This is a genomic window from Ruegeria sp. AM4 (genome assembly GCF_056540665.1).
Window position 1 is genome coordinate 113476 of the sequence record NZ_JBQFXD010000001.1, and the last position, 53572, is coordinate 167047.

The window sequence follows — 53572 nt, forward strand, 5'->3', positions numbered from 1 at the left end:
CACCCTTGAAGACATCGGCATATTTCGATTGGAACGCCTCACGCGTGACGGTTTGCTGAACCAAATCGGCGATTTCCTTTTGGTCCGGCCAGATGTCTTTCATGAAGACATCATTGCCATCCTTGTCCTGTCCGATGGGTTCCGAGGTCAGGTCAATATCCAGCGTCCCGGCCAACGCATACACGACGACCAGCGGCGGTGAGGCCAGATAGTTGGCGCGCACATCCGGGCTGATCCGGCCTTCGAAGTTACGGTTGCCGGACAGGACCGAGGTGGCGACCAGATCACCTTCGGCAATCGCCTCGGAAATCTCTTTCTGGATCGGGCCAGAGTTACCGATACAGGTGGTGCAGCCATATCCAACAAGGTTAAAGCCGATGGCGTCCAGATCATCCTGCAATCCGGCGGCCTCAAGATAGGCCGAGACGACCTGCGATCCCGGAGCCAACGAGGTCTTGACCCACGGTTTGCGGTTCAGGCCCAAGGCGGCTGCTTTGCGCGCCACCAGACCCGCGCCAATCATGACATAGGGGTTCGACGTGTTGGTGCAGGACGTGATCGAAGCGATCACAACCTTGCCCGATTCCATGCCGTATTCTTCGCCTTTGACCTCGACCTGTTTGCCCATCGGGCGCTTGAAGGTCTCGGCCATCTCTTTGTTGAAAGCGGCCTTGGCATCGGTCAGCGCAACATAGTCCTGTGGGCGTTTCGGACCTGAAATTGCTGGGACGATGGTACCCATATCAAGGCTAAGCGTGTCGGTGTAGATCGGCGCATAGTCGTCGCCGCGCCAGAAACCGTTCTCTTTGGCATAGGCTTCGACCAGCGCGATGCGATCCTCGTCCCGTCCGGTGTTACGCATATAGCGCAGGGTTTCGCCGTCGATCGGGAAGAAGCCGCAGGTTGCACCGTATTCGGGTGCCATGTTGGCAATCGTCGCACGGTCTGCCAGAGGCAAACGATCCAGTCCTTCGCCATAGAATTCGACGAATTTGCCGACCACACCTTTTTCGCGCAGCATTTCAACGACTTTCAGGACAAGGTCAGTGCCGGTGGTGCCTTCGACCATCGCGCCGGTCAGCTCAAAACCCACAACCTCGGGGATCAGCATCGAGATCGGCTGACCCAGCATTGCGGCCTCGGCCTCGATACCGCCGACACCCCAGCCCAGAACGGCCATGCCGTTAACCATGGTGGTGTGGCTGTCGGTGCCGACCAGCGTATCGGGATAGGCGACCTCATCCCCGTTCTGATCGGTGTCGGTCCAGACGGTTTGGGCCAAGTATTCAAGGTTCACCTGATGGCAAATACCGGTGCCGGGGGGCACGACCCGGAAGTTGTTGAACGCGTTCTGGCCCCATTTCAGGAACTGGTATCGCTCCATGTTGCGTTCATACTCGCGATCCACGTTCATCTGGAACGCGCGCGGGTTGCCAAACTCGTCGATCATGACCGAGTGGTCGATGACCAGATCAACCGGGTTCAGCGGGTTGATCTTCTGTGCGTCACCACCCAGACCCTTGATCCCGTCGCGCATCGCGGCAAGGTCGACAACGGCCGGAACACCGGTAAAATCCTGCATCAGCACACGGGCAGGGCGATAGGCGATCTCGCGCGGGTTTTTGCCTCCATTGGCACCCCATTCGCCAAATGCCTTGATGTCGTCGACCGAGACCGAGAATCCGTCATCTTCGAACCGAAGCATGTTTTCCAGCATGACCTTCAACGCGGCGGGGAGGTTTGAGAAATCGCCCAGTCCAGCGTCCTGCGCGGCGGGGATCGAGTAATAGGAAATGGATTTGCCATTCACGCTCAGGCTGCGGCGGGTCTTGGCGGTGTCCTGTCCAACTTTGATGGGCATCTAATGGCCTCCCTCTGAAATGACTTAGATCACGGGATTCGCTGAATGTTATCTGTATCACCTTTCGCGGCGGATCAAGGTCCAACAATCGGATTGCGGTATGTACGGTGTACCATTGTATACATATAGCATCGCAAATATGCGATCTCAAGAATCCTTGATTGGCTGTTGAAGGCATTCCGTCTTACACAAGCTAAGCCCTTCGCCAAACTCAAGGCCAAACGCCATGTTCAAATCTGTCCTGCTGAGTACAACTTTATCGCTGTTCTGCGCCGCTGGCGCGATTGCTGATAGCGATCCGGTCGTGGTCGAGCTGTTTACCTCTCAGGGATGTTCGTCCTGTCCGCCGGCAGATCGGATCATGCACGAACTGGCCAAAAGGGACGATGTGATCGGGCTGGCGCTGCATGTTGACTATTGGGACTATATCGGCTGGAAGGACGAATATGCCGATCCCGATCACACGCAACGTCAGCGGGCCTATGCCCGCGAAGGTGGGCGGACTATGATCTATACGCCCCAAATGGTGATCAACGGGCAACAGGACGTGGTTGGCGCGCAAGCGGGTGAATTGGATCGGATCATCAACGCCCATCTGACCGCAGCGCCCGAGGCAAGCGTCGACGCGGTCAGGTCCGGCGATACTGTCACGGTTGAAGTCACCCCGATCGATTTGCCCGCAGGCGCTGTCTATGACATCCGGGTGGTGCAGTATTCGCCGTTGCGACATGCCTCAATCCGGCGCGGAGAGCTGGCGGGCCATGAACTGGATTACGCGAATGTCGTTGAAAACTGGCAGATCGCAGGTCAATGGGATGGCAGTGCGTCGCAGAATTTCTCGGCAACCTTGACGCAAGATCTGCCCGCGGTGGTTCTGGTGCAGCGTGTCGGGCACGGGCCGATTGTTGCAGCGACCAATGTCAGGTGATCAGGGCATGTCTTCGGGCTGAACACCCAGACCCTTCCACGCTTTCCAGCGCCGGTGAATCCAGAACCATTGGCCCATATGCTCGCGCACCATCGCCTCAAGATCGTCATTGGTGAATTGCGTCATGGTCTTGGGGTCGGAATGCGGCACCGGATCGTGCAGAACGATTTCGAAATCGATCCCGTTGGGCTGCCGCACAGCATAGCAGGGGATCATCACGGCCTTGTATTTGATCGCCAGTTCCGCGTTCAGAACCGATGTCACGGCTGGCTTGTCGAAAAAGGTCAGTTCTTCGCCGCCCATTGCATGCAGGTCCGAAACGATGGCTATGATGCCGCCGCTCTTTAACGTGCGAACCATCTCGACCATGCCACGGCGACCCTGTTCGAACATGGGTGAGCCGGTTTTGTAGAAGGCATCGACATACATGTCGTTGAAATAGGGGTTGGCCATGCGTCGATACAGGCAGCCAATCGGCTTGCCGCTGCGGGTTTGCAGCGCAACGCGTGCAGCCAGGTAGTGCCCGAAATGGGCGGTGATCATCATGACCGGTTGCCCGTCGGCGACAGCCGCATCAAAGGCCGCGACGCCTGGTCCCGAGATCTTGGCTTTGCTTTGCCTCTCGATAAAGCCTTCGGGCGAGAAATGTTCCATGATTGCGCGCCCGGCATTGTCGGGGACGTTGCGGCAGATGCGCTTGATCTCGCTCTCTGACAGATCGGGGCGGGTCAGTTTCAGGTTGCGACGAACACGGGTGCGAAAGCCAACCAATGGTGCAAGCCAGCGCACGATCCTACCCATGGTTGCAATCCGCGTCTCGTAGGGCAGCAAAAGCATGCCTTCGATAACCCCTTTCAGGAACAGATTCGCGGTGTAATATTTCGCAAGCTCAAATCGATTTAGCTTGGACTTGGCTGCGGGCATGGAAGGTTCACCGATTGCTGTGATCTGAGTGGCCAGACATACTATCGCGTCTGCGTGACCTCAAGTACCTGCCGTCTCGCGTGGGCTACCAATTCGTCGCGTAGAGGTTTCAGCCTTCTTCGCCCTCAGGTTCGATCAGGGTAATTGCCCCTTCGTCCAGCAAGGTTCTGATGGCGCCGACGATCTGGGACATGGCGTCTTCGGCCTCGGCCTGTTTGACCTTGCCGCGTTCCGACATTTCCTCGCGCAGATTATCGGCCATCCGGGACGACATGTTGGACAGGACGAATTCGGACGCTGCGAGGTCTGCTTCGCTTGCAGCACCCGCTAAGGCGCTGACCAGAACCGGCTGTTCGATGCCGCGCAGAATGGCCGGGACATCGCGAGGCAGAATGCGCGTGGGGATATGGCTGAAAATGAAGATTGACTGCCGGACGACCGTTGCAAAATCGGCGTCCTCCTCGTCCAGCGCGGTAAGAAGCCCGTCGCGAGTGGTGGCCGCAGATTGATTCAGGATCGCCCCGATGCGCGCACCCGGAGCGTCGTTGAATGCAGGCACAGGGCGCTGATCCAACTGACCGGCCAGAGACCATCCTATACGTTCGACCGCCTCGGGCGTGACATTAGCTGTCTTCGACACCGCATATGTGATCCGCCGAGCCGTAGGGCCGGGGAGAAGACCCAACAACTGCGCGGCTTTGGCGGTGTCCAGTTTCGACAGCATAACGGCCGCCACTTCGGTGCTTTCGGCCTGCGCCATTTCGGCAAGATCTTCGGGCGCGACTGCGCGCAGCCTCTCCCACGGATCGCCGATCTGGCGTACACCCGCCTCTTTGCGCAGGCGGGCGGCGGTCGCGGGGGCGATCTTGCCATTCACCGCATCCAGCGCACCCGCCAGCCCATGCGGAAATGACAGGCCAACGCTGTCCAGCGCATCGGCAAATTCTTCGGCCACCGAGGCCAATGTGACGCGATCGACCAACCCCATGCGCCCAAGTTGATGGGTCAGCTTTTCCTGTAGCGGGTCGGGCAATTCCTCAAGCGGGATTTCCGCGCCTTCATTCAAAAGCAGCCGTACGATGACGGCTGCCTTTTCCCGATTGCTGAGTGCGCGTGGCACAACACGCGCCGGGTCGTCCCCGGCATCGCTTGCAGGCGCGCGCGCGCCGGGGGTCATCTGAACCAGTGCCTGTGTATCCTGCATCTGCCGGTGGTACCTTAGTTTTCTGTCACCGGCAGAATACGGAGAGTCAGGTAAAGAATCCCTGAAGTTCAGTAGCTGTAGGTCAGGCCTGTGCGGATCGCCTGACGCAGGGAGGTTTCAGCCCAAGTGCCTTCGCCACCTCGGGCCTTGATTTCGCGCCACTGTTCGATCGCCAGATCCGTCTTACCCTCGGCGACGAACCCCTGGCCCATGTAGCTGCGGGCCAGAATGTTGTCGGGATTGCTGGCAATGGCTTTTTCGTAGAACAGATTGGCCAGCTCCAGCTCTCCCATCTTGCGATAGGTAAAGCCCCAATAGGTCTGAACACGGTCATCGTCCTGATCCATGATACGCAGGATACCTTGGGCGTTGTCAAATTGACCGTCATAGGCCAGTTCGCGGACCGCGTCGTAAAGTTGATCTTCAGTGAAATTGCTTTTGTTCGGCTTTACACATTTTCCGGCGGCCTCGTCATAGACGCGCCCAAAGAAACATTTCTTGGTCGTGTTGGTGGGTTTTGGCGGGTTGCTGTCACCACCTGCGGCAAGAGCTGCCGGGGCAAATGCAAAAGCCTGAAGTGCAATTGCTGAAACAAATACGAGACGCATAATCCTACTCCGTTTTCTGGACGCTATCTGGAACAATAGCGCGGTCTACAGAAAATCTAACAACCTGGCGGCTGTTTTTATTCACAAGCAGGAAAACTTTTCGTCAGCTATTGACCAGTTTCACGCAGCTTTGGGCGTCACTGTCCCAGATTGTGCCTTCGGCACAGGACTGCGTTTGCGCCGATTTTGACGTGCATGCCAAACCAGCCGACGCGGCCACTGTCAGGGCAACAGCGCAGAGTAGGGTGCGGATCATTGCGTCTCTCCTTTGCGGAAAATGCAGTGTCAGCATAGCGCAATTAGACGGGTCAGGCAAAAAACAGAAGGCCCGGACGGCGAAAACCCTCCGAGCCTTGCTGCAATTGCCTGTATTTTCGGCGTTATTCGCCGAAAACGCGCGTGAAAATCGTGTCAACGTGTTTGGTATGATAGCCAAGGTCGAACTTTTCTTCGATCTCTTCGGGGCTCAGCGCGGCCGTGACGTCGGCGTCGGCCAGCAGTTCCTCTTTGAAATCGGTGCGGTGTTCCCAGACCTTCAGCGCGTTTCGCTGAACCATGGCATAAGCATCTTCGCGGCTGACACCCGCTTGGGTCAGCGCCAGCAGAACCCGCTGGCTCATCACAAGGCCGGGGAACTTATTCATGTTCTCCATCATGTTCTCGGGGAAGATCAGCATCTTGTCGATCACGCCCGTCAGTCGGGCCAGCGCGAAATCCAGTGTGATTGTCGCATCCGGACCGATCATGCGCTCGACCGAGGAATGCGAGATATCGCGTTCATGCCACAACGCCACGTTTTCCATAGCGGGGATCACTGCCGCCCGGACCATGCGCGCCAGCCCGGTCAGGTTTTCAGTCAGCACAGGGTTTTTCTTGTGCGGCATAGCGGATGAGCCTTTTTGACCCATCGAGAAGAACTCGGCCCCCTCCAGCACCTCGGTCCGCTGCATATGGCGGATTTCGATGGCGATGTTTTCGATGCTGCTGGCGACGACACCAAGCGTTGCAAAGAACGCGGCGTGGCGGTCGCGTGGGATCACCTGAGTGCTGATCGGCTCGGGCACCAGGCCCAGCTTGTCGCAGACATGCTCCTCGACTGCCGGATCGATATTGGCGAAAGTGCCAACCGCGCCGCTGATCGCTCCGGTGGCGATTTCGGCACGGGCATCGCGCATGCGGGACAGGTTGCGGTCCATCTCGGCATAGAACCGGGCAAAGGTCAGGCCCATGGTCGTAGGTTCTGCGTGGATGCCGTGGCTGCGGCCGATGCGGACGGTGTTCTTGTGCTCGATCGCACGACGCTTGAGCGCGGCCAACAAGTCTTCGAGGTCCGCGATCAGGATATCGGCGGCGCGGGTTAGCTGCACGTTGAAGCAGGTATCCAGAACGTCCGAGCTGGTCATGCCCTGATGTACAAATCGCGCCTCTTCGCTGCCCACATGTTCGGCCAGATGGGTCAGGAAGGCGATGACGTCGTGTTTGGTGACGGCCTCGATCTCATCAATGCGGGCGACGTCAAATTCCACGTCCTTGGCCTTCCAGACGGCCTCGGCATTTTCACGCGGGATCACGCCCAGATCCGCCATCGCGTCGCAGGCATGAGCCTCGATCTCGTACCAGATGCGGAACTTGGTCTCGGGCGACCAGATCGCGACCATGTCGGGGCGGGAATAGCGTGGAATCATTGGCAACAGCACCTTATTGTGGTTTGGCAGGAGGCGATGCCGCGGGGTTTAAACCTGTGCCGTCGCAGGAACAAGGCGTGAGTGCACGGATGAGACGGTTTGCCCTGATTTTAGCCCTATGGCCTGCTGTAGCGGCGGCCGAAAATTTCGAAGCGCTGACCGGAGATCAGATACTGGCGGCGCTAGTGGGCCAGAAACTCGACTATGGCGAGGGCATATCGCAGACCTTCGACGCGTCGATGTCGACGCAATACTTCTCAGATCGACCCAGCGCCGGGCGCTGGGCGGTTCGACAGAACCGATATTGCTCGGTCTGGCCACCGTCCGACCTGTGGGCCTGCTATGACGTGCTGCGCAGCGGGGAGGTGATCCGGTTTGTCGATGACAACGGCGGCATCACCGACGGGACCTTTGTGCGGTGAGTCTTCCGAACACGCTTGCCGATTTTGCCGGGTCGTGGACCCTGACCAGGACCATTCAGGATGCCCGGGCAGGGCAGGTCGTCCAGGCCGAGGGGTCGGCCCATTTGCGCCTGGCAGACAATGGTCTGATCTATGACGAGGACGTCACGGTTCGAATTCCCAGCCAGCCCGCGATGAAAGGAACGCGTCGGTATCTTTGGCGCGAAACCGGAGACGGCATCGCGATACATTTTGATGACGAGCGTTATTTCCACAGGTTGAAACTGGGCGTGGCACACGCATCGGATCATCACGATTGCCCCCCCGACAGTTATGATGCGCGATATGATTTTTCGGCCTGGCCGGTCTGGTCCGTGCGCTGGGCGGTATCCGGGCCGCGAAAATCATACGAAATGCAGACCAAATATAGGTTACGATAGCGTAATCATCTTGCGGCACAGGTCCGAAAAAGGCATTGCTGCATATGCAAAAAGTCCGAATACGGAGAAAACGATATGAATGCGAATGTTCTGGCCCAAGCAATCGGCCCGCGCGAAGGAACGGCGCTGCGTGTCAAACAGGTGGTTCTGGTCGCGCTGGGTATCCTTGCGCTTGCCGTCGCTGCCAAGATAAAGGTTCCCATGTGGCCGGTTCCGATCACCATGGGTACTTTCGCGGTTCTGACCATTGGCACCGCCTATGGCGCGCGGCTGGGTTTGGTGACCATGCTGGGATATCTGCTGATCGGCGCGCTTGGCTTTGACGTGTTTGCAGGCTCCTCGGCCGAGAAATACGGCCTGACCTACATGATGGGCGGCACCGGAGGGTATCTGGTCGGCTATCTGCTGGCGATGGTTCTTCTAGGTGCGCTGGCCGCACGCGGCTGGGACCGCTCGGTCGGAAAGTTGGCGTTGGCGTTGGTTCTGGCAAACGTCGTGATCTATGCGCCGGGCCTGCTGTGGCTGGGGCAGCTTTACGGTTGGGACCAACCGATCCTGGAATGGGGCCTGACGCCATTCCTGATTGGCGACGCGATCAAGCTGGCGCTCGCCGCGCTGTTGATCCCCGCACTGTGGAAGCTGGTGGGCAACGCCCGCACCTGACCCTCGCCCTTTGGGCTGAAAATCAACCCGCGGCCCGAGCAATCGTGTCGCGGGTTTTTTCATGTCAAACCAACGCGGTGCTGGACAAAGTGGCCCATCAGGGGGCAATCTGACAGCGCTGAAGTCATCAGGTTATTGAGATATGCGCGTATTATTTCCAAAGGCCCTTGCGACCTGTGCTGCCGTCTGGTTGGCTAGCATTGCCCCCGCTGGGGCAGACACCCCTGTCACCTATACCGATGCCGGCAAGGCGCTGTTCCGCTTTGTCGTGCCGGATTTCTGGGCCTTGCGGGTCGGCGGCCCGCGCGAGATTGAAGACACAAGTTTGGGCGATCCCCGCGCCGTTGCGCGGGTGATGGGGCTGCGTCCCGTAACCGACGATACGGTCTGGATGGGCTTTGTATCTCCGCAAGGCGTGGCGACCATCGACGACGGAATTCGGTACCTGCAGGATGTCGACAAATTTCTGGTCAACGACGCCGAGGTCAGCGCAAGCGAAAGACGTTCGATCGGAGGGCTGCCTGCGCAGGTCTACCGCGGAACGGGTACGCGCGATGGGCGCGGTGTGAACTTTACCGCCACAGTGATTGACCTGCCGCGCGGGCGTGTGGCCGTTGCGATTGCGGTGCTGCGCGATGGCGCTGACCCTGCTTATGTCGAGGACCTGAACGCGGTCTTCGAGTCATTCCGGGCGATACGGTGAGGGCAATGACCATGAAGCTTGTGAAACGATCATTGCTGGTGCTGGGTCTGGGTGGCGCTGCTTTTACCATGTCTGGTTGTGACGGTGTCACAGTTGGTGTCGGTTACGGGTATGACCCGTTTTATGACTCGATGCTGTGGAATGACTATTACCACGATGTGGATGTGGACATCGATATCGACCGGCCGGATCGCCCTGACAGGCCGGACCGACCAGATCGTCCTGATCGTCCGACCAAACCGGACCGGCCGAAACCGCCGGTCGCCAAACCTCCTTCGCGTCCACGTCCACCGGTGGCACGCCCGCCTGCGGCGCGTCCGCCGATACATCGACCGTCACCGCGACGCCGTTGACCGGTTCGGCGCTAGGTCGGCGGCAGTAGTTCGGTCGTGATATGCGCCGATCCTTCCAACGTGCGATGGACCGGGCATTTATCCGCAATCTCCAACAGCTTGGCCCGTTGCTCCTGTGACAGCGGGCCTTCCAGCCGGATTTTGCGGCGGAACTGGTCAACCTTGCCTTCATTGGCTAGACCGGCATCCTGGGCGTGTACCTTGTCATGGCAGACATCGACCGTAATGGCTGTCAGGGGCCACTTTTTGCGTCGCGCATACATACGGATGGTCATCGACGTGCAGGCCCCGAGCCCGGACGAGACAAACCCATAGGGCGACATACCCCGGTCGGTACCGCCATAGGACGCAGGTTCGTCGGCGACCGTATGATGGCGGGGGCCGGACTGGATGTCCTGAAGAAACCCGTCTGGGTCTGCTTCGGTAACGCGAACAACTCCTTCCGGCGCACCCGGAGGTGGAGCGGGTGGAGAAAGTTTGACATAGCGCGACACCCACGCAGTGATCACATCCGCCGCATATTCCGCGTCCTTGGCTCGGGTGATCAGATGGTCCGCATCGTCAAGGGTCACAAAGCTTTTGGGGTGCTTTGCTGCCAGAAAGATTGTGCTTGCATTGTCGACACTGACCGTTTCATCCCGTGGCGCATGCAGGATCAGCAACGCTGCGCGCAGGTTTGCAATAGCCGGAGTCAAAGCAGATTCCGAGATATCATCGACAAAGGCCTTGCCGATGCGGAACGGACGCCCGCCCAAACTTACCTCTGCCGCGCCGTCCTGCTGAATCTGGGGCAGGGCATCTTGGAAATGATGCGCCACGTGACCCGGGTCCGCCGGTGCGCCCAAGGTCACGACCGCTTTGACCGACGGTATGCCAGAGCGTGCCTTCAGGACCGCCGCACCGCCCAGGGAATGCCCGATCAACAGGGCAGGGGCCATGTTACGGCCAGCTAGATACTGAGCGGTTGCGACGAGGTCGTCGACATTCGATGTGAATGTCGTGTTCGCGAATTCTCCGCCCGAGTGTCCAAGACCAGTAAAGTCGAACCGCAGAACGGCAATGCCCATCGCGGCCAGCCGAGCCGAAATACGACGCGCCGCCGGAATGTCCTTTGAGCAAGTAAAGCAGTGCGCAAACAAAGCCGTGGCCAGAACAGGCCCATCCGGCAAGTCCAGTCGCGCCGCCAGCTGACTGCCGTCATGGCCGGCAAAGGTGATGCGTTCGGTGGGCATGGCAATTCCTTCAACACATGAGGTTGGACTAATACTGTGTGCATCCAACGCGCGCCTCAACCCATGTGTCATCAGCGTAACGGGAAGGTGAGTTGACGGTATCGGTTATCGCCGTGCTACGCGGCAAATCTGAGGGGGCGCCGTTGCTCAGATGCATCAAAAAATGTGAAGTTATTCCAATCAAACATTCAATTTACTTATTTCCGTGCAATCCCAATATTCCGTTTGTTCCAAGATTTTGAAAGGAGAGCCAAAATGGCACATACAGCATCCGCCCGCAGTGAAGGCGCTCTGACCCCGGTCGTTCTGATTCTGGCCGTCGCAGTCGGTTTTGCCCTGGGACAAAACTGGCAGATCGGCACATCCGCGCCACACGCGCAGATACAACCCTTGGACGAGGATTGGCACGGCAACGTGCGCAGGTCACACTGGCCGAACGGCGCTGATTGATTAGGTCTGCCCCATAAGGGCAGGATCAAACGGATATCTGGTCAGGTTCTCATAGCCGGTTTCGGTGATCAGAACCTGATCTTCCAGCTTTATCGAGAAATCCCCTCCTACCTCGCCAACCGCCGCTTCGACGCATAGAACCATGCCGGGCTCAAGCGGATAGTCATAGGCCCCGTCGACCGCCTTGTCGGGATAGGCCACCAACGGCCATTCGTCACACAGGCCGACGCCATGCATCAGGCAGCCGTATTTCTGGGCCTGAAACTTGTCGTCCAACTTGTGACAATTGGCGGTTAGCTCCGGGATCATGACACCGGGTTTCAACATTTCCATGTTGGTCATGATGTGTTCACGCGCGTGCTGCATGGCATAGACCATATCCGCGCGCGGCTTTTGATCGCCGATCCACCAGGTTCGGGAAATATCGACGCAGATGCCATAAGAACCGATCAGATCGGTATCAAAGGCGATGATCTCGTTCTTCTGTGTGATCCTGGGCCCGCATTCCTGAAACCAGGGATTGGTTCGTTGGCCTGACGCGAGCAGACGGGTCTCGATCCATTCGCCACCACGGCGGATGTTTTCGGCATGCAGAACAGCCCAGATGTCGTCCTCTGAGGTCGTTCCGTCACCGACATTGGAACGGGCAAAAGTCTCCATCTCTGCCACGGCGGTTTCGCAGGCGTGGCTGGCGCAGCGCATGGCAAGGATTTCGTCCGGCCCCTTGATTGCACGGGATTTCTCGGTAAGTTCCTCGCCTTCCATGACCTCGAACCCCTGCGCCTCGAGCGCGCGCAGACCGTGCAGCATGATCTTGTCGACCGCGAGGCGCTTGTTGCCGCCACCGTGCTGGTCGATCAACGCGCGGACTTCGTTCGAGAAGACATCCGCTGCCACATCAACCTTGTCGCCGCGGTCGAAATAGAACAGGTCCGCGCCAGAGCGTTGCTCGCGCACCAGTGGGTTGAACTTGGACAGGAACGGAGAGTTCTTGTAGTCCCAGATGACCATGTATCCGTCGGCGCAGAGAAGTACCGCCCGAAACGGGTTGTGCGTGTTCCACAGCTGCATATTGGTGCTGTCGGTTGCATAGCGGATGTTCAGAGGGTCGAACATCAGCACCCCGCCGTAGTCACGGTCAACAACCGCTTGTGTCAGCCGCTTCCAGCGAAATTCACGCATCCGTTCCAGGTTGGGCAATTCCAGGCCCGCCGCTGCCCATTCGCGAAAGGCAAGCTGGGTCGGCCCGATCTCGATCCGATCATTGTTGTTCGGTGTACCATCACCCAGCGTGGCCCCTTTGGTCGGGTCGATCTTGCGGGTGTCACGATAGGGTTTGTTCACGGCGGGCCTCATTTGCTTGCACTCCGACTGTGCGGATGAGAGAAAGACCCGTCGCAGAAAATTGCGACCGGAATTACGTCGCTTTTGGACCGACAATCCGGGAATGGGATGCTAATTCAAGATCATGCCCGAGATATTGCAGCACGCCATACCCTATGATCCGTTGTCGCCCAGCCCTTTGCCCGGGATAAAGCCCACCAGCATGCAGAACTGGCTGCATCGTGACGACGCCTTTGCCGACCAGATGCAACATCGGGGCCGATTACTGGCCGAACACAAGGCCGAGGTTCTGGCAATGGACGCTCAGGCCCTCGCACCCGCGCAGGAGCTGTTGGATCTGGTTCTGGATCACGCCTACCCCGACGCGGTTGAAACTGCCCTTCGGCCCGATGGCGTGCGGGTCGGGATCGATCGCGAAAAGCCGCTGGAGACCTTGTGCAATCTGGTCCAAGAGGACCTTTGCATCTTGCAGAAACACGGCGACGAACATGTTCTGACCGGCGCGATCCTGTGCTTTCCGGCCAGTTGGCAACTATCCGAGAAGTTCATGCGCCCGTTGATCGCAATACATGACCGGATTGACCCCTATGATGGCGATATCGCCCGGCGGGTACAGCGTTTGTTCGACGGTATCCAGCCCGGCCGCCCATTGTGGCGTTTCAATGCGCTTTGGTACCATGACGCGGAACTGTTTCAGCCTCGTAGTATCAACAATCCGCGCGAAATCCGGGGCCGCGGGACTGCAAGATACTTGCGCAGTGAGCGCCAGACGCTGGTGCGGCTGCCGGAAACCAGAGCTGTCGTGTTTTCAATCCATACTTATGTACTGGCAGAACACAGCCTGCCCAAAATGGAAAACCCCGCTTGATAGCGGGGCCTTCCTAGGAGGGTCTTTGGTCGTTCTTTACAAGCCCAGCGCGTTCGCAACTCCGGCAAAGGCGCTGGTGGAATTCAAAGCGAACAATGCCGTGGTCAGCGACAGAACCTGAGTGTTGAGGCGAAAATCTTCGCCCCGGATCAGGTTGACGGCGGCCATGGACACAGCCACCGGCATCGACACGCTGGCCAGCGCGCCGGTCATACCCCAACTTGTCAGGCGCAGAATGTCGCTTGGGCGATCGTCCTCGTCGTCGGCCTGAGCATGCGCCTGCGCGCCAAGAGGGGGCTCGGGTTCGTTCCGGAAGGCGATGCTCAGCAATTGTTCGTCGCTCAGTTGAATCGGTCGTGCCGCTTTGGGCGCTGTGTTTGCTGGCTCTGCGTCGGGCAGATCAAGACCGGCAAAGGGACCCGAGACCGCTTCGAAAATCTGTTTCCGATTGCGTGGCTTGCGCGGCGCAATTGAATCAAAGGCGCTCATGAATTGCTCGACCGTCAGCACCGTGTTGGGCGACAGCCATTCAACGCGCTGGGTCGAGCAGATATCGACCATGCGGTACAGAATGACGACCATCATCAGTTCCGAAATCTCGCTGTCGTCCAGGATCTTGGACACCGGCGAGATCGAAATGGTCAGCCGGTTGCGGGGCAGGGTCACAGGCTTGCGCGTCAGCGTCTTCAGGCCCGCAGCGCGGTCCATCCGCTCGTACCGATCAAACGAGGTTTCTTCGTCGGTCTCCAGCGACAGGCGGATCAGATATTGGCTGGTGACGACACTGGCTTCAGTCGCGCTGAGGAGGGTCTTGCGCTCTACCAGATGACCATAATCCTCAAGCGTCGCGACAACGATTTCGCAGGACCGATCCAACGCCCCGTCTGCACTGCCACTAAATTGCAGGCCACCATGATAACTCTGCTTTGCGGTCACAGCATGTTCCTTTGCCGTAATAATTCTTGATCACCATCCTACGCGGCGATCACGGGCAAAATTTGACGAAAATGCAAAAAAATGAGTTTTTTGCGCTATTGATTACGCTTTGGAAACCAAGAAACTAGGCAATTTGATAAGACTCTGTGGCGAGAATGTGGCCGAATTGGGGTTTGGCGCTGTTTCGCGCCGAACCGGGTCAGTCATCGATTCGGGCCGCCATAATGGCAATGGATTTCTGGTAAACGGTGGCCGCGTTCCATTGCTGAATAACCGCGAAATTCGGCTGACCTTGTTGATAGCCGCGACCGGGCTTCCACCCTTTCTTACGAAGAAAATTCGCGGTCGAGGCCAGCGCGTCGGTCATGTTGTAAAAGTCCACACGCCCGTCGCCGGTGGCGTCTACGCCATAGGTCAGCGCGTTGCCGGGCAGGAACTGGGTGTGGCCCAGCTCGCCATGTTTTGCCCCTTTTGTCGCCACCGTGATGCTACCGTTGTCGACCATTTTCAGGGCACCTATGGCATGTGGAACAAAGAACTCGGATCGGCGACAATCGTAGGCCAATGTTGTGATTGCGGAAACAACCTGGCTGTCGCCCATGAAGTTGCCAAAGCCGGTTTCCATGCCGTGAATGGCGATCAGAACACCGGCGGGCACGCCATATTGCCGCTCGAGCGCGGCATAGAATTGGGGGTTGCGCGCCTTGCGTTTGCGACCCTGCGCGATGATCGTGTTTGCGCCGCGGACCTGCATGAACTTGTCCAGCGAGTATTTGAAGCTTTTTTGGTTGCGGTCGGCGGCGATTGTGCGCGTCGCGTATTGCGATTGCGCCAACGCCTGCAGTCCCTTTTTCTTTACGCCCGCGCGTTTGGCTTTGCGCGCAAAATCCGCCTTCCAGGCCTCGAACCCGCTGCTGGTGTTACCACAGGGGGCCGCGTGAACCTGCAATGGTACGGAAAGGGCAAGAATAAAGAGGGCGAAGCGTAACATTGAAGAAAATCCGGCGGTGAAAATCAGGGTCAGCCTATGCGGCGCGCGAGAAATCCGCAAATTAATAGAGGTCAAGTTCCCCGGTCTCTTTCAGGGTCTCGAACCATTCGTCGGGCGTTTTGTCGATTTTGGCATGTTTGACCATCATCGCGTTCATATTCGGCAGATGGGACGAATCCGGCCATTGTTCAGGCTGCCAGAGGTTTGCGCGGATGACGCATTTGGGGCAATGCGCAAAGACAGTCTGTACATGTACCAGAAGCGCCAGTTTGGGAGCATGCCCTCCGACCGCCATCCCGCCCAGCAAATTGGGATCGGCGCAGATGCGCGCAGTGCCGCGAAGGCGCAGCGTTTCCATTTTGCCGGGAACGAAGAAGATCAGGCTGACGCGGGGGTCTTGCAGAACATTGTGGAACGTATCGACACGCTTGTTGCCGGGGCGATCGGGTATGGCGATCATCGTGTCAGAGACAACCTTAACAAATCCCGCCGGGTCGCCGCGTGGTGAGATATCCAGATGCCCGTCCGGGTTTGCGGACGCAATCAGGCAGAACGGCGATGCGGCAATAAAATCGCGGCACATCTCGTCTAGTTCGGGCAGTTCCTTGGCGATGATCTGAGGCAGAGGCGCGCCGGTGACTTGCTCCAACTGCCCGGTCGAGGTGACAATGTCCGAGAATTGCGCGAATGGATCGTCGGATGGCATGGCTCTCTCCTCTCCGGAATGGGCCGAGTTTGGAAGATCACCTGCGATCCGTCAAATCCGGTGCGCGCAACTAAAAAAGGGGCACCTGTCAGGCGCCCCTTCGTAAACTTTGCTGAAAGTTTCCGGTCAGCAGCTGTAGTACATGCCGTATTCGACCGGGTGCGGAGTGTGCTCGTAGGTTTCGACCTCTTCCATCTTCAGTGCGATGTAGCCGTCGATCTGGTCCTTGGTGAACACGTCGCCCTGCAACAGGAAGTCGTGATCAGCGGCCAGAGCCTCCAGAGCCTCACGCAGGCTGCCGCAAACGGTCGGGATGTCGGCCAGTTCTTCGGCGGGCAGATCGTACAGGTTCTTGTCCATGGCTTCGCCAGGATTGATCTTGTTCTTGATGCCATCCAGGCCGGCCATCAGCAGCGCAGCAAACGCCAGATAGGGGTTTGCAGCCGGATCGGGGAAGCGAGCCTCGACACGCTTGGCTTTCGGGCTTTCGGTCCACGGAATACGCACGCAGCCCGAACGGTTACGGGCCGAATAGGCGCGCAGGACGGGGGCTTCGAAACCGGGGATCAGACGCTTGTAGCTGTTGGTCGCCGGGTTGGTGAAGGCGTTGAGGGTTTTGGCGTGCTTCAGGATGCCGCCGATGAAATACAGCGCTTCGTCGGACAGATCGGCATACTTGTCGCCAGCGAACAGAGGCTTGCCGTCCTTCCAGATCGACATGTTCACGTGCATGCCAGTGCCGTTGTCACCTGCGATCGGCTTCGGCATGAAAGTGGCCGACTTGCCGTAGGCGTGTGCAACATTGTGGATGACGTACTTGTACTTCTGCAGCTCGTCCGCCTGCTTGGTCAGGCTGTCGAAGATCAGACCCAACTCGTGCTGGCACGAGGCAACTTCGTGGTGGTGCTTGTCGACCTTCATGCCCAGACGCTTCATGGTCGACAGCATTTCCGAACGCAGATCCTGCGCTTCGTCGATCGGGTTGACCGGGAAGTAACCCCCCTTGACCCCAGGACGGTGGCCCATGTTGCCCATCTCGTATTCGGTGTCGGTGTTCCACGACGCGTCGGTAGCATCAACTTCGTAGGATACCTTGTTGATGCTGTTAGAGAAACGGACATCGTCAAACAGGAAGAATTCGGCTTCGGGGCCGAAGAAAGCTGCGTCACCGATACCCGAAGATTTCAGGTAAGCCTCGGCTTTTTGCGCGGTGCCGCGTGGGTCGCGCTCATAGGCTTCACCCGTGTCAGGCTCGACAACCGAGCAATGCACGCAGATGGTCTTTTCGGCGTAGAAGGGATCGACATACGCGCTGTCGGTGTCGACCATCAGCTTCATGTCGGATGCTTCGATCGACTTCCAGCCTGCGATGGACGAACCGTCGAACATGAAGCCTTCTTCCAGAAAGTCCTCATCAACCTGATCGGCCATCAGGGTCACGTGCTGAAGTTTGCCGCGCGGGTCGGTGAAACGAACGTCGACGTATTCGGCGCCTTCGTCTTTGATCAGCTGAAGAACTGCGTCCTTGCTCATTCTCTTGATTCCTCTGAATTTGAAGATTTGGTCTGTTAGAGTGCGTCCGAGCCGGTCTCACCGGTGCGGATGCGAATGGCTTGCTCGACGGGCGAGACAAAGATTTTGCCATCACCGATCTTGTCGGTCTTGGCGGCAGACACGATCGCCTCGATGGCGGCATCTACCTGATCGTCGTCCAGAACGACCTCGACCTTCACCTTGGGCAGAAAGTCGACCACGTATTCGGCACCGCGATAAAGTTCGGTGTGACCTTTCTGACGGCCAAATCCCTTGACCTCGATCACGCTGAGGCCCTGGACACCAACGTCCTGCAACGCCTCTTTCACTTCATCCAGTTTGAACGGCTTGATGATCGCTTCGATCTTCTTCATCCCGGGCTCCCTATATCTCTTGTCAGAACGGGAGTGATCACGTCTAAGATCGGGCGGCAATGTGATTGCGGAAATGGCCGGGTCAATGTGCAGAGAAAACAGGCAGTCGGTTATTTTTTGATCGAGTTGCATAAAAAATAATCAGTTTTGAATCGCGGGGAAGGTCGAGTGACCAATTTACTGACAGCCGCACAAATGCGGGCGATTGAACAGACAGCGATTGAGTCCGGCGCGGTGACCGGGCTGGAACTGATGGAGCGTGCCGGGCAGGGCGTCGTCGAGGCAATCTTAGAAGAGTGGCCGGAGTTGGACAGGCGAGGGGGCAGCCCCTCGGGCACCCTGAAGCCAGATGAACGGGATCCTTTGCGCGCGGCGGTGCTGTGCGGACCGGGAAACAACGGGGGCGACGGTTTTGTGGTGGCGCGGCTGTTGCGCGATTTGGGCTGGGAGTTGGAGGTGTTTCTGTACGGCGACCCGGCGAAACTGCCGCCTGATGCGCGGACGAATTACGAGCGGTGGGCCAGTGTCCAAAACGTTCAGATTTGCGCGGTCGACCCACCGCAGTTCAAAGACGATTATTTTCGGCTTCCGGACAAGTTAGATCTGATTGTCGACGCCTTGTTCGGAACAGGGCTGACGCGGCCTTTTGGCGGCGTGTTTTCGTTGCTGGCGATGGAAGGAGCCAAGTCCTTGTTTCAAGAACGCGGTGCGCGGATTGTCGCCATCGACACCCCCAGCGGCCTATGTGCCGACAGCGGGCGTGTGCTTGGACAGGCGATTGCCGCTGACCTGACCGTGACGTTTCATGACATGAAGGTTGGGCACGCCTTGGGCGATGGCCCGGCCAAGTGCGGTGTGGTGCGAACCAAGTCAATCGGTCTCGAGCGTGGGAAAGACGCACATGTTACAAGGCTGGTCTCCTGCGACGGGTCTCGGCTGTCAAAGCGCGCATCCGATCACAAATATGCCCACGGTCACGCCCTGATCATTACAGGCGGTCCGGGTAAGACCGGTGCGGCACGGCTTGCAGCGCGAGGCGCCTTACGGATTGGAGCGGGGTTGGTGACGTTGGGGGTGCCTCCGGCAGCGCAGATGGAAGCGGCAAGCCAGATAGCGGCCCTTATGCTGCAGCGGGTTGAGGGCGGTGATGCACTGACTGAGGTGTTGCAGGACAGCCGCCTCAACGCCCTGTGTCTTGGGCCCGGTCTTGGGCAGAAGCGGGCGCGAGAACTGGTCCCTTCTGCGCTGGCGGCGAAACGGCCGACGGTTCTGGATGCGGATGCCTTGTCGGCCTTTGCGGGCGATCCCGACGTTTTGTTTGGGATGCTGCATGAAGCGTGCGTTCTGACGCCGCATGGGGGTGAGTTTGCGAGGCTGTTCCCGGATATCGCCGAGAGGCTCGCGGCCACACCAACAACGGGGCCAGCCTATTCCAAGGTTAACGCGACGCAAGAGGCTGCCGAACGCGCGGGCTGCGTGGTGCTGTTCAAGGGTCCGGATACGGTCATTGCCGCGCCGGACGGGCGATGCATGGTCAATGGGGCGTGCTTTGAACGCGCAGCGCCCTGGCTCGCTACGGCGGGTTCCGGAGACGTTTTGGCCGGGTTCATAACCGGTTTGTTAGCGCGAGGATTCGAGCCCATGCAGGCAGCGGAAGCAGCTGCTTGGCTGCATGTGGAATGCGCCCTGAGTTTTGGTCCCGGTCTGATTGCGGAAGACCTACCAGAGCAATTGCCCGCAGTATTCAAAAAGCTTGATATTTAACCGGATTTGGCAAAAACTGGCGAGTGAAGGGAGGCATTATCAGCGACTCTCTGATCGGCCACGCCGGGGCGTGACGTAGCTTCATGTCGGGCAGGATTGGATTTTTGGGCGCAAAGGGTATTCGCGTCGAGTTTTGGGTTAAATATTTGAAGAACCGTGGAAATATAGGCGCAGCGATGCCCTTGGAGATGCACGTCGGTCTGTTGCGCGTGTGATGAGCCGGTCGCTAAAGCTGAAGCAACATTTGAACTTACGAGAACTTGAAACATTCAAGGTGACTGACATGGCAGTGAATTACAAATGGACTTCTATTGTGGCGATTCTGACCGCTACGACGGCAATTCCCGCGGCGGCCGATGAGAGTAGGCTGAAATACGAAAACGGCAGCGGCGGCTACGTCAAGCTGTACGGGCAGTTCAATCCGGCCATTGTTTCTGTTGACGATGGCGAAGAGACCGAGACCCGTTTGCTGGACAATGATCTGTCAAACAGCCGCGTGGGATTGGACGTCGTGCAGCCTTACGGCAGCAGCACGTTCATGTTCAAGTTTGAAACCGGCTTGGGTCTGCCCAGCACCGGGACGGCAAATCAGGATGGCACCAATACCAACGGCTGGACACGCGAAGATATTCGTCACGTCGACTTCTCGCTTGCTGGTAGCTACGGCAAGTTTTCTGCCGGTCAGGGAAGCATGGCATCGGACGGTGCGGCCGAGGTTGATCTGTCCTATGTCGGAACAGCGCTTTATTCCTTTACCAACGATGAAAACGGCGCGTTCTTCTACCGCGATCCCGACGGCGATCTGAGCGACATCACAGTCGGGGATTCTGCAAGCAACTTTGACGGCGCGCGCCGTGGTCGCATTCGCTATGATACGCCGAAATTCGGGGGCAGTTCGGACAACACCGGTTTCTCGGCAGCGATCGCCTACGGGGAGAATATTCTCTCCAGCGGTGACGACGATGACTATTATGACATCGCCTTCCGCTACAACGAAAATTTCGCGAACGGTGTGGAGTTTGCCGCCGCGATTGCATATGCCGTGCGTGATTTCGATGGTGGCCCGGGTGAGCGAAAAGACACCATCGGCTCTGCCTCGGTGAAGTTGGATAATGGCATCAGTTTTACTGCCGCAGCGGGCTCGCGGGACGATACCCGGGATGGAGCCAGCGATCCGGACTATTGGTACGCGAAACTCGCCTACGAAACTGACGATTGGATTCCGTCGTGGGGCACAACCGGAATTGGTATCGACTATTTTGACGGTTCGGATTTCCAGAACAGCGGATCGAGCACCAAGTCATGGGGCATTGCCGTTGTTCAGAAGATCAAAAGTATCAATACCGATGCTTATCTGAAGTACCGCAACCACGATTTCGATGATACGGTCGAGTTTGACAAGAACGAGGCCTGGGTTCTGGGCGCGCGCTGGAGGTTCTGATCGAACCTGACGGACTATGAAAAAACGCCCTGCACCGGGGCGTTTTTTTGCGTGATTTATGGGCAAATCGGGGCCGATCTGGCCTTTGCCCCTTGCACGCAGGCGGCAGGGCAAATAGAAGGCGTCAAATTTGCCCGGCGCGCCGTTTTGCGCGCCCCGAATCCTATGGGGACTACCAGAATGCAGGTAACCGAGACGCTGAACGAAGGTCTGAAACGCGGCTACAACATCACCGTCACCGCCGCCGAGCTGGACGACAAAGTCAACGAAAAGCTGGCCGAAGCGCAGCCCGAAGTCGAGATGAAGGGTTTCCGCAAAGGCAAGGTGCCGATGGCGCTGTTGAAAAAGCAGTTCGGCCAACGCCTGCTGGGCGAGGCGATGCAGGAAACCATCGACGGTGCGATGAACAAGCACTTTGAAGACAGCGGTGAACGCCCTGCGCTCCAGCCCGAGGTCAAGATGACCAACGAGGACTGGAAAGAAGGCGACGATGTCGAGGTGGCCATGTCCTATGAGGCGCTGCCTGAAATTCCCGAGGTCGATCTGAAATCGGTCGAGTTGGAGAAACTGGTGGTCAAGGCTGATGACGCGGCTGTCGAAGAGGCGCTGAACAACCTGGCCGAAACCGCGCAGGATTTCAAAGCCCGCCGCAAGGGTTCCAAAGCCAAGGACGGTGACCAGATCGTATTCGACTTTGTCGGCAAAGTTGACGGCGAAGAGTTCGAAGGCGGTTCGGCCGAAGATTACCCGCTGGTTCTGGGCTCAAACAGCTTCATCCCCGGCTTTGAAGAGCAGCTGGTCGGCGTAAAGGCCGAGGAAGAAAAAGACGTCAATGTCACTTTCCCTGAGGAATACGGTGCCGAGCATCTGGCCGGTAAAGACGCCGTGTTCACCTGCACCATCAAAGAGGTCAAAGAGCCGGTTGCCGCCGAGGTTAACGACGAGCTGGCCACCAAATTCGGTGCAGAAGACCTGGCGGCTCTGAAAACCCAGATCGCTGAACGTCTGGAAGCCGAATACGCTGGCGCTTCGCGCGCTGTCATGAAGCGTGGGCTGCTGGACGCTCTGGATACCAAAGTGTCGTTTGATCTGCCGCCGTCGCTGGTCGAGGCGGAAGCCAAGCAGATCGCGCATCAGTTGTGGCACGAGGAAAACCCGGACGTGGAAGGCCACGATCACGAGCCGGTTGAGCCCAACGACGAGCATAACAAACTGGCCGAACGCCGTGTGCGTCTGGGCCTGCTGCTGGCCGAGCTGGGTCAGAAGGCCGAAGTTGAAGTAACCGACTCGGAAATGACGCAGGCTATCATGAACCAGGCACGTCAGTACCCGGGTCAGGAACGTCAGTTCTTTGAGTTCGTGCAGCAGAACGCTCAGATGCAACAGCAGCTGCGCGCGCCGCTGTTCGAGGACAAGGTTGTCGATTACGTCTTTGAACTGGCCCAGGTGTCGGACAAGGAAGTCAGCAAGGACGACCTGCAGAAAGCCGTTGAGGCACTGGAAGAGGAGTAATCCTCTTCCGCCCACTATCCCACATGGGCACAAACAAAACGGAGCCGCCTGAAATAAGGCGGCTCCGCGTGGGTGGCTTCAACTTATGAGGTGAGGGGGTCAAGCCTCATGAGCAAAAGCACGGGGGGTTCCTAACAGAGCGGTCTTTTGCTCTGGCGTGAACTTGTCGGTCAATGTCTCGATCAGGTCGAGAACTGCCTGACGCTCGCTTTCCGTTTTGGCGGCGTGCATCTGTTCGACAAAGTATTTTTCTAGATCGGTCAGCGGTTTGTGATCGCGATTTGCGGGACTGACTTCGGCAGCCTTTTTCGCCGCGAACATTTCCAGCGCCTTTTCTTCTTCGATAAAGACATCGCCTTCGATGCCAGCAAACTCGCGGACGCCGGAAATCCGTTCTTCGGTACAATCCAGCAGGGCCGCCAGTGCCGAAACCTTGCCCATTGGGACGGTTTCGCCGACATAGTCATATGGCGCGCAGTTCGAGCGTTTCAGAACGCGATCCATGATGGGATCGATAACTGTGATGATGTCCTGGATACCCGCGCTGCGGGCATATTCCAGCGATCCGACCATCAGTTCGCATGTGGCGTACGATACCGAGTTTCTGTCCTTGCCGCGCGATAGGCGTTGCGTGTCGACGCAGAAGCGGGTGGATTCCCACATGGTCGCGCTGCGCAGTGGCGCCTCGCCACATAGAATTGCAGAAAACACATCCGAAAGCATATGCGGACCTGTGGTCTGGAGCGCACGTACGGCTGCGACGACATTCCCCCCGTCGTCGAGTCCGATTACATATGCGGGATCCAGATGATCGAATTCATCGATTTCTTTGCCGTCTTCGATTTTGACATCCCAACCGAGTCGCCCGCCAAAAACGCGCGCCCGCAGTTCAAACATCTCGTCAAGTACCTCGCTGAACAGATGTCTGTTCAGGCCATCAACTACTAAGATCATATCATCCCCCTTAGAGTGGTGTGTCCGTAACTTCATCGTTACCGTGTTTTCACACCGAATCTATTGGGGGTTTCCCGTAGTTTGGCTTTTTTTTGTTTTAACCTGGGTAAATTAGCCCAATTCCGATGGCTCGACCTACAGCCTGCGGAGTGGTGAGGGCATTAAGCTTTTCCCGAGCAGAACGCAAGTGCACTTCTACCGTGCGGTGCGAAATCGACAAAATATCGCCGATATCCTGCTGAGATTTGCCTGCAGCCGCCCATTGCAGGATCTCCTGCTCGCGGCTGGACAGGGTGGGATGGTACAACATCCGGCTTATCGAATCGGATGTCATGACATGGTCGTGGATGTGCACAGCCAGCGATTGCAGGTCGGTTATGACATTGCCAACCAGCTTTTTCCATTCTTCCCGGCTGCATTCGCGAGTCGCGCTGAGCAGCCCGATATCGCCATAGGGTCCGCGGACCGGGATCGTGATCCCCTGATCAGGAATGCCGAAATCATGCGCATCCCGGAAAACACGCTGAAAATCCTTGCCGCGTTCCAGGCGGCTCCAGTCCACTGGGGCGATGCTGCGCTGGCTCATGTGGAGTGTGGGGTCAATCAGGTGAAGGCCTTGTTCCTGATAGTGAACTTTCCAGTCGTCGCTATAGGTTACATGGCCATGGATTGCTCCGGCCGCAGGGTTCATTCCGGCATAGGCCGCATGATCCATCTCGTATTTCTCGCACACCTGTTTAAGGAACTCATCGTAATGAGTATCCTTTTGGGGCAGGGTGCTGAGATCAACAATTTCCATTCGTCAACGACCAGTTAACTCCGCTGGGGCGGAGGCATCCCTAAAGCGTCAGAGGAGAAGAGTGGGTCTTCCCTGACGTCAAACAACACATCACACTTTCCATTGTATGACAAGAACACGGGGGAGATGTCTGCCTTTTTGGTTGAGTTGTGCCTTGGATGCCATTTTTTGCGGACATAATGTCGTTTTTGTGTGTTTTTTGCATCTAATTTCGGGTTTTCCGGGGTTTTTGGCCCCTCGAACCGGTCAGAAAGCAGGCTTTTCAGTGTGAATTTCCGAATTACGGCGCGGGGACCAGGCCCGTCTCCACCAACATACCGCGTTTTTTGGCCTCGGGGTAATACCCCTTGGCATAGAGGAATATCGCGCGGCTTTGATCGCCGTCCGATAGCAGCCACGCCCCTCGCAGGTATTTTCCTGCGAATTCCAGGTTGGTGTCGGCATCCAGCAGCCCCTTGGCGTTGCCCTTGTATCCCATCGATCGCGCTGTTGCCGGCAGGATCTGAAGCAAACCGTAATAGGGTCGGTTGACCGCCCAGGGTCGGTGGGTGCTTTCGCGGATGGCAAGCTTATGCACCAGTTCACGAGGCAGTTCGTAATGATCAGCCCATTTGTTGATCGACGCGCGCAGTTCCGGGGTTTCGTTCGGATAGAGCGGCGGCTCGAACGTGTTGGCATTCTGCGTCGGCGTATCAGGGCCTGCACAGGCCATGAGAGGCGAGGCGAGGATCAGGGCCAGAACGCTGCGGCGTAGATGGGTTTTCATGAGGCGTGCTCCGACTGTCTGATGCGGATGATATGGATGATCAAACCGACTGCAAGTCTACCCGGTTGTTGTGGCCAAAGTTTGCTGCCTGACCCAGCGGCACAAAAAAAAGGGGCCGCGCAGGTTGCACGGCCCCGGTTGTGTTCGCTTTGAGCCAGATCAGGCTTTGGCTTCGTCTTCCTCGGCCGGTGCTTCGGTCGGGGCTTCGTCTGCCACCAGATCTTCATCTTCAGAAGCAGCGGATCCGATATCGTCGAACAACTCGGCGATTTCGAATTCAGCAGCGGCCTCTTCCTCGGCAGCCAGTTCCTGGATCGACTTGCCGGACGCTTGCAGTTCGGCTTCTTCTTCCGAACGGGCAACGTTCATCTGGATCTCGACCTCGACCTCGGGGTGCAGTTTGACCGCCAGCGAGTGCAGACCCAGTTCCTTGATCGGTGCGATCAGGGCGATCTGTTTCTTGTCGACGGTAAAGCCTGCTTCGGTCGCAGCGTCTGCGGCGTCACGCGGGGTGACCGAGCCGTACAGAGCACCGGCATCCGATGCCGAGCGAATCACGATGAACTGCTGACCGTCCAGCTTTTCAGCCAGGGCTTCAGCTTCTTTCTTGGTTTCCAGGTTGCGGGCCTCAAGCTGCGCTTTCTGGGCTTCGAACGAGGCGATGTTCGACTCGGACGCGCTCAGCGCTTTGCCTTGGGGCAGCAGGAAGTTGCGGGCGTAGCCGGGCTTGACGTCAACGACGTCGCCCATTTGACCCAGTTTCGCAACGCGTTCCAGAAGGATAACTTGCATGTCAGTCTCTCCTTACTTCACGGCGTAGGGCAGCAGGGCGAGGAAGCGGGCGCGTTTGATTGCACGGGCCAGTTCACGCTGCTTCTTTGCCGAAACGGCAGTGATGCGCGAAGGAACGATCTTGCCACGCTCAGAGATGTAGCGTTGCAGCAGACGGGTGTCTTTGTAGTCGATCTTCGGCGCGTTATCGCCCGAGAACGGGCAGACCTTGCGGCGGCGGAAAAATGGTTTTGCGGCCATGGTTTGGTGTCCTTTCGTCAGGCTGAGATCAGCGGCGCTCGCGGCGGCCTTCGCGCTCATCGCGCTTCTGCATCTGGACCGAGGGGCCCTCGGCATGCTCGTCGACCTTAATGGTCAGAACGCGCATGACGTCTTCATGCAGGCGCATCAGGCGTTCCATTTCCTGAACCGCGCCGGCGGGGGCGTTGGTTTTCAGGAAGGCATAGTGGCCTTTGCGGTTTTTGTTGATCTTGTAGGCCATCGTCTTGACGCCCCAGTACTCGCTGTCGACGACGTTGCCGCCGTTGTCAGCCAGAACGGTGCCGAAATGTTCGACGAGGCTTTCTGCCTGCGCGTTGGACAGGTCCTGACGCGCGATCATTACATGCTCATACAGTGGCATGTGCACTCCTGTTTCTATCAAGGCGCATTTCATAGGCCGGGGTCATTAACCCTTCGCGACCCTGCCACGAGAGGCTGCGCGATTCATACGATTAGCGAAGGATGGCCCCATATACACGTTTGAGCGGGCGGGGCAAGCCCTGCCACACATGCCTTTGTGAAGTCGCCCAATTTCCACCGACCTGCCCAATTCCTGACGCTTTTCGCCCCGAGGTTGTTCATGAAGCCGGGAGCACCCGGGATATCTAAAAACAGACAGGGCGAGACAATGGCCGTGATGAATACGAACACTTTTGAACAGTCGGCAACCAAAGCCGCCTATGACAAATCCGTACCCGTTCTGATCACCTTCGCGCCGAACTGGAAGGCGCGGCTGGTGCTTGTAAGAATGCTGGGTGCCTTTCTGGTCGTTTCGGCCTTTTCGATGTGGCTGATGCCCGGGTCAGTGATGGGGGCAGAGGTTTGGCCGATCAAACTGGCAGCCTCGCTGATGTTCCTGATCGGCGGCGTGAGCCTGCTGACGATCGAAGTCATGGACAGCCGTCCCGACGCCTATTTCGATCCGATCCGTCGTGAAGTCCGGATCCTGCAAAAGAACGCCAATGGCCGTCCTCAAACCGTTCTGCGCCGCAGCTATGACTCGCTGGGTGGTGCCCGGTTCGAAGACAAACAAGTCGAACTATTCGATGTGGATGGCAGCCTGCTGATGAAGCTGCCGTTGGAATCGGCGGATGTCAGCCGAGCGCTGAAAGGACAACTCAGCCAAAACGTAACGATTTTCGGCTGAATTTCCGTCTGTTCAAAAAGGAACAAAGTTTGTGAATCGAAAATACTTGTGTGCCGCCCTTGGGCGGCACATTTTTGTTTGCGAGCATCCCCATCGGGCTGCATCCAAAACTGCGGAGTATATTATGAAATCCACCCTTCTTGCTGCTGCACTGGCCGTTTCGGCGACCTCGGTATTTGCCAGCGCCGAGAAATACGTTCTGGACCCCAGCCACAGCCAGGTCATTTTCAACTATAACCACCTTGGTTTCTCTACCACTTACGGCATGTTCTCGGGCTTTGAAGGCGAGATCATGTTTGATCAGGAAGATCCAGCTGCCTCGAGCGTCAGCGTGTCGATGCCTGTCGTTGAAATGTTCACCGGCTGGAAACCCCGCGAAGATCACTTCATGACAGAAGATTTCTTTGGTGTGGCCGAGGGCGACCTGATCACCTTTACGTCGACCGCTATCGAAGTGACCGGCGAAAATACCGCGAACATTACCGGCGACCTGACCATGAACGGCGTGACCAAATCGGTTGTTCTGGATGCCAAGCTGAACCAGGTTGGTGACCACCCGATGGCAAACAAGCCCTGGGCCGGTTTCGACGCTACCACCACTTTGGTGCGCAGCGAGTTTGATCTGGGACAGTTCGCGCCTTTCGTCAGCGATGAAGTTGAAATCAAAATTTCGATCGAGGCGCAGAAGGCAGACTAAATCCTCGCCCTCTTTCAAATACGAAACCGCCGGAGGTAAATCTCCGGCGGTTTTCTTTTGGGCTACTCGGCGCGACTGGCCGACAGTTCGACCGAGACAGTGACGCCGAAGCCCAGCGAATCCTCGGTCGGTTGCGAGGTGCCGACATCAAAGTCCAGCCGGTTCAGGTCGATGGATCCGGCCATGGTGGCGGTTCCGTCCTGCAGGTCGAGCGAGAAGGGCAGCACGATATCCAGCGTCTTGTCGCGGATCGTCAGAGGGCCGCGCGCCTCATACCCTGTCTCGGTCTTGTAGATGTCAGCATCGAACTGTGCCGTTGGGAATTGCGCGCTGTTGAAGAAATCCGCGCCCATCGCCTGATCCGTGACGGTGCCCAGGCTAAGCGATCCGATTGCAATCTCGACATCAACTGTTCCGGCCAGGCCGGGCTCGGCAGGGTCTTCGAATGCGATGGCGGCAGTCCAGTCGGCGAATGAGCCGGTAACCGGGCTGCCCAACTGCGTGATCGTGATCGAAAGGGTACCGTCCTGCACTTGCCAATCAGACTGAACCTCGGCCAATTCTGCGGTGTCGGTGCCAGCGTCGGAATGATGGGAAAACGACCCATTGTACCAACCGCCAGCAAGAACTGCGCACCAAACAGCCAACGCAGCGACTGCCGGGGTCGCGGAGTGGTGCTGCGCCGGTGGCTCGGGCGCGTCCGAGCGTCCGGGCAGCATGCGCCGCAATGTGCTGTCCTTGTCGATGATGTGGTGTTTCAGAGCGCCTGCTATGTGCAGAACAAGAGACCCGGCCAGAACCAGAATGAAAAGCCAATGCAGGCTGGCGGTCAGTTCGGCAAGGTCTGCGGATTTGGGGACCAGCGGCAGGTTTTGGCCGAAGGGCCAGAGGATCGGCGCAAACCCCTCGGCTGCGGCGTGATGCACCCATCCGGTCAGGGGAACAAGGACAAGTGAGCTGTAAAGAAGCCAGTGAACGGTTTCGGCAGCGAAGGCCTCGGGCTTGTTTTCGGCATTCAGCAAGCCAGGTTTGGTTTGGGTCAAGGCCCACAGAATTCGGGCAAGCGCAACGAAGAACACTGCAATCCCGACGGTTTTGTGCAGCGAGAACAGACGCGCGGCCTGTGCGATGTCAGCTTCGGTCGTAGGAATGGACGGATCGTAGATGGCGTGCGCCAGATTATTGGCAAACCAGCCCAGCGGCAGGGCAGTAAAGATTAGTAGAGCCGTCAGCCAGTGAAAACTCTTGGTCACTGTTCCGTAGCTGGAAAAGGAATTGGTTGCGGCCATGGATCGTACACTCCGGGGTTTGCTGGGCTGTGCCCAACCTAAAGAGAGTACACGGAGACACAACCGCAGGAATCGCACATTGAAGGTGCCCAGATGCAGAACGCAGGCAATGCTTGTGCCGCGCGGCTTGTCAGTTTACACCCCGCCGCAATCTATCGTCATCCATGAGGTTGCAATGACACGCGCGTTTGTTTTCCCGGGGCAGGGTGCCCAGACCATCGGAATGGGCAAGGCACTGGCCGAAGCCTATCCCGCCGCGCAAGCCATTTTCGACGAGGTAGACGATGCGCTGGGTGAAAAGCTGAGCGCCCTGATCTGGGAAGGCGACATCGCAGACCTGACCCTGACCCAGAACGCGCAACCCGCACTGATGGCGACGTCGATGGCGGCGATGCGCGCGTTGGAGGCAGAAGGTGTCTCGGTCACAGACGCAGCCTTTGTCGCGGGCCATTCGCTTGGGGAGTATTCGGCATTGGCGGCGGCAGGTGCGTTGAGCGTCGCTGACACCGCCCGGTTGCTGCGCACGCGCGGTCAGGCCATGCAAAGCGCTGTTCCGGTGGGCGAGGGTGCGATGGCCGCGATCCTCGGGCTGGACCTGGAAGCGGTACGCGCGGTCGCCGAAGACGCCGCCCAGGGCGAGGTTTGCCAGGCGGCGAATGACAACGATCCGACTCAGGTTGTGGTGTCCGGGTCCAAGGCTGCTGTCGAGCGGGCCGCCGAGATTGCCAAGGAAAAAGGCGCAAAACGCGCAGTTATGTTGCCCGTAAGTGCTCCATTTCACTGTGCGCTGATGCAGCCTGCGGCAGATGTAATGGCAGAAGCTTTGGCTGCTGTCGAAATCAAGGCACCCGCCGCGCCTCTGGTCGCCAATGTGCGTGCCGAAGCGGTCAGTGATCCGGACGTGATCCGGCAATTGCTGGTCGAACAGGTGACCGGGTCTGTCCGGTGGCGCGAGAGCGTTCAGTATATGGCGGCGCAGGGCGTGACGGAAACGTGGGAAATCGGCGCTGGCAAAGCCTTGTCGGGCATGATCCGCAAGATTGATCGCGCGGTCGCAGGCAAGGCGGTTGGCACGCCGGAAGATGTGCAGAAGGCCCTGCAGGCCGAATCTTGAGAAAAACATGCGTCCCGGTCGGGGCGCTGGACGAGGGAAGAAGAATGTTTGATTTGACTGGTAAGAACGCCCTGATCACTGGGGCTTCGGGTGGCATCGGAGGGGACATCGCAAGGGCCTTGCACGGCGCAGGCGCAACCGTGGGCCTGTCAGGTACGCGCGTTGAGCCTCTGCAGGCTCTGGCCGACGATCTGGGTGAGCGCGCCCATGTCCTGCCGTGTAATCTGAGCGACCCCGAGGCGGTCGAGGCGTTGCCAAAGCAAGCGGCCGAGGCGATGGGGTCGGTCGACATTCTTGTCAACAACGCCGGCATCACTCGTGACAACCTGTTCATGCGTATGTCGGATGAGGAATGGCAGAGCGTGATCGACGTGAACATGACTTCGACCATGAAGCTGTGTAAGGGCGTGATCCGCGGCATGATGAAATCACGCTGGGGTCGGATCGTGAATGTCTCGTCCGTGGTTGCGGCAATCGGCAACCCGGGGCAGGCGAATTATGCCGCGTCCAAGGCGGGCATGATCGGATTCTCGAAAGCCCTTGCGCATGAGGTTGCAACCCGTGGCATTACGGTGAACGCAGTGGCACCGGGCTTTATCACCACTGCAATGACCGAAAAGCTGACGGATGAGCAGAAAAAGGGCTTGCTGCTTAAGGTTCCGGCCGGTCGCATGGGTGATCCGCAGGAAATTGCCGCCGCCGTGCTGTATCTTGCCAGCCCCGAAGCGGGTTATGTTACCGGAAGCACCTTGCATGTGAATGGCGGTATGGCCATGTTGTAGGCGCAACTGAGGGCAGGTGCGAAAGCGTTTGCCTTGCGCGTTGTCTGTGCTATAGGCGGCGCATATGCTTAGGGACCGGTCAGGTTGACCGGTTCTCTTGTTTCCCGGGTATCCGGGACCCAAACCGCCCGGAAAGGGCACATCAAGGCCACCCCGCGCGGGCATGGGCAGAACCGGGCAAAGCGCCCTGAAAAGGAATGAGGAATAGACATGAGCGACGTCGCAGATCGCGTTAAGAAGATCGTTGTTGAGCACCTGGGTGTGGAAGAAGACAAGGTAGCTGAGAACGCTTCGTTCATCGATGATCTGGGTGCAGACAGCCTGGACACCGTTGAACTGGTTATGGCCTTCGAAGAAGAGTTCGGCATCGAAATCCCCGATGACGCAGCCGAAACCATCCAGACCTTTGGCGACGCCGTCAAATTCATCACCGAAGCGTCCTGATCGTTTCGAATACCTAAAAAAGCGGCGCTTCCGGGCAACGGAGGCGCCGTTTTTTTGTGCGTGCTTGAAATTCGCGCTTGCACGGCGCGCGGGGTGTTCGCACTCTGGTCGCTGAGGCAAATTCCAGACGGGCAAGGGCATGATAAGATCCACCCCGATGATCAATACGGCGCGGCTGACACTGTCCGCGATGCGCCCAGAAGACTTTGATCGGTTCGCCGAGATTTGGCGCGATCCCGAAGTTGTGCGCCACATCAGCGGCACCCCCCTGACCCGAGGCGAAGCGTGGGACAAGTTTCTGCGCAATGCCGGGCACTGGCAAATGACCGGGTTTGGCCAATGGGGTGTGGTATTGCAATCGAATCGCACACTGATCGGGCAGGCCGGGTTCTTCTACAGCAACCGGTCGCTGGGCGAGGATTTCGATGGTTTCCCCGAGGCCGGGTGGATTCTGGCCCCGGACATGCAGGGCCAGGGATACGGGCACGAGGCTGTGCAGGCGGCGCATGACTGGTTCGACAGGGTCATTCCGGGTCCGCTTGTTGCGCTGATTGACGCCGATCACACCGCCTCGCGCAGGTTGGCCGAGAAGCTGGGCTACGTACTGCTGCGCGAGGCCGAGTACCAGGATACCCCGGTTCATCTGTTTCGAAGAAATGGACCTCCGGCGCGGGTCTGAGCCGCGCTTTGTGCTGCAATGCCGCAAATTGACCTTTGGGTGCCGAAACTGGTGGAATCACCAGTTCGCCGGTCGTGTATGGTATCATGGATTTCCAGAGCGATTGGGCGGAGGAGCAAGCTCATGAGGATTTACCCCACAATGGAATTGCAGAGCGGCCGTTGTGTCACATTGGACAAGGGCCGTCTGGACGATGCGATGATCTGGCATGTTGATCCAGTGGAAACCGCTCGTGGCTGGGCTGCGGCGGGGGCCGAATGGATGCACCTGACCGACTTCGATGCCATCGAAGGACGTGATGGCAATGCCGCACTGGTCGAAGAGATCATTCGCAGCGCTGAGATTCCGGTGCAGCTGGCCGGTGGTATGCGCACCCGCGAACAGGTCGAGCACTGGATCGACAAAGGGGCTGGGCGGATCGTTATCGGGACGCTCGCCGCGTGGGACCCAAATCTGGTCAAGGAACTGGCCAAGCGTTATCCGGATCAGATTGTCCTGGCCGTTGATGTCTGGCAGGGGCAGGTGATGACCGAGGGGTGGCGCACCCAAAGCGCATTTACCCCCGAGGCGTTCATTGACGCTTTCGACGGTGTCCCGTTTGCCGCCATTCTGGTCACAGATATCGACAGCGATATGGAAGATGTCGAGGCGCAGCTCGGCCTGATCTCGGGTCTGGCGCAACATTCCCGCACGCCTGTTGTTGCCAGCGGTGTGGTGCGAAAGGCCGATGATGTTTCGCGTCTTGCCTATATCCCCAACATCGCCGGGGCGCTGGTCGGGCGCGCATTGTTCCGCAAGACCGTGGATCTGAAAGAGGCGCTGGATATGGCCCAGGCCGCGCATGAACCGGTGGCACAGTTCCAGTAAATCGGCCCTCAACCCTCGGACATCCGCCCCTTTGCAAACCGTGAAGGGGCGGATTTTTTGTTCGCCTGGTGCTGTTTTTGCAGTTCTTGCCGATTTTGGCGACAGGATGCCGACGCGGAACATACCGTTGCTCTTGCCCCCGGACCCCGGGGCGGGGTATGGACGGTTCTCATAACAGGAAGCAGGCAAGAGGCACTTCATGCGCAGAGTCGTTGTAACCGGTCTGGGATTGGTCACTCCTTTGGCCAGCGGAGTCGAAGAAAGCTGGTCGCGGCTGCTGGACGGTGAGTCCGGCGCGGGCCCGATTACATTGTTTGATGCCGAGGCAACCGGGGTCACCACGACCTATGCCTGCGAAGTACCGCGCGGCGATGGCACCAACGGCACGTTCAACCCTGACGACTGGATGCCGCCAAAGGAGCAGCGCAAGATCGAGGATTTTATCCTCTATTCCATCGCGGCGGCGGAAATGGCCTGCAAGGATGCTGGCTGGACGCCCGAGGATGAGGAAGACCGCCTGCGGACCGGTGTCCTGATCGGTTCTGGCATTGGCGGTCTGGGCTCCATTGCTGACACCGCGAACCTGATCCGCGACAAAGGTCCGCGCCGTGTTTCACCGTTCTTTATTCCGGGGGCGCTGATCAACCTGGCTTCGGGTCAGGTCTCGATCCGCTTTGGTTTCAAAGGTCCCAACCACTCGGTCGTGACGGCCTGTTCGACCGGTGCCCACGCGATTGGTGACGCCAGCCGTATCATTCGTGCTGGTGATGCGGATGTGATGATCGCGGGTGGTGGCGAGGGCTGTATCTGCGAGATTGGCATTGCCGGGTTCAACGCCTGCAAAGCGCTGTCGACCAAATACGCGGATGATCCGAAGAAAGCGAGCCGTCCTTATGACGTGGATCGTGATGGTTTTGTCATGGGTGAAGGCGCGGGCATCGTGGTGCTGGAAGACTACGAACACGCCAAGGCGCGCGGCGCCAAGATCTATGCCGAGGTACTTGGTTATGGCATGTCGGGAGATGCCTATCACATTACCGCGCCATCCGAAGATGGCGATGGTGCGGAACGTTCGATGCGGGCCGCGCTGCGCAGTGCAGGTCTGGAGCCGAAGGATCTGGACTATATCAATGCGCATGGCACCTCGACCATGGCGGATACGATTGAGCTGGGTGCTGTAGAGCGTCTGCTGGGCGATCATGCCAGCAACGCGACCATGACCTCGACCAAGTCGGCGACCGGCCACCTGTTGGGTGCGGCGGGCGCGATTGAAGCGATCTTCTCGATCCTCGCGATTCGCGATCAGGTTGCGCCACCAACGATCAATCTGGACAACCCGGCGGTTGAAACGCCGATCGATCTGGCCCCAAATGCCAAGCGCGAACGTGAAATCAACGTGGCGCTTTCGAACTCGTTTGGGTTTGGCGGAACCAACGCAAGCGTGATCTTCGGAAAGGTCAGTTAAATGTGGCGGGCACTCGCTTCGAACATGCTGACCATTCTGGTGGTCGGCCTGTTCCTGATGGGCGGTCTGATCCTGTGGGGGCAATCGCAGTATTCGTCTGACGGCCCGTTGGAAACCGCCATCTGCCTGCGGGTTGAAAGCGGATCGAACATGACGCGTGTCAGCCGTGATCTGGAAGATCAGGGCGCGGTCAACAGCGCGATGCTGTTTCGAATGGCGGCTGACTACACCGACAAATCCCAGCAATTGAAAGCCGGCAGCTTTCTGGTGCGCGAAGGCGCGTCGATGGAACAGATCATTGACGATATCACAAAAAGCGGGGCAAGCACCTGCGGGACCGAGATCGAGTACCGGATCGGTGTGACGCGGGCGCAGGTTCGTGTGCGCGAACTGGACCCGGCAACACTGAACTTTGTCGACATTGCCGAGTTCGAAGTGGGGGTCGATGACGCGCCCGATGTCTATGGACAAAAGCGCAACGAGTCGGACACGCGGTATCGCGTCTCGTTGGCAGAAGGGGTCACAAGCTGGCAGGTGGTTGAGGCGCTCAAGTCAGCTGATTTCCTTGGCGGCGAGGTTGCCGAGATCCCCTCCGAGGGCATGCTGGCCCCGGACAGCTATGAAGTGTCCCCTGGCGATGACCGCAATGCGGTGTTGAGCGATATGCAGGAAAAACAGCAGCTGCGGATCAATGCCGTATGGGAAGCGCGTCAGGATGGCTTGCCGCTGGAAAACCCCGAAGAGATGCTGGTCCTGGCTTCGATCATCGAAAAGGAAACCGGTGTGCCAGAAGAGCGCGGGCAGGTGGCCAGCGTCTTCGTCAACCGCCTGAATCAAGGTATGAAACTGCAAACGGACCCGACGGTGATCTATGGCGTTACAAAGGGTCGCGGCGTTCTGGGGCGCGGATTGCGACGCAGTGAGCTGAACCGGCCAACACCTTGGAATACCTACCAAATCGACGGATTGCCGCCGACGCCAATTGCCAATCCGGGACTTGCCAGTCTTGAGGCGGCTGTTGCACCGGACAACACGAACTTCGTGTTCTTTGTTGCCGATGGAACGGGCGGTCACGCCTTTGCCGAGACGTTGCAAGAGCACAATCGTAACGTCGCAAAATGGCGAGAGATCGAAGCCGAGCGTAACTCGGGCAACTGAGTTTATTGATCTGATAATGAAAAACGGCGGGTCCAGTGCCCGCCGTTTTCTTGTTGGATCAGGCTGCGGACCGCCGACGTGGACGGCGGCGTTTCTGCCCCTGTGGTTTTGCGCCGTTGCCGTTGTGCTGAGGCTTTGGTCCCCGGCGGCGTTGGCCTTGACGGCGTGCGGGTTTCTTAGGCTCGGCGAATTCAGGCATTTCGCCGCTGCCGACAGGGATTTCGATCTTCATCAGTTTCTGGATCTGACGCAGTTGATCGACCTCATCAGGCGCGCAGAATGCAATCGCCTCGCCCTCGCGCCCGGCGCGAGCGGTGCGCCCGATGCGATGGACGTAGTTGTCGGGCACTTCGGGCAGATCGTAGTTGACCACGTAAGCCACGCCCGGAATGTCGATCCCTCGCGCGGCGACGTCGGTGGCAACAAGCACGTTGATCTCGCCCGCACGAAACGCCTTGATGGCGCGGTCGCGCTGGCCCTGGCTTTTGTTGCCGTGGATCGAGGCCGCGTTAAATCCGTCGGCGACCAGCCCTTTCATCAGCTTTTCAGCGCCATGCTTTGTGCGAGAGAACACCAGAGTCAGGGCGTTTGTGTCCGCCGCGAGGATTTCGCGCAGTTTTTCAGGCTTTGCGGCCCGGCTGACGAAATGTACCGATTGGGTGATCTTGTCCGCTGCCTTGCCCGGAGGCGAGACCTGCACCCGCTGGGGGTTGGTCAGATAGGCGCTGCTCAGCTCCTCCATCTGTTTTGGCATGGTGGCCGAGAACAGCATTGTCTGTCGCGGCGTGCCCAACGCAGGGGCAATCTTGCGCAGGGCATGGATGAAGCCAAGGTCCAGCATCTGGTCGGCCTCGTCCAGCACCAGATGGCGGACGGAACCCAGATCAACCGCGCCACGCTCCATCAGGTCAATCAAGCGCCCCGGGGTGGCGACAAGGATGTCGGTGCCACGCGCCAGAAACATGATCTGCTTGTTGATCGACTGACCGCCAACCACGGTGGCGACGCGCAGTTTGGTCTTTCCAGTTAGGTTGCGAAGGTTTTCAGCGATCTGGTTGACCAACTCACGCGTCGGGGCCAGCACCAGCGCTTTGGCGGTTTTGGGGGCAGGTTTGCCAGGTTGTGCAAGCAGGTGGTCGATCAGGGGCAGGCCGAACGCCAATGTCTTGCCGGTGCCCGTTTGTGCCAGGCCGAGAATGTCATGACCGTCCATCGCCAGGGGGATGGCCTGGTTCTGGATCGGGGTGGGTTGGGTCAGGTTGGCGCGCTTGAGCGCGTCGTTCAAGGCTGGCGCAAGGCCGAGCATATCAAAGTCGAACAAGTATCAATCCTTTATGATCCGTGACGTCATTGCATCGCGGAATCGGGGTGTCAGATCACGCTTGCGGCGTGACCGGCAGGGTTTGGCGAAGCCTCGGGATACAGAGGCGAGTCCTCTACATCCGGCTGTCGCATCAAGAACCCTGCGTGAAGGGGAACTGGAGAATATGGTGCGCTTTGGGATCGGGCGTCGCCCGATTTCACGCGTCAGCGCGGTCTTTCGCGCGGCTGATGCGCGTTTCAGGCCGGAATGTCAAGCGATCCGTCAGGCTGGCGGATGCCATGTGCTCAATTGGCAGCAAACACTCGGTGGATTTCGGACTTTATTCTGCGGCGGTAACTTTCGGCGGGAACTTGTTTGGCAGTAGCCCCATTGAACGCGCCTGCCGTATATCGGCCAGAAGATCACGCTCGGCGGCTGCGAACAGCGTTTCCGGATCGTCCAGGACAAAATATCCCATCTGATGCATGTCAATCCGATAGGGCGTACGCAAGATGGTCAGAACGTCGAACGGATCACGGTCGGGAATGTCGCTGGTCACCGAATAGATCAACTCGGTCGGTGAGGACGCAAGACCGGATCCAAGAGCCTTGATCTGCCCGTCCTGACGGCGCAATCCGAACTCGATCGAGAACCAGTACAAGCGGATCAGCCAGGTGTAGTCGGATGGGTCCGCACGCTTACCGGCCTTCCCAATCGCGCGGCTGAATGCTGCAAAGCGTGGATCGCTGAGCAAGGGCGTATGCCCAAAAATTTCGTGAAAAATGTCCGGCTCTTCGATGTAGTCGAAATCCTCGCGCGAGCGGATGAAAGAGGCGGCCGGAAAGACCTTGTTTGCCAACATCTCAAAGAAGTCTTTGAAACCGATCAGGGCTGGAACCGGTTGAACCCTCCAGCCGGTCAAGTCGAGCAGGCGCTCGGAAATATCCGCGCAGGAAGGGACTTTGGTTTTGGGCAATTCCAGACGTGCCAGACCACCCAGGTATTCGCCTGCCATGTGGCTGTGAATGTTCGGTTCCTGCGCGGCATAGAGGTCGGCCCAAACTGCATCTTCTTCGGCGGTGTACTCGATATGGCCCCGCGCGTCGGCTGTCTTTGCGATGTATTTGGTAGATTTGGGCATTCCGTTTGTCCTCCTGCAATTATTCTATGCGCGACGAGCCATGAAAAATGTTTGAAAGGCAGTGGGGTTGTGGCAAAATTGAAATAAACGTTTCGTAAAAGTGGAACTTATGAAAGAGAATCTTCAAGCTGCTGACATAGCAATCCTGCGCGAACTGCAGATCAGCGCGCGTCTTTCGATGCAGGACTTGGGCGAGCGGACGGGTTTGTCCGCTTCGCAATGCTGGCGCAGGGTCCGCGATTTGGAGTCCGCGGGCGTTGTGTCAGGATACCGTGCGCAGGTTGCCGCAAAAGCTGTGGGGTTGAACGCGATTGCGTATGTGCATGTTGCCTTGCGCGATCATCAGGAGGAGAGCATCTCGTCCTTCCTGCGCCTTGTGGAAACGGAACCTCAGATCGTCGAATGTGCGTCAATCACCGGGGATCATGATTTCATCCTCAAGGTCTATGCCAAGACACCCGAAGATCTTGAACACTTCATAATGCAACGCCTGCTGAAATCTGGGCTTGTGCGCGATACGCGCAGCAACTTTGTTCTGAGGCAAACAAAAACACGTGGGCCATTGCCAATATTGTGAGCCTATTCCTTAAGAAAAATTAACGATTTCAGTACGGTAGCTGTTGCGGGGTGTTGCGCGAAACCTTGACTTTGCGCGCGTGATCGCGTATAGGTTGTGTCATGCTAGAAGAGGTGGGCAACGGCCCCGGGGCAACCCGGCGGCCGTTTTTCGTTTCTCTCGTGCGGAGAAAACTCACGCATGAGGTCACAGGCAAACATGACTTTGATTACCCCGGAAGAGCGGATTTCTCAGACGGCTGATTTGTTGCAGTCGCTTGAGCGATCCATTCGCGATCTGCGCCAGGCAGCGGAAGAACTGCGCAGGCAGATTGGTGCCGGGGAGGATGCAGACCTTGCCGGAACAGGCAAGCAACTGGGTCAGCTAGAGGGGCTGATCCGAAGTTGCCAGAAAGTGGAGACAAGCTTTGTCGAACGACATCACAGACAAGCCGGTATCGCCCAAGGGGGCTATGCGCTCGACCTTGATCGGGCACGATCTGAGATCGGGTGCAGGCTGGCTCGCCTCCGCGCCTGCTGCGGTGCAGGACAGGTTTCTGAGTGAGATCGGGGAGGGGGGGCTGTGTGCCCTCCCTTTCCTGTTCGAGTTCTGGGCGTTGCCGCATCAATTGCCGCCTGAGGGCGACTGGCGGTCATGGGTGATTATGGGCGGGCGCGGCGCGGGAAAGACGCGCGCTGGGTCCGAATGGGTGCGGTCTGTGGTCGAGGGGTCATTGCCGTTGGATCGCGGTGAGGCGTGCCGGGTTGCCTTGGTCGGTGAGACCTTTGATCAGGTGCGCGATGTAATGATTTTTGGCGACAGCGGGATATTGCAATGCTCACCGCCGGATCGTCGGCCCACCTGGAAAGCATCCGAGCGCAAGCTGATCTGGCCCAACGGGGCCGAGGCGCAGGTGTTTTCGGCGCATGATCCTGAGGGGCTGCGCGGGCCGCAATTTGATGCGGCCTGGGTAGATGAGTTGGCCAAGTGGAAAAAGGCGGGTGAGACCTGGGATATGCTGCAATTTGCGCTGCGGTTGGGAGAGCGGCCTCGGGTCTGTGTGACCACGACGCCGCGCAATGTGAAGGTTTTGAAGGAGTTGCTGGCGTCGCCGTCGACCGTGCAGACCCACGCGCCGACCGAGGCGAACCGGGCCAATCTGGCGGACTCGTTTCTGGACGAGGTTCGGGCGCGGTACGCGGGCACGCGGCTGGGGCGGCAGGAGTTGGACGGGGTGCTGCTGTCGGATGCTGAAGGCGCGCTGTGGACGGGCTCGATGCTTGAAGCGGCGCGCTGTGCGCGGGTGCCCGCGTTGGATCGCATCGTGGTGGCGCTGGACCCGGCGGTGACGGCTGGGGCGGATGCGGATGCTTGTGGGATCGTGGTCGTGGGCGCTCAGCTACAGGGGCCGCCCGAGGAGTGGCGTGCCTATGTGCTGGCCGACCGGACAGTGCAGGGCGTTGGCCCGGCGGGCTGGGCGCAGGCGGCGATTGACGCGATGGACGAGTTCGGGGCCGAACGGTTGGTGGCCGAGGTCAATCAGGGTGGGCAACTGGTGGAAGAGGTCGTGCGGCAGGTAGACCCTATGGTTCCTTATCGCGCGGTGCGGGCCTCACGCGGCAAGGTCGCGCGGGCCGAGCCGGTGGCGGCACTGTACGAGCAGGGGCGGGTGGCGCATGTGGCCGGGCTGGACGCGTTGGAGGAGCAGATGTGCCAGATGACCGCGAGGGGATTTGAGGGGCAGGGCTCTCCCGACCGGGTCGACGCGCTGGTCTGGGCGCTGCATGAGCTGGTCGTGGGGCCTGCGGCGGCGTATCGGCGGCCTAGGGTGCGGGCGCTATAGCGTTCCGCAGCCCAGAGCAGATGCCATTATTTAGCAAAATGTGGTTCTATCGAGCGGGTACAGATAGAATAGTCCAGTGTCGCGCATGAGCTATAACTTGCGCGCCTTCGCTCTGTCTGTCGCTGATTGCGCCGCGTTCGTGCTTTGGGCAAGCAATCAAAAATGATCCGTCATTGACGGGTTCGCGGATTTCTCGATTTTCACTGATGACTTGGCAAACGTCTTCTGGTGTGGGGTAGGGTCTGACCGCATTTAGACCCGACGTTCCGGCTTCGGTATACTTGAAGGTTGTTGGTTCTGCTCCGTAGTCCAAATTTGGTCCCAAACATCCGGACAATGCCAAAATAAAGACCGGTGCAATCGTTTTGGTAAAAATCATAAAACCTCACTGTATTCTTAAAAGCTATAACGTTGTAAATTCAGGAGTATTCGAACAAACTCTTCGCGTCTAGATTGAATGCGTGAGCGCATATGGTTCTTGGTGACTTTTACAAACATCCCTCAAAACCGATTGTTTATAGCTTTTTATCCGTTGCCCACCCCGCGTACGCCCCATTCCCAAGCCTTAAACTTCTTTCCGCCATAACTCCTTTCAACAAGCCGGGCAGAGCGGCGGCAGAAAGGAGCACAGATGGTATTCGATTTCTTGCGTCGTGGATCGGCTGAGGCGACGCCCGAGGCGAAGGCGAGCGCGGCGGGGCCTGTGGTGGCGTGGCAGACGGGCGGGCGCGTGGCGTGGAGCCCTCGGGACGCGGTATCGTTGACGCGGACGGGGTTTTCGGGGAACCCGGTGGGGTTTCGCTCGGTCAAGCTGATTGCCGAGGCGGCGGCGGCCTTGCCTTTGGTGCTGCAGGATCAGGCGCAGCGGTTTGATGTGCATCCGATCCTGTCGCTGATGCGGCGCCCGAATGCGGCGCAGGGGCGGGCGGAGTTGATGGAGGCTCTGTTTGGGCAGCTGCTGCTGTCGGGCAATGCCTATGTCGAGGCGGTGCAGGCCGAGGAAGGCTTGCCGGTTGAGCTGCATGTCTTGCGATCCGACCGGATGAGCGTGGTGCCTGGGGCGGATGGCTGGCCCAAGGCGTATGATTATGCGGTGGGCGGCAAGAAGCATCGGTTTGCGGTGGAAAATATCTGTCATATCAAATCGTTCCACCCTCAGGATGACCATTATGGGTTCTCACCCATGCAAGCGGCGGCGATGGCGATTGATGTGCATAACAGCGCGTCTCGGTGGTCGAAATCGCTGCTGGATAATGCGGCGCGGCCTTCGGGGGCACTGGTGTGGAAGGGCGATGGCCATGGGGTGATGGCCGAGGATCAGTTCCGGCGTCTGTCCGATGAGATCGAGCAAAACTATCGCGGGGCGCGCAATGCTGGCCGTCCGATGGTTCTTGAAGGGGGGCTGGATTGGAAGCCGATGGGGTTCTCTCCGTCCGATATGGAGTTTCAAAAGACCAAGGAAGCCGCTGCCCGCGAGATCGCGCTGGCCTTTGGGGTCCCGCCGATGCTGCTGGGGATCCAGGGCGACGCGACCTATTCGAACTATCAGGAGGCCAACCGGGCGTTTTATCGCCTGACCGTGCTGCCCCTGGTGGCGCGGGTGGCGGCGGCGGTGTCGGAGTGGTTGGCGGGGTTCTCGGGTGAGGATTTGGTGCTGAAGCCCGATCTGGATCAGGTGCCGGCGCTGTCGGCGGAACGCGACGCACAATGGGCGCGTGTCAATGGGGCTGACTTCCTGAGCGATGCCGAGAAGCGTGCTTTGCTGGGGTTACCGGAGCGCGCGGATGGGTGACGGGTATCCTCCGTTCGAGTGTGCGCCGGGGCTGAGGCTGGCCGCGCATGAACGGGTGGCCGAGATTCAGCACGCGCATCTGTGCAGGCGGTTGGATCAGATCGAAGAGATGATGGAGCGGCTGGAGAAGCGGTTGTGGCTGACGGTTTACGGCGTGGCGGCGGTGATTTTGGCGCAGGCGTTTCAGTCGTTACTGGTAGTAGCGCCGTAATATCAGTGGATTACGTGGAGAAGTTCATGGATTTGGAGCATAAATTCGCACGGTTTGGCGACGGGTTGTCAGTGTCCGAGGATGCAGTGATCGAAGGCTATGCCAGCCTGTTCGGGCAGGTCGATCAGGGCAGCGATGTGGTGCGGCGCGGGGCGTATCGGGGGTCTCTGGACGGGCTCGCCAAGGCGGGCCAACGGGTCAAGATGCTGTGGCAGCACGATCCGGCGCAGCCCATCGGTGTCTGGGACGAGGTGCGCGAGGACGACACGGGCCTGTGGGTCAAGGGGCGTCTGCTGGAGAGCACACAAAAGGGGCGTGAAGCAGCGGAGTTGATCCGGGCGGGTGCGATGGATGGTCTGTCGATTGGCTATCGCACCAAGCGGGCCGTGAAGAATGACAAGGGCCAACGTGTCCTGACGGAACTGGAGCTGTGGGAGGTGTCTTTGGTGACATTCCCGATGCTGCCCAGTGCGCGGGTGGCGGCGAAGGGTTTTGAGCCTGACGTTGAAAACACCTGGCGCAGTATTGCCGAGGTGTTTGACCACGCCCGGCAGGAGCTGGCGCGAACCTAGCGCGCCTCAATACCCACTCAGAACAGGACATGCTGATGAGCAAGACCGAGACCCCGGCCTTGACCGGAGAGGGTGCGCCCCTGGTTCAGGAGGTGAAGCAGGCGATGGCTGGCTTCGTGAATGAATTCAAGGGCCTCAAGGCCGAAGTTAAAATCAAACTGCAACAGACAGAAGAGCGACTGACCATGCTGGATCGTAAATCAACCATCGCGGCACGCCCGCATCTTGCGGCCTCCATCGAGGACGGCGCACCGCACCAGAAGGCATTCGACGCGTATGTGCGTTCGGGCGAGGATGACGGGCTGCGCGGACTGGAGATTGAAGCCAAATCGCTGTCGAGTGCGGTGAACAGTGATGGCGGTTATTTGGTCGATCCGCAGACGGCTGAAATGATCAAGTCGGTGCTGAACTCGACCGCATCGATCCGCTCGATCGCGTCGGTGGTGAATGTCGAGGCGAACTCGTTCGATGTGTTGATCGACCATACCGACGTGGGCGCGGGTTGGGCGGATGAGACCTCGGCTACGGCTGAGACCGCGACGCCGTCGATTGATCGGATCTCCATGCCGCTGCACGAGCTGAGCGCTCTGCCGAAAGCCTCGCAGCGGTTGCTGGATGACAGTGCGTTTGATGTCGAGGGCTGGCTGGCCGGTCGCATCGCCGACAAGTTCGCCCGCGCCGAGGCGGCGGCGTTTATCGGTGGCGACGGGGCGGACAAGCCCAAGGGGATTCTGGACCACCCGGCTGTTGATAATGACGTCTGGGCCTGGGGCAATCTGGGTTATGTGGCGACCGGCACGGATGGCGGTGTCGATGCGGATGCCATTGTAGATGTGGTTTATGCGCTGGGCGCGCAGTACCGGGTTAACGGCACCTTCGTGATGAACTCGAAAACCGCGGGTCTGATCCGCAAGCTGAAGGACAGCGATGGCCGCTTCCTGTGGTCGGATGGTCTGGCGGCGGGTGAGCCTGCGCGTCTGATGGGATACCCGGTGCTGATTGCCGAGGATATGCCGGATGCGGCGACCGACAGTTTCTCAATTGCCTTTGGTGACTTCCAAGCGGGCTACACCATTGCCGAGCGTCCCGATCTGCGCGTGTTGCGTGATCCCTTCAGCGCCAAGCCGCATGTCCTGTTCTACGCGACCAAGCGCGTGGGCGGCGATGTGAGCGACTTTGCCGCGATCAAACTGGTGAAATTCGGCACCGCCTAACGCGGGCTGAATCCGGGGGGCCTTTGGCCCCTCGGGCGGCGGGCGCGGGCCGGGGTGAGATCCCCTGCGTTGTCTAGCTGCTCCCCTCCGTCCGAGCAACGTGGGGCGGCGCGTGCCCGTCATTTTCCAAGGATACGGCCCCGGAGGGGTCCGAGATTGCGGAGTGAATGGATGATGTTGATCGAAGAAACCGCCATCGCGGATGCGGCGCTGCCGGTGGATCAGTTCAAGGCGCATCTGAGGCTGGGTACGGGCTTTGCCGAGGATGAAGTGCAGGACGAGGTCCTTGCCGGTTTTCTACGCGCAGCCATTGCGGCGATAGAGGCGCGCACCGGCAAGGTTCTGATCGCGCGTGGTTTTTCGTGGAGTGTCAATACGTGGCGGGATCATACAGCAGAGGTTCTGCCGGTCGCTCCGGTAACGGCAATCGACGCTGTCACTTTGATGGATGCCGAAGGAGCGGAGACGGAAATCGACGCTGCGCGCTACCGGTTAGAGCGTGACAACCAGCGTCCGCGCGTGCGCGGCGTGAGTTCGGCGCTGCCCGCGGTTGTGGCGAACGGTTCGGCGCGAATAACCTTCTCCGCAGGGATGGCCGCGGATTGGGGCGGGTTGCCTGCTGATCTGGGTCAGGCAGTGTTGCTGCTAGCGGCGCACTACTACGAGTATCGCGACGAAACGTCCCTTGGCGCCTGGTGCATGCCTTTTGGTGTGACCAGTCTGATCCAGCGTTATCGAACGGTGCGGTTCGGCGCAGGGGTGATGCAATGAGCGATCCTCGTTTGAACCGGAAACTGCTGCTTGAGGCCCCTGTGCGACAAGCGGATGGCGCAGGTGGCTACACAGAAACCTGGGAAGCACTAGGCACGCTATGGGCCGAGGTTACGGCGCGCAGCGGGTCCGAACGTTCCATAGCCGGGGTGTCTGTGTCGCGCGTCGGATACCGCATTGTGGTGCGGGGAGCGCCGCAAGGGTCGGCCTGGCGGCCGGCCCCCGATCAGCGGTTTCGTGACGGTGCGCGGTTATTCGTGATCCGTGCTGTCGCAGAGCGCGATACGCGGGGCCGCTACCTGACCTGTTTCGTGGACGAAGAGGTGGCGGCATGAGTTACGGCGTTTCAGCCGCGTTGCAGGCAGCGGTTTTTCAGCGGCTCTCGGGGGACCGGCGGATCACCGCCCAGGTCGGATCAGCCGTTTTTGACGCGATGCCGGCGGGGGCGGTGCCTCAGACCTATATCACGCTGGGGCCAGAAGAGGTCAGGGACGCGTCCGATACGACCGGCGGCGGCGCCATTCACCGATTTACGGTGTCGGTTGTGTCCGAAGCCGCAGGTTTTGCTGCTGCCAAGGCGTTGGCTGGTGCGGTGAGTGACGTGCTGGACCGAACCCCCTTGACGCTGGATCGAGGACGTTTGGTGGGGCTGTGGTTCGAGCGCGCCTCGGCGCGGCGCACTGGAACTGGTGGAGCAATCCGCCAGATCGACCTGAGATTCCGCGCCCGCGTGGAAGACGATTAAGCAATCAATGGAGAGATGAAATGGGTGCCCAGAACGGCAAGGACCTTTTGGTCAAAGTGGATATGGATGGCGGCGGCCTGTTCGAAACCGTCGCGGGGCTGCGCGCTACGCGGATCAGTTTCAATGCGGAAAGCGTGGATGTGACCAGCCTGGAAAGTCAGGGCGGTTGGCGTGAACTGTTGTCCGGGGCGGGGGTTAAGTCAGCCTCGATCTCGGGCTCGGGCGTGTTCAAGGATGAAGGCACCGACGAGCGTGCGCGTCAGCTGTTCTTTGACGGAGAGACGCCCGGTTTTCAGGTGATCATCCCCGATTTCGGGGTGGTGGAAGGGCCATTTCAGGTGACCGGGCTTGAATATGCGGGCTCGCACAATGGTGAGGCGACCTATGAGATGAGCCTTGCGAGCGCCGGTGCGCTGAGCTTTTCGGCGCTCTGATGGCCAATCCGTGGACGGGTGAGGTGGCGCTGACCATTGATGGGGAGCGGCGAGTACTCAAACTGACATTGGGTGCCTTGGCCGAGTTGGAGCAGGAGCTATCAGTCGGATCCCTGGTGGAACTGGTGCAGCGCTTTGAGGGCGGGTCGTATTCCAGCGGCGATGTTCTGTCGCTGATCGTGGCCGGATTGCGGGGGGGTGGGGCCGATGTAACGCGCTCTGACCTGCTGCATGCCGAGATCGAGGGTGGACCCATGTTTGGCGCAAAGGCGGCTGCCGAGTTGCTGGCGCGGGCATTCATGGTGCCGGGACAGTCATGAACGGGTTCGACTGGCCCGCACTGATGCGGGCAGGGTTTCTGGGGCTGCGTCTGACACCGGATCAGTTCTGGCGTCTGACCCCGGCCGAGCTGCGGATGATGTTGGGACAGGGTGCAGGGATGCCGGCAATGAACCGGGCAGGGCTGGATGCGTTGCTGGCGGCCTATCCGGACAAGCAACAAGGAGAGCATGATGAGCGATCGTGACGGGATTGACGACCTGCAAGAGCGGGGCGAGGCGCTGGGCGACGCGCTGGGTGATGCCGCAGGCATGGCCGCGGTCTTTGACGGGCACATGAAACGGCTAGGCGCTGCGTTTGAGGAAACTGGCAAGGACGTGGCAACGCTGGAGCGGGGGATGTCCAGCGGGCTGCGCAAGGCATTTGACGGCGTGGTGCTGGACGGGATGAATCTGTCCGATGCGCTGGACGTGCTGAAGAACTCGATGATCCGTACGGCCTATTCGGCGGCAATCAAGCCGGTCACGGACCATTTCGGCGGAATGTTGGCGACCGGAATCGGCGGGCTTGTCAAAGGCATATTGCCTTTCGCGGATGGCGGCAGTTTCAGCCAGGGCCGCGTCATGCCCTTTGCCAATGGCGGCGTTGTCAGTGGCCCGACTATGTTTCCGATGCGCGGCGCAACCGGCCTGATGGGCGAGGCAGGTCCCGAGGCGATCATGCCATTGGCGCGCGGTCCTGACGGAAAGCTGGGCGTCCGCAACTCGGGCGGCGGACGCAGCGTGAATGTGGTGATGAACATCACCACGCCCGATGCGCAGGGGTTTCGCCGCAGTCAGGGTCAGATCGCAGCACAGATGAGTCGTGCCCTGAGCCGCGGCAATCGCAACAGATAATCACGGGAGCAGTTGATGAATTTCCACGAGGTGAGATTTCCCGCCAGTCTGAGCTTTGGCTCGGTCGGAGGGCCGGAACGGCGCACAGATATCGTGACACTGGCCAACGGGTTCGAGGAACGCAACACGCCCTGGGCGCATTCGCGTCGCCGGTATGACGCCGGTCTGGGGATGCGGTCGCTGGACGATATCGAGACGTTGATTTCGTTTTTCGAGGCGCGGCAGGGGCAGATGTATGGGTTCCGCTGGAAGGACTGGTCCGATTTCAAATCCAGTGCGGCGTCTCTGGATGTGGGCAGCGGCGATCAGGTTATTGCGCGCGGTGACGGGCAGAGCACCGACTTCCAGCTGATCAAAACTTACACCTCTGGCGGCGTTAGCTATGTTCGCCCGATTGCCAAACCGGTTCTGGGCACAGTGAAAATCGGTCTGGATCAGGACGAACTGCGCGAGGGGGTCGATTTCCAGGTGGAACTGACAACCGGGGTGATCACCCTGGCCTCGGCCCCGGCTGAGCAGGTCGAAATCACGGCCGGCTTCGAGTTTGATGTTCCCGTTCGTTTTGACACGGACAAGGTCCAAACCAGCGTTGCCAGTTTTCAAGCAGGGGATGCCCCGAATGTGCCCGTTGTCGAGGTGCGCGTGTGATGAGCGGGGACAAACAGGGGCTTCTGGATCATCTTCAAACCGGCTTGACCACCACATGCCGCTGTTGGGCGATCACGCGGAACGACGGTCAGGAATTCGGGTTCACCGATCACGACCGCGAACTCTCGTTTGACGGGTTGATCTTTCGCGCCAGCACCGGATTGACCGCAGCGGCGATCGATCAGGCCACGGGCCTGTCGATCGATAACTCCGAAGCGATGGGTGCGCTGTCCGATGCAGCGGTGCGCGAAGAGGATATTGAGGCAGGCCGCTTTGACGGGGCCGAGGTGAGGGCCTGGCTGGTTAACTGGTCCGATACTGAACAGCGTTTGTTGCAATTTCGTGGCTCGATCGGTGAACTGCGCCGGGCCGGAGGGGCGTTTCACGCCGAGTTGCGCGGTCTGACCGACAAGCTGAACCGCCCTCTGGGGCGCATCTATCAAAAACCCTGCACCGCTGTGTTGGGAGATGCAGCTTGTCGGGTCGACACCAGCGCGCAGGGTCTTTCGGTCGAAGCCGAGATTGCCGGTATGGAAAGCGGGGTAAGCCTGCGCCTGCTCGGTGCCGACGCACAAAATGCTGGCTGGTTTGAGCGTGGCAGGCTCGACGTCCTGAGCGGCCCGGCCACCGGTCTTTGGGCGACAATCAAACAAGACCTGCGCAACGCGGACGGGCGTTCTGTTTTGCTTTGGTCCGGTATCGGCGGCGGGCTGGCGGTTGGTGATCGTGTCAGGCTGACCGCTGGCTGCGACAAGCGCATGAATACCTGCCGATACAAATTTGGCAACATCTTGAACTTTCAAGGCTTTCCCGACCTACCCGGCGAAGACTGGGTCATGGCGGTGCCGAAGAAAAAGAACGCCAACAAAGGAGGAAGCCGCCGATGATTGCGCAAAGTCAGAGCATCGTTGATGAGGCGCGCTCGTGGTTGGGGACACCCTATGTGCACCAGGCGTCAGCAAAGGGGGCCGGGGCCGATTGTCTGGGGCTATTGCGCGGCGTCTGGCGCGGCGTCATGGGACGCGAACCCGAGGCCGTGCCGGTCTACAGCATGGACTGGTCGGAACCTCAGGGCGAAGAGCGTATGTGGGATGCGGCACGTCGTCATCTGGTGGAAAAGGATCCGTCGCAGATGTCTGCGGGCGATGTGCTTTTGTTCAGGATGCGCGAGACTGGCGTTGCCAAGCATCTTGGTATTGTCAGCCAGTCCGATCCGGTACCGCGATTCATCCATGCCTATTCCGGTCAGGGCGTTGTGGAAAATGCCCTGAGCGATCCCTGGCGACGTCGCGTGGTCGCTTGCTTTGATTTTCCGCGAAAGGATCGATAATGGCGACTATTCTTCTTTCTGCGGCGGGCGCTGCAATTGGCGGGTCGATCGGTGGCACGGTTGCAGGATTGTCCACCGCTGTCATAGGTCGCGCAGTAGGTGCGACGTTGGGGCGTGTCGTTGACAACCGGTTGATGGGGCAATCCGTCATGGGCGGCGGCAGCGAAGTTGTCGAGACCGGTCGTATGGACCGTTTCCGCCTGACTGAAACCGGCGAAGGTGCCCCGGTCGCGACCGTGTTTGGGCGTATGCGGATCGGCGGGCAGGTCATCTGGGCTTCGGACTTTCTGGAAACCCGCACAACGACGACAACCAGTCAATCCACCGGTGGCGGCAAGGGCTCTCCCAAACCGGCGAAGGTGGAAACCAAGACGCATAGCTATTCCTATTCCGTCTCGCTGGCCATCGCGGTCGGAGTGGGAGTGATCCGCGATATTCCGCGGGTCTGGATCGACGGCGAAGAGGCCGAGCTGAGTTCATTGAACATGCGGTTGTACAACGGGTCGAGCAGCCAGCTGCCCGATCCGTTGATCGAGGCGATAGAGGGCACCGGCAGAGTGCCAGCTTATCGTGGTACGGCCTATGTCGTCATCGAGGATTTGCAACTGGAACCCTATGGCAATCGGGTGCCACAGTTTTCCTTTGAGGTCGTGCGCCACGAACAATCGGATGCGCCCGATTATGGCGGGGCCCTCTCGCGGAACATTCGCGGCGTGGCCTTGATGCCAGGCACCGGCGAATATGCTCTGGCAAAGTCGCAGGTGAACTATACAAAAGGCAAAGGTCGCAGTTGGGCGGCCAATGCAAACTCGAAATCCGGGCGATCGGATCTTGTGCGCTCGATCAAGTCGCTACGGCGCGAGGTTCCGTCGTGCTACGCGACGTCGCTGATCGTGTCGTGGTTCGGTGACGATCTGCGCTGTGGCAGTTGCGATATTCGCCCCAAGGTCGAGCGTAAGAATGTAGATGGGGACAAGATGCCCTGGACCGCATCCGGTCTGACCAAATCTTCGGCGCAGGCGGTCAAACAGGTCAACGGACGCCCGATCTATGGCGGTACGCCAGCAGATGCGTCGGTGGTCGAGGCGATCCGGCATCTCAAGGCCGCCCGTCAGGACGTAATGTTCTATCCGTTCATTCTGATGGATCAGATGAAGGGCAATTCGCTGCCCGACCCGTGGTCGGGAGCTGGACAGCAAGCGCATCTGCCCTGGAGGGGGCGGATCACGTTGAGCAAAGCGCCTGGACAGGCGGGCTCACCAGACGGCACGGCGGCGGCGGATGCTCAGGTGGCGGCGTTCTTTGGTCAGGCCCGCGCGTCCGACTTCTCGGTCGGCAATGGCGAATTAACTTATGATGGACCAAATGAATGGGGTCTGCGCCGGTTCATTCTGCACTATGCCGCCTTGTGCAAGGCCGCCGGTGGTGTGGCGTCATTTTGCATTGGGTCTGAAATGCGGGGTCTGACACAGATCCGTGGAGCGTCGGGGTTTCCGGCAGTCTCTCAATTCCGGTCGTTGGCCGCCGAGGCGCGCAAAATCTTGGGGTCGGGCACAAAGATCGGCTATGCGGCCGACTGGACCGAGTATTTCGGGTATCAACCGCAGGACGGAAGCGGAGACAGGTACTTTCACCTTGACCCGCTATGGGCCGACAAAAACATCGATTTTGTGGGCATCGACAATTACATGCCTTTGTCCGACTGGCGCGATGGCAATAGGCATCTGGACGCTCAAAGCGCGAACTCAATCTACGATCTGGACTATCTGCGCAGCAATATCGAAGGCGGTGAGGGGTACGCCTGGTACTACGCTTCCCCCGAGGAGGCCGAAGCACAGATCCGGACCCCGATTGAGGATGGCGACCATGATGAGCCTTGGGTCTGGCGCTACAAGGATATCCGGGGCTGGTGGGCCAATCGCCATCACGAACGTATTGGTGGTGTCAGGCAGGCCGCGCCAACCTCCTGGGTGCCGGGATCGAAGCCGATCTGGTTCACGGAACTGGGGTGCGCAGCAATCGACAAGGGAACCAACCAGCCGAACAAATTTCTGGACCCGAAATCGTCCGAGTCGAAACTGCCCAAATATTCCAACGGGCAGCGAGATGATTTCATACAGGTCCAGTACCTCAAGGCGATGTTGGGCTACTGGTCCGATCCGCAGAACAATCCTGTTTCGGAAATCTACGGCGGCCCGATGATCGATATGGCCAACGCCTATGTCTGGGCGTGGGACGCGCGACCGTATCCAACCTTTCCAAACCTGCGGTCCCAATGGTCTGATGGGGCAAACTATGCCCGGGGTCACTGGCTGAACGGGCGGTCTGGCTCGCGGACACTCGCGTCGGTCGTGACCGAGATCTGTCTGCGTGCCGGTGTCACCGAGATTGACGTGTCTGCGCTTTACGGAGTGGTGCGCGGCTACGCGATCGAAGACGTCATGGATGCGCGCCAGGCGTTGCAACCCCTGATGCTTCGCTATGGGTTCGATGCAATCGAACGGGATGGCAAACTGGTGTTCCGCACTCGGGATGGCCGCAGACCTGTCGAGGTAGACCCGGACAGAATCGCCATCACCTCGGACATTGACGGACCGGTCGAGTACCGCCGCGAAGCGGAAGCCGAGATGACCGGTCGCGCCCGATTGCGCTTTGTTCAGTCCGATGCCGACCATGACATCATCGCAGAAGAGGCGGTGTTGCCCGATGACCGGACTCACGCGGTTTCGGTCAGTGAAATGCCGCTGTCGATGACGCGCGCCGAGGGCCGTCAGACGGTCGAACGCTGGTTGAGCGAGTCTCGGGTGTCGCGCGAAAGTGCACGCTTTGGTCTGCCGCCATCCATGTTGCATCTGGGGGCGGGCGATGTGGTTCGCCTGACAGGTGAAAACCAGATCAATGGTGCGCAGTTCAGGATCGACCGGATGGAGCAGGCCGAATTGCAGCTTGCCGATGCCGTTCGGATCGAGCCGGGCGTCTATGCCCCTGCCGAGATCGAGGATGACGGCGTTACAGCCAAGCCCAATGTCGCTCCGGTGCCCGTTCTGCCCATGTTCATGGATCTGCCCCTGGTTACCGGGGCCGAGTCCGCGCATGCGCCTTACATAGCGGTATCTGCTGACCCCTGGCCGGGAAACGTGGCGGTCTATGCGGCGGCGCAGGATGAGGATTATGGCTTGCGTCAGGTGATCACGGACACATCAGTTATCGGGTTTACCGAGACGCCGCTTTGGCGCGCCAGTACAGGCGTTTGGGACGAAGGCGCGCCGCTGCGTGTGAATCTGATCCACGGGTTGCTGGAATCCCGGCCTCGGTCTGCCTTGCTGAACGGTGCCAATCTGGCGGCAATCGGCGACGGAACCTCGGGGAATTGGGAGGTGTTCCAGTTCGCAAATGCCGAATTGACCGAAGCAGGCATTTACACGCTGTCAGGTCGCTTGCGCGGCCAGTTGGGCACCGACAGCCTGATGCCCGAAGTTTGGTCCGAAGGTTCAACCTTCGTATTGCTGGACGATCGGGTATCGCAGTTGAACCTTCTGCGCAGCGAACGGCGTGTGTCCAAGCACTATCGCATTGGCCCGGCAACACGCGGATATGACGACCCATCTTATGTGCATCAGATAGAGGCATTCGATGGCAATGGCCTTCGACCCTATGCCCCGGTTCATCTGCATGTCGCCAGCAGCGCTGGCGCGGATCTGA

General features: G+C 59.0%; 60 protein-coding genes (2 of these 60 running past the window's edge). 37 read left to right on the forward strand and 23 right to left on the reverse strand.

Translation table 11 applies throughout. From position 1 onward, the window contains the following. Positions 1–1861, reverse strand: the 5' portion of a protein-coding gene (gene acnA, locus ACR0JA_RS00545) for an aconitate hydratase AcnA (RefSeq protein ID WP_480568454.1). 830 nt of this gene lie to the left of the window's left edge; 1861 of the gene's 2691 nt are visible here — the first part of the coding sequence; its start codon is at positions 1859–1861; its stop codon lies beyond the left edge, outside the window. A gap of 226 nt (positions 1862–2087) precedes the next feature. Here acnA and ACR0JA_RS00550 point away from each other — a divergent pair, with 226 nt between their 5' ends. Beyond that, positions 2088–2789 carry a DUF1223 domain-containing protein gene (locus ACR0JA_RS00550; RefSeq protein WP_480568456.1) on the forward strand — a complete coding sequence of 234 codons (702 nt, stop codon included), beginning with the start codon at positions 2088–2090 and terminating at the stop codon, positions 2787–2789. Here the strand turns inward: ACR0JA_RS00550 and ACR0JA_RS00555 are convergent, their stop codons facing one another. From ACR0JA_RS00555 to purB, 5 genes are all read right to left on the reverse strand, one after another. Further along, entirely contained in the window at positions 2790–3713 is a 924-nt protein-coding gene (locus tag ACR0JA_RS00555; RefSeq protein WP_480568459.1) for a lysophospholipid acyltransferase family protein, read from the reverse strand. 109 nt (positions 3714–3822) lie between these two features. Continuing rightward, complete coding sequence (locus tag ACR0JA_RS00560) at positions 3823–4917, reverse strand: flagellar motor switch protein FliG (RefSeq protein WP_480568462.1); 1095 nt, start codon at positions 4915–4917, stop codon at positions 3823–3825. A 68-nt stretch (positions 4918–4985) separates the two neighbouring features. Next, on the reverse strand, positions 4986–5525 hold the full coding sequence (locus tag ACR0JA_RS00565) for a tetratricopeptide repeat protein (RefSeq protein ID WP_480568465.1): 540 nt from the start codon (positions 5523–5525) through the stop codon (positions 4986–4988). Between the two features lie 103 nt (positions 5526–5628). Continuing rightward, positions 5629–5781, reverse strand: a complete 153-nt coding sequence (locus ACR0JA_RS00570) for a chitin-binding domain-containing protein (RefSeq protein WP_480568468.1) — start codon at positions 5779–5781, stop codon at positions 5629–5631. A 124-nt stretch (positions 5782–5905) separates the two neighbouring features. After that, positions 5906–7210, reverse strand: coding sequence for an adenylosuccinate lyase (gene purB / locus ACR0JA_RS00575; RefSeq protein WP_480568470.1), 1305 nt, complete (start codon positions 7208–7210; stop codon positions 5906–5908). An 89-nt stretch (positions 7211–7299) separates the two neighbouring features. Between purB and ACR0JA_RS00580 the strand changes: the two genes are divergently transcribed. From ACR0JA_RS00580 to ACR0JA_RS00600, 5 genes are all read left to right on the forward strand, one after another. Then, the gene (locus tag ACR0JA_RS00580; protein ID WP_480568473.1) at positions 7300–7632 is read left to right on the forward strand and encodes a hypothetical protein; all 333 of its coding nucleotides are present in this window, start codon (positions 7300–7302) and stop codon (positions 7630–7632) included. Continuing rightward, the gene (locus ACR0JA_RS00585) at positions 7629–8051 is read left to right on the forward strand and encodes a DUF6314 family protein (protein ID WP_480568476.1); all 423 of its coding nucleotides are present in this window, start codon (positions 7629–7631) and stop codon (positions 8049–8051) included. Before ACR0JA_RS00580 ends, ACR0JA_RS00585 begins: the two co-directional genes overlap by 4 nt. A gap of 75 nt (positions 8052–8126) precedes the next feature. Then, positions 8127–8714: a biotin transporter BioY gene (locus tag ACR0JA_RS00590; protein WP_480568479.1), complete on the forward strand. Its 588-nt coding sequence runs from the start codon at positions 8127–8129 to the stop codon at positions 8712–8714. Between the two features lie 142 nt (positions 8715–8856). Next, positions 8857–9417: a hypothetical protein gene (locus ACR0JA_RS00595; protein WP_480568482.1), complete on the forward strand. Its 561-nt coding sequence runs from the start codon at positions 8857–8859 to the stop codon at positions 9415–9417. Between the two features lie 5 nt (positions 9418–9422). Further along, positions 9423–9770, forward strand: a complete 348-nt coding sequence (locus ACR0JA_RS00600) for a hypothetical protein (RefSeq protein WP_480568486.1) — start codon at positions 9423–9425, stop codon at positions 9768–9770. Positions 9771–9781: 11 nt separating this feature from the next. Here ACR0JA_RS00600 and ACR0JA_RS00605 read toward each other — a convergent pair whose 3' ends face one another. Further along, positions 9782–11002, reverse strand: a complete 1221-nt coding sequence (locus tag ACR0JA_RS00605; protein ID WP_480568488.1) for a bifunctional alpha/beta hydrolase/OsmC family protein — start codon at positions 11000–11002, stop codon at positions 9782–9784. Positions 11003–11257: 255 nt separating this feature from the next. Here ACR0JA_RS00605 and ACR0JA_RS00610 point away from each other — a divergent pair, with 255 nt between their 5' ends. Beyond that, positions 11258–11452: a hypothetical protein gene (locus tag ACR0JA_RS00610; RefSeq protein WP_480568491.1), complete on the forward strand. Its 195-nt coding sequence runs from the start codon at positions 11258–11260 to the stop codon at positions 11450–11452. Here ACR0JA_RS00610 and dddP read toward each other — a convergent pair whose 3' ends face one another. Next, complete coding sequence (dddP, locus tag ACR0JA_RS00615) at positions 11453–12796, reverse strand: dimethylsulfonioproprionate lyase DddP (protein ID WP_480568494.1); 1344 nt, start codon at positions 12794–12796, stop codon at positions 11453–11455. It abuts the gene before it with no gap. 124 nt (positions 12797–12920) lie between these two features. On the opposite strand from dddP, the gene ACR0JA_RS00620 reads away from it, so the two are divergent. Further along, complete coding sequence (locus ACR0JA_RS00620; protein ID WP_480568497.1) at positions 12921–13664, forward strand: heme-dependent oxidative N-demethylase family protein; 744 nt, start codon at positions 12921–12923, stop codon at positions 13662–13664. Between the two features lie 36 nt (positions 13665–13700). Here the strand turns inward: ACR0JA_RS00620 and ACR0JA_RS00625 are convergent, their stop codons facing one another. The 5 genes from ACR0JA_RS00625 to ACR0JA_RS00645 all read right to left on the reverse strand — a co-directional run bounded on the left by ACR0JA_RS00625 (position 13701) and on the right by ACR0JA_RS00645 (position 18204). Beyond that, positions 13701–14600 carry a hypothetical protein gene (locus tag ACR0JA_RS00625; protein ID WP_480568500.1) on the reverse strand — a complete coding sequence of 300 codons (900 nt, stop codon included), beginning with the start codon at positions 14598–14600 and terminating at the stop codon, positions 13701–13703. A 199-nt stretch (positions 14601–14799) separates the two neighbouring features. After that, a complete protein-coding gene (locus ACR0JA_RS00630) occupies positions 14800–15591 on the reverse strand; it encodes a lytic murein transglycosylase (protein WP_480568503.1) in 792 nt (263 codons plus the stop codon). 61 nt (positions 15592–15652) lie between these two features. After that, a complete protein-coding gene (locus tag ACR0JA_RS00635; protein ID WP_480568506.1) occupies positions 15653–16297 on the reverse strand; it encodes an MSMEG_1061 family FMN-dependent PPOX-type flavoprotein in 645 nt (214 codons plus the stop codon). A 126-nt stretch (positions 16298–16423) separates the two neighbouring features. Next, positions 16424–17830, reverse strand: coding sequence for a type I glutamate--ammonia ligase (gene glnA / locus ACR0JA_RS00640; RefSeq protein WP_480568509.1), 1407 nt, complete (start codon positions 17828–17830; stop codon positions 16424–16426). A 35-nt stretch (positions 17831–17865) separates the two neighbouring features. After that, positions 17866–18204, reverse strand: coding sequence for a P-II family nitrogen regulator (locus ACR0JA_RS00645; protein ID WP_050602105.1), 339 nt, complete (start codon positions 18202–18204; stop codon positions 17866–17868). A gap of 168 nt (positions 18205–18372) precedes the next feature. Between ACR0JA_RS00645 and ACR0JA_RS00650 the strand changes: the two genes are divergently transcribed. The 3 genes from ACR0JA_RS00650 to tig all read left to right on the forward strand — a co-directional run bounded on the left by ACR0JA_RS00650 (position 18373) and on the right by tig (position 22921). After that, on the forward strand, positions 18373–19968 hold the full coding sequence (locus ACR0JA_RS00650; RefSeq protein WP_480568512.1) for an NAD(P)H-hydrate dehydratase: 1596 nt from the start codon (positions 18373–18375) through the stop codon (positions 19966–19968). Between the two features lie 283 nt (positions 19969–20251). Beyond that, positions 20252–21409, forward strand: a complete 1158-nt coding sequence (locus ACR0JA_RS00655; protein ID WP_480568515.1) for a porin — start codon at positions 20252–20254, stop codon at positions 21407–21409. 180 nt (positions 21410–21589) lie between these two features. Then, positions 21590–22921: a trigger factor gene (gene tig / locus ACR0JA_RS00660; protein ID WP_480568518.1), complete on the forward strand. Its 1332-nt coding sequence runs from the start codon at positions 21590–21592 to the stop codon at positions 22919–22921. Between the two features lie 99 nt (positions 22922–23020). On the opposite strand, the gene ACR0JA_RS00665 is transcribed toward tig, so the two are convergent. The 6 genes from ACR0JA_RS00665 to rpsF all read right to left on the reverse strand — a co-directional run bounded on the left by ACR0JA_RS00665 (position 23021) and on the right by rpsF (position 26854). After that, positions 23021–23875 carry an acyl-homoserine-lactone synthase gene (locus ACR0JA_RS00665; RefSeq protein WP_480568521.1) on the reverse strand — a complete coding sequence of 285 codons (855 nt, stop codon included), beginning with the start codon at positions 23873–23875 and terminating at the stop codon, positions 23021–23023. Between the two features lie 97 nt (positions 23876–23972). Beyond that, entirely contained in the window at positions 23973–24674 is a 702-nt protein-coding gene (locus tag ACR0JA_RS00670) for a LuxR family transcriptional regulator (protein ID WP_480568524.1), read from the reverse strand. Between the two features lie 280 nt (positions 24675–24954). Beyond that, positions 24955–25440: a transglycosylase SLT domain-containing protein gene (locus ACR0JA_RS00675; protein WP_480568527.1), complete on the reverse strand. Its 486-nt coding sequence runs from the start codon at positions 25438–25440 to the stop codon at positions 24955–24957. A 159-nt stretch (positions 25441–25599) separates the two neighbouring features. After that, a complete protein-coding gene (gene rplI / locus ACR0JA_RS00680) occupies positions 25600–26232 on the reverse strand; it encodes a 50S ribosomal protein L9 (protein ID WP_480568530.1) in 633 nt (210 codons plus the stop codon). A 12-nt stretch (positions 26233–26244) separates the two neighbouring features. After that, the gene (rpsR, locus tag ACR0JA_RS00685; RefSeq protein ID WP_005982441.1) at positions 26245–26472 is read right to left on the reverse strand and encodes a 30S ribosomal protein S18; all 228 of its coding nucleotides are present in this window, start codon (positions 26470–26472) and stop codon (positions 26245–26247) included. Positions 26473–26500: 28 nt separating this feature from the next. Beyond that, entirely contained in the window at positions 26501–26854 is a 354-nt protein-coding gene (rpsF, locus tag ACR0JA_RS00690) for a 30S ribosomal protein S6 (protein ID WP_480568533.1), read from the reverse strand. Between the two features lie 267 nt (positions 26855–27121). Between rpsF and ACR0JA_RS00695 the strand changes: the two genes are divergently transcribed. Beyond that, positions 27122–27640, forward strand: a complete 519-nt coding sequence (locus tag ACR0JA_RS00695; RefSeq protein ID WP_480568536.1) for a hypothetical protein — start codon at positions 27122–27124, stop codon at positions 27638–27640. A gap of 124 nt (positions 27641–27764) precedes the next feature. Then, positions 27765–28337, forward strand: coding sequence for a YceI family protein (locus tag ACR0JA_RS00700; protein WP_480568539.1), 573 nt, complete (start codon positions 27765–27767; stop codon positions 28335–28337). 62 nt (positions 28338–28399) lie between these two features. Here ACR0JA_RS00700 and ACR0JA_RS00705 read toward each other — a convergent pair whose 3' ends face one another. Next, positions 28400–29626, reverse strand: a complete 1227-nt coding sequence (locus ACR0JA_RS00705) for a cytochrome b/b6 domain-containing protein (protein ID WP_480568542.1) — start codon at positions 29624–29626, stop codon at positions 28400–28402. A gap of 175 nt (positions 29627–29801) precedes the next feature. Between ACR0JA_RS00705 and fabD the strand changes: the two genes are divergently transcribed. From fabD to mltG, 7 genes are all read left to right on the forward strand, one after another. Further along, positions 29802–30740, forward strand: coding sequence for an ACP S-malonyltransferase (gene fabD, locus ACR0JA_RS00710; RefSeq protein WP_480568545.1), 939 nt, complete (start codon positions 29802–29804; stop codon positions 30738–30740). Between the two features lie 44 nt (positions 30741–30784). Beyond that, positions 30785–31522, forward strand: coding sequence for a 3-oxoacyl-[acyl-carrier-protein] reductase (gene fabG, locus ACR0JA_RS00715; protein WP_480568547.1), 738 nt, complete (start codon positions 30785–30787; stop codon positions 31520–31522). Between the two features lie 210 nt (positions 31523–31732). Next, a complete protein-coding gene (locus tag ACR0JA_RS00720; protein ID WP_039529899.1) occupies positions 31733–31966 on the forward strand; it encodes an acyl carrier protein in 234 nt (77 codons plus the stop codon). Between the two features lie 139 nt (positions 31967–32105). Next, complete coding sequence (locus ACR0JA_RS00725; protein WP_480568550.1) at positions 32106–32645, forward strand: GNAT family N-acetyltransferase; 540 nt, start codon at positions 32106–32108, stop codon at positions 32643–32645. Positions 32646–32768: 123 nt separating this feature from the next. Continuing rightward, positions 32769–33512 carry a 1-(5-phosphoribosyl)-5-[(5-phosphoribosylamino)methylideneamino]imidazole-4-carboxamide isomerase gene (locus ACR0JA_RS00730; protein WP_480568553.1) on the forward strand — a complete coding sequence of 248 codons (744 nt, stop codon included), beginning with the start codon at positions 32769–32771 and terminating at the stop codon, positions 33510–33512. A gap of 199 nt (positions 33513–33711) precedes the next feature. Continuing rightward, positions 33712–34977: a beta-ketoacyl-ACP synthase II gene (fabF, locus tag ACR0JA_RS00735; RefSeq protein WP_480568556.1), complete on the forward strand. Its 1266-nt coding sequence runs from the start codon at positions 33712–33714 to the stop codon at positions 34975–34977. Next, positions 34978–36135: an endolytic transglycosylase MltG gene (gene mltG / locus ACR0JA_RS00740; protein WP_480568559.1), complete on the forward strand. Its 1158-nt coding sequence runs from the start codon at positions 34978–34980 to the stop codon at positions 36133–36135. Positions 36136–36193: 58 nt separating this feature from the next. Here mltG and ACR0JA_RS00745 read toward each other — a convergent pair whose 3' ends face one another. Together ACR0JA_RS00745 and ACR0JA_RS00750 are read right to left on the reverse strand one after the other, a co-directional pair. Then, positions 36194–37456 (reverse strand): DEAD/DEAH box helicase, encoded by a 1263-nt coding sequence (locus tag ACR0JA_RS00745; protein ID WP_480568562.1) that lies wholly within the window; start codon positions 37454–37456, stop codon positions 36194–36196. A 322-nt stretch (positions 37457–37778) separates the two neighbouring features. Further along, a complete protein-coding gene (locus ACR0JA_RS00750) occupies positions 37779–38579 on the reverse strand; it encodes a phenylalanine 4-monooxygenase (RefSeq protein ID WP_480568565.1) in 801 nt (266 codons plus the stop codon). A 109-nt stretch (positions 38580–38688) separates the two neighbouring features. Here ACR0JA_RS00750 and ACR0JA_RS00755 point away from each other — a divergent pair, with 109 nt between their 5' ends. Together ACR0JA_RS00755 and ACR0JA_RS00760 are read left to right on the forward strand one after the other, a co-directional pair. Further along, complete coding sequence (locus ACR0JA_RS00755) at positions 38689–39156, forward strand: Lrp/AsnC family transcriptional regulator (RefSeq protein WP_480568568.1); 468 nt, start codon at positions 38689–38691, stop codon at positions 39154–39156. 451 nt (positions 39157–39607) lie between these two features. Further along, complete coding sequence (locus ACR0JA_RS00760) at positions 39608–40978, forward strand: DNA-packaging protein (RefSeq protein WP_480571093.1); 1371 nt, start codon at positions 39608–39610, stop codon at positions 40976–40978. 46 nt (positions 40979–41024) lie between these two features. Here ACR0JA_RS00760 and ACR0JA_RS00765 read toward each other — a convergent pair whose 3' ends face one another. Then, on the reverse strand, positions 41025–41357 hold the full coding sequence (locus tag ACR0JA_RS00765) for a hypothetical protein (RefSeq protein ID WP_480568570.1): 333 nt from the start codon (positions 41355–41357) through the stop codon (positions 41025–41027). A 252-nt stretch (positions 41358–41609) separates the two neighbouring features. Between ACR0JA_RS00765 and ACR0JA_RS00770 the strand changes: the two genes are divergently transcribed. From ACR0JA_RS00770 to ACR0JA_RS00840, 15 genes are all read left to right on the forward strand, one after another. After that, positions 41610–42770: a phage portal protein gene (locus tag ACR0JA_RS00770; RefSeq protein ID WP_480568573.1), complete on the forward strand. Its 1161-nt coding sequence runs from the start codon at positions 41610–41612 to the stop codon at positions 42768–42770. Next, a complete protein-coding gene (locus ACR0JA_RS00775; RefSeq protein ID WP_480568575.1) occupies positions 42763–42981 on the forward strand; it encodes a GTA head formation protein, RCAP_rcc01685 family in 219 nt (72 codons plus the stop codon). Before ACR0JA_RS00770 ends, ACR0JA_RS00775 begins: the two co-directional genes overlap by 8 nt. Before the next feature lie 26 nt (positions 42982–43007). After that, positions 43008–43553: an HK97 family phage prohead protease gene (locus tag ACR0JA_RS00780; protein ID WP_480568578.1), complete on the forward strand. Its 546-nt coding sequence runs from the start codon at positions 43008–43010 to the stop codon at positions 43551–43553. 35 nt (positions 43554–43588) lie between these two features. Further along, positions 43589–44767, forward strand: coding sequence for a phage major capsid protein (locus tag ACR0JA_RS00785; protein ID WP_480568581.1), 1179 nt, complete (start codon positions 43589–43591; stop codon positions 44765–44767). Positions 44768–44938: 171 nt separating this feature from the next. Then, entirely contained in the window at positions 44939–45538 is a 600-nt protein-coding gene (locus ACR0JA_RS00790) for a head-tail connector protein (protein ID WP_480568584.1), read from the forward strand. Next, positions 45535–45873 carry a phage head closure protein gene (locus tag ACR0JA_RS00795; protein WP_480568587.1) on the forward strand — a complete coding sequence of 113 codons (339 nt, stop codon included), beginning with the start codon at positions 45535–45537 and terminating at the stop codon, positions 45871–45873. The genes ACR0JA_RS00790 and ACR0JA_RS00795 overlap by 4 nt, the downstream gene beginning before the upstream one ends. Next, positions 45870–46283 carry a DUF3168 domain-containing protein gene (locus ACR0JA_RS00800; protein WP_480568590.1) on the forward strand — a complete coding sequence of 138 codons (414 nt, stop codon included), beginning with the start codon at positions 45870–45872 and terminating at the stop codon, positions 46281–46283. Before ACR0JA_RS00795 ends, ACR0JA_RS00800 begins: the two co-directional genes overlap by 4 nt. Before the next feature lie 20 nt (positions 46284–46303). Next, positions 46304–46717, forward strand: a complete 414-nt coding sequence (locus ACR0JA_RS00805; RefSeq protein WP_480568593.1) for a phage major tail protein, TP901-1 family — start codon at positions 46304–46306, stop codon at positions 46715–46717. After that, positions 46717–47037, forward strand: coding sequence for a gene transfer agent family protein (locus ACR0JA_RS00810; protein ID WP_480568596.1), 321 nt, complete (start codon positions 46717–46719; stop codon positions 47035–47037). The genes ACR0JA_RS00805 and ACR0JA_RS00810 overlap by 1 nt, the downstream gene beginning before the upstream one ends. Next, on the forward strand, positions 47034–47243 hold the full coding sequence (locus ACR0JA_RS00815; protein WP_480568599.1) for a rcc01693 family protein: 210 nt from the start codon (positions 47034–47036) through the stop codon (positions 47241–47243). The genes ACR0JA_RS00810 and ACR0JA_RS00815 overlap by 4 nt, the downstream gene beginning before the upstream one ends. Then, entirely contained in the window at positions 47230–47892 is a 663-nt protein-coding gene (locus ACR0JA_RS00820) for a phage tail tape measure protein (protein ID WP_480568602.1), read from the forward strand. The genes ACR0JA_RS00815 and ACR0JA_RS00820 overlap by 14 nt, the downstream gene beginning before the upstream one ends. 15 nt (positions 47893–47907) lie before the next feature. After that, complete coding sequence (locus ACR0JA_RS00825) at positions 47908–48540, forward strand: phage distal tail protein, Rcc01695 family (protein WP_480568605.1); 633 nt, start codon at positions 47908–47910, stop codon at positions 48538–48540. Continuing rightward, positions 48540–49427, forward strand: coding sequence for a DUF2163 domain-containing protein (locus ACR0JA_RS00830; protein WP_480568607.1), 888 nt, complete (start codon positions 48540–48542; stop codon positions 49425–49427). The genes ACR0JA_RS00825 and ACR0JA_RS00830 overlap by 1 nt, the downstream gene beginning before the upstream one ends. Beyond that, positions 49424–49870: an NlpC/P60 family protein gene (locus ACR0JA_RS00835; protein ID WP_480568610.1), complete on the forward strand. Its 447-nt coding sequence runs from the start codon at positions 49424–49426 to the stop codon at positions 49868–49870. Before ACR0JA_RS00830 ends, ACR0JA_RS00835 begins: the two co-directional genes overlap by 4 nt. After that, positions 49870–53572, forward strand: the 5' portion of a protein-coding gene (locus ACR0JA_RS00840; protein ID WP_480568612.1) for a baseplate multidomain protein megatron. 263 nt of this gene lie beyond the right edge of the window; 3703 of the gene's 3966 nt are visible here — the first part of the coding sequence; it begins with the start codon at positions 49870–49872; its stop codon lies off the right edge, out of view. Before ACR0JA_RS00835 ends, ACR0JA_RS00840 begins: the two co-directional genes overlap by 1 nt.

Bases quoted from the DNA above. Each gene is read 5' to 3' on its own strand.
- ACR0JA_RS00550 (WP_480568456.1), top strand. From the start codon at position 2,088: ATGTTCAAATCTGTCCTGCTGAGTACAACTTTATCGCTGTTCTGCGCC.
- ACR0JA_RS00555 (WP_480568459.1), bottom strand. From the start codon at position 3,713: ATGCCCGCAGCCAAGTCCAAGCTAAATCGATTTGAGCTTGCGAAATAT.
- ACR0JA_RS00560 (WP_480568462.1), bottom strand. From the start codon at position 4,917: ATGCAGGATACACAGGCACTGGTTCAGATGACCCCCGGCGCGCGCGCG.
- ACR0JA_RS00565 (WP_480568465.1), bottom strand. From the start codon at position 5,525: ATGCGTCTCGTATTTGTTTCAGCAATTGCACTTCAGGCTTTTGCATTT.
- ACR0JA_RS00570 (WP_480568468.1), bottom strand. From the start codon at position 5,781: ATGATCCGCACCCTACTCTGCGCTGTTGCCCTGACAGTGGCCGCGTCG.
- purB (WP_480568470.1), bottom strand. From the start codon at position 7,210: ATGATTCCACGCTATTCCCGCCCCGACATGGTCGCGATCTGGTCGCCC.
- ACR0JA_RS00580 (WP_480568473.1), top strand. From the start codon at position 7,300: ATGAGACGGTTTGCCCTGATTTTAGCCCTATGGCCTGCTGTAGCGGCG.
- ACR0JA_RS00590 (WP_480568479.1), top strand. From the start codon at position 8,127: ATGAATGCGAATGTTCTGGCCCAAGCAATCGGCCCGCGCGAAGGAACG.
- ACR0JA_RS00595 (WP_480568482.1), top strand. From the start codon at position 8,857: ATGCGCGTATTATTTCCAAAGGCCCTTGCGACCTGTGCTGCCGTCTGG.
- ACR0JA_RS00600 (WP_480568486.1), top strand. From the start codon at position 9,423: ATGACCATGAAGCTTGTGAAACGATCATTGCTGGTGCTGGGTCTGGGT.
- ACR0JA_RS00605 (WP_480568488.1), bottom strand. From the start codon at position 11,002: ATGCCCACCGAACGCATCACCTTTGCCGGCCATGACGGCAGTCAGCTG.
- ACR0JA_RS00610 (WP_480568491.1), top strand. From the start codon at position 11,258: ATGGCACATACAGCATCCGCCCGCAGTGAAGGCGCTCTGACCCCGGTC.
- ACR0JA_RS00620 (WP_480568497.1), top strand. From the start codon at position 12,921: ATGCCCGAGATATTGCAGCACGCCATACCCTATGATCCGTTGTCGCCC.
- ACR0JA_RS00630 (WP_480568503.1), bottom strand. From the start codon at position 15,591: ATGTTACGCTTCGCCCTCTTTATTCTTGCCCTTTCCGTACCATTGCAG.
- ACR0JA_RS00635 (WP_480568506.1), bottom strand. From the start codon at position 16,297: ATGCCATCCGACGATCCATTCGCGCAATTCTCGGACATTGTCACCTCG.
- glnA (WP_480568509.1), bottom strand. From the start codon at position 17,830: ATGAGCAAGGACGCAGTTCTTCAGCTGATCAAAGACGAAGGCGCCGAA.
- ACR0JA_RS00645 (WP_050602105.1), bottom strand. From the start codon at position 18,204: ATGAAGAAGATCGAAGCGATCATCAAGCCGTTCAAACTGGATGAAGTG.
- ACR0JA_RS00655 (WP_480568515.1), top strand. From the start codon at position 20,252: ATGGCAGTGAATTACAAATGGACTTCTATTGTGGCGATTCTGACCGCT.
- tig (WP_480568518.1), top strand. From the start codon at position 21,590: ATGCAGGTAACCGAGACGCTGAACGAAGGTCTGAAACGCGGCTACAAC.
- ACR0JA_RS00665 (WP_480568521.1), bottom strand. From the start codon at position 23,875: ATGATCTTAGTAGTTGATGGCCTGAACAGACATCTGTTCAGCGAGGTA.
- ACR0JA_RS00670 (WP_480568524.1), bottom strand. From the start codon at position 24,674: ATGGAAATTGTTGATCTCAGCACCCTGCCCCAAAAGGATACTCATTAC.
- ACR0JA_RS00675 (WP_480568527.1), bottom strand. From the start codon at position 25,440: ATGAAAACCCATCTACGCCGCAGCGTTCTGGCCCTGATCCTCGCCTCG.
- rplI (WP_480568530.1), bottom strand. From the start codon at position 26,232: ATGCAAGTTATCCTTCTGGAACGCGTTGCGAAACTGGGTCAAATGGGC.
- rpsR (WP_005982441.1), bottom strand. From the start codon at position 26,472: ATGGCCGCAAAACCATTTTTCCGCCGCCGCAAGGTCTGCCCGTTCTCG.
- rpsF (WP_480568533.1), bottom strand. From the start codon at position 26,854: ATGCCACTGTATGAGCATGTAATGATCGCGCGTCAGGACCTGTCCAAC.
- ACR0JA_RS00695 (WP_480568536.1), top strand. From the start codon at position 27,122: ATGGCCGTGATGAATACGAACACTTTTGAACAGTCGGCAACCAAAGCC.
- ACR0JA_RS00700 (WP_480568539.1), top strand. From the start codon at position 27,765: ATGAAATCCACCCTTCTTGCTGCTGCACTGGCCGTTTCGGCGACCTCG.
- ACR0JA_RS00705 (WP_480568542.1), bottom strand. From the start codon at position 29,626: ATGGCCGCAACCAATTCCTTTTCCAGCTACGGAACAGTGACCAAGAGT.
- fabD (WP_480568545.1), top strand. From the start codon at position 29,802: ATGACACGCGCGTTTGTTTTCCCGGGGCAGGGTGCCCAGACCATCGGA.
- fabG (WP_480568547.1), top strand. From the start codon at position 30,785: ATGTTTGATTTGACTGGTAAGAACGCCCTGATCACTGGGGCTTCGGGT.
- ACR0JA_RS00720 (WP_039529899.1), top strand. From the start codon at position 31,733: ATGAGCGACGTCGCAGATCGCGTTAAGAAGATCGTTGTTGAGCACCTG.
- ACR0JA_RS00725 (WP_480568550.1), top strand. From the start codon at position 32,106: ATGATAAGATCCACCCCGATGATCAATACGGCGCGGCTGACACTGTCC.
- ACR0JA_RS00730 (WP_480568553.1), top strand. From the start codon at position 32,769: ATGAGGATTTACCCCACAATGGAATTGCAGAGCGGCCGTTGTGTCACA.
- fabF (WP_480568556.1), top strand. From the start codon at position 33,712: ATGCGCAGAGTCGTTGTAACCGGTCTGGGATTGGTCACTCCTTTGGCC.
- mltG (WP_480568559.1), top strand. From the start codon at position 34,978: ATGTGGCGGGCACTCGCTTCGAACATGCTGACCATTCTGGTGGTCGGC.
- ACR0JA_RS00750 (WP_480568565.1), bottom strand. From the start codon at position 38,579: ATGCCCAAATCTACCAAATACATCGCAAAGACAGCCGACGCGCGGGGC.
- ACR0JA_RS00755 (WP_480568568.1), top strand. From the start codon at position 38,689: ATGAAAGAGAATCTTCAAGCTGCTGACATAGCAATCCTGCGCGAACTG.
- ACR0JA_RS00760 (WP_480571093.1), top strand. From the start codon at position 39,608: ATGCGCTCGACCTTGATCGGGCACGATCTGAGATCGGGTGCAGGCTGG.
- ACR0JA_RS00765 (WP_480568570.1), bottom strand. From the start codon at position 41,357: ATGATTTTTACCAAAACGATTGCACCGGTCTTTATTTTGGCATTGTCC.
- ACR0JA_RS00770 (WP_480568573.1), top strand. From the start codon at position 41,610: ATGGTATTCGATTTCTTGCGTCGTGGATCGGCTGAGGCGACGCCCGAG.
- ACR0JA_RS00775 (WP_480568575.1), top strand. From the start codon at position 42,763: ATGGGTGACGGGTATCCTCCGTTCGAGTGTGCGCCGGGGCTGAGGCTG.
- ACR0JA_RS00780 (WP_480568578.1), top strand. From the start codon at position 43,008: ATGGATTTGGAGCATAAATTCGCACGGTTTGGCGACGGGTTGTCAGTG.
- ACR0JA_RS00785 (WP_480568581.1), top strand. From the start codon at position 43,589: ATGAGCAAGACCGAGACCCCGGCCTTGACCGGAGAGGGTGCGCCCCTG.
- ACR0JA_RS00790 (WP_480568584.1), top strand. From the start codon at position 44,939: ATGATGTTGATCGAAGAAACCGCCATCGCGGATGCGGCGCTGCCGGTG.
- ACR0JA_RS00795 (WP_480568587.1), top strand. From the start codon at position 45,535: ATGAGCGATCCTCGTTTGAACCGGAAACTGCTGCTTGAGGCCCCTGTG.
- ACR0JA_RS00800 (WP_480568590.1), top strand. From the start codon at position 45,870: ATGAGTTACGGCGTTTCAGCCGCGTTGCAGGCAGCGGTTTTTCAGCGG.
- ACR0JA_RS00805 (WP_480568593.1), top strand. From the start codon at position 46,304: ATGGGTGCCCAGAACGGCAAGGACCTTTTGGTCAAAGTGGATATGGAT.
- ACR0JA_RS00810 (WP_480568596.1), top strand. From the start codon at position 46,717: ATGGCCAATCCGTGGACGGGTGAGGTGGCGCTGACCATTGATGGGGAG.
- ACR0JA_RS00815 (WP_480568599.1), top strand. From the start codon at position 47,034: ATGAACGGGTTCGACTGGCCCGCACTGATGCGGGCAGGGTTTCTGGGG.
- ACR0JA_RS00820 (WP_480568602.1), top strand. From the start codon at position 47,230: ATGAGCGATCGTGACGGGATTGACGACCTGCAAGAGCGGGGCGAGGCG.
- ACR0JA_RS00825 (WP_480568605.1), top strand. From the start codon at position 47,908: ATGAATTTCCACGAGGTGAGATTTCCCGCCAGTCTGAGCTTTGGCTCG.
- ACR0JA_RS00830 (WP_480568607.1), top strand. From the start codon at position 48,540: ATGAGCGGGGACAAACAGGGGCTTCTGGATCATCTTCAAACCGGCTTG.
- ACR0JA_RS00835 (WP_480568610.1), top strand. From the start codon at position 49,424: ATGATTGCGCAAAGTCAGAGCATCGTTGATGAGGCGCGCTCGTGGTTG.